Source organism: Paenibacillus sp. S02, from assembly GCF_019454065.1.
Lineage (GTDB): Bacteria > Bacillota > Bacilli > Paenibacillales > Paenibacillaceae > Paenibacillus > Paenibacillus polymyxa_B.
The window spans coordinates 4,452,256-4,509,926 of sequence record NZ_CP073682.1; the positions used below are offsets into that span (position 1 = coordinate 4,452,256).

At 46.9% G+C, this 57,671-nt stretch carries 42 protein-coding genes, 1 pseudogene and 1 riboswitch (2 of these 44 only partly in view); of the genes and pseudogenes, 9 read left to right on the plus strand and 34 right to left on the minus strand.

What is annotated here, in order from left to right:
* Nucleotides 1–1,173, minus strand: the 5' portion of a protein-coding gene (locus KAI36_RS19740) for a hypothetical protein (protein ID WP_023989860.1). 996 nt of this gene lie to the left of the window's left edge; only the first 1,173 of its 2,169 coding nucleotides appear in the window; the start codon lies at nucleotides 1,171–1,173; the stop codon falls past the left edge of the window.
* 638 nt (nucleotides 1,174–1,811) lie between these two features.
* Here KAI36_RS19740 and KAI36_RS19745 point away from each other — a divergent pair.
* On the plus strand, nucleotides 1,812–3,902 hold the full coding sequence (locus KAI36_RS19745) for a vWA domain-containing protein (RefSeq protein WP_258382203.1): 2,091 nt from the start codon (nucleotides 1,812–1,814) through the stop codon (nucleotides 3,900–3,902).
* 43 nt (nucleotides 3,903–3,945) lie between these two features.
* Here KAI36_RS19745 and KAI36_RS19750 read toward each other — a convergent pair whose 3' ends face one another.
* The 15 genes from KAI36_RS19750 to gcvH all read right to left on the minus strand — a co-directional run bounded on the left by KAI36_RS19750 (nucleotide 3,946) and on the right by gcvH (nucleotide 25,615).
* A complete protein-coding gene (locus tag KAI36_RS19750) occupies nucleotides 3,946–4,857 on the minus strand; it encodes a serine/threonine protein kinase (protein WP_013311478.1) in 912 nt (303 codons plus the stop codon).
* A 177-nt stretch (nucleotides 4,858–5,034) separates the two neighbouring features.
* Nucleotides 5,035–6,288 carry an L-lactate MFS transporter gene (locus KAI36_RS19755; protein WP_220025801.1) on the minus strand — a complete coding sequence of 418 codons (1,254 nt, stop codon included), beginning with the start codon at nucleotides 6,286–6,288 and terminating at the stop codon, nucleotides 5,035–5,037.
* 190 nt (nucleotides 6,289–6,478) lie between these two features.
* Complete coding sequence (locus KAI36_RS19760) at nucleotides 6,479–7,243, minus strand: LytR/AlgR family response regulator transcription factor (RefSeq protein WP_029515686.1); 765 nt, start codon at nucleotides 7,241–7,243, stop codon at nucleotides 6,479–6,481.
* Nucleotides 7,240–8,901 carry a sensor histidine kinase gene (locus KAI36_RS19765; RefSeq protein ID WP_220025802.1) on the minus strand — a complete coding sequence of 554 codons (1,662 nt, stop codon included), beginning with the start codon at nucleotides 8,899–8,901 and terminating at the stop codon, nucleotides 7,240–7,242. Before KAI36_RS19765 ends, KAI36_RS19760 begins: the two co-directional genes overlap by 4 nt.
* Nucleotides 8,902–8,950: 49 nt before the next feature.
* Nucleotides 8,951–9,937, minus strand: coding sequence for a S66 family peptidase (locus KAI36_RS19770; protein ID WP_220025803.1), 987 nt, complete (start codon nucleotides 9,935–9,937; stop codon nucleotides 8,951–8,953).
* 182 nt (nucleotides 9,938–10,119) lie between these two features.
* Nucleotides 10,120–11,616, minus strand: coding sequence for a methyl-accepting chemotaxis protein (locus tag KAI36_RS19775; protein WP_025720113.1), 1,497 nt, complete (start codon nucleotides 11,614–11,616; stop codon nucleotides 10,120–10,122).
* A gap of 282 nt (nucleotides 11,617–11,898) precedes the next feature.
* Nucleotides 11,899–12,540 carry a 50S ribosomal protein L25 gene (locus KAI36_RS19780; protein ID WP_028542463.1) on the minus strand — a complete coding sequence of 214 codons (642 nt, stop codon included), beginning with the start codon at nucleotides 12,538–12,540 and terminating at the stop codon, nucleotides 11,899–11,901.
* Between the two features lie 231 nt (nucleotides 12,541–12,771).
* Complete coding sequence (gene pulA / locus KAI36_RS19785) at nucleotides 12,772–15,306, minus strand: type I pullulanase (protein WP_220025804.1); 2,535 nt, start codon at nucleotides 15,304–15,306, stop codon at nucleotides 12,772–12,774.
* Between the two features lie 304 nt (nucleotides 15,307–15,610).
* Nucleotides 15,611–17,266, minus strand: coding sequence for an amino acid ABC transporter ATP-binding/permease protein (locus KAI36_RS19790; protein WP_220025805.1), 1,656 nt, complete (start codon nucleotides 17,264–17,266; stop codon nucleotides 15,611–15,613).
* On the minus strand, nucleotides 17,259–19,412 hold the full coding sequence (locus tag KAI36_RS19795; RefSeq protein WP_220025806.1) for a DUF454 family protein: 2,154 nt from the start codon (nucleotides 19,410–19,412) through the stop codon (nucleotides 17,259–17,261). Before KAI36_RS19795 ends, KAI36_RS19790 begins: the two co-directional genes overlap by 8 nt.
* A 214-nt stretch (nucleotides 19,413–19,626) precedes the next feature.
* Nucleotides 19,627–20,772 (minus strand): mannitol-1-phosphate 5-dehydrogenase, encoded by a 1,146-nt coding sequence (locus KAI36_RS19800; protein WP_220025807.1) that lies wholly within the window; start codon nucleotides 20,770–20,772, stop codon nucleotides 19,627–19,629.
* Nucleotides 20,769–21,203: a PTS mannitol transporter subunit IIA gene (locus KAI36_RS19805; RefSeq protein ID WP_028542458.1), complete on the minus strand. Its 435-nt coding sequence runs from the start codon at nucleotides 21,201–21,203 to the stop codon at nucleotides 20,769–20,771. The genes KAI36_RS19800 and KAI36_RS19805 overlap by 4 nt, the downstream gene beginning before the upstream one ends.
* Nucleotides 21,200–23,278 (minus strand): BglG family transcription antiterminator, encoded by a 2,079-nt coding sequence (locus KAI36_RS19810; protein ID WP_220025808.1) that lies wholly within the window; start codon nucleotides 23,276–23,278, stop codon nucleotides 21,200–21,202. Before KAI36_RS19810 ends, KAI36_RS19805 begins: the two co-directional genes overlap by 4 nt.
* Before the next feature lie 82 nt (nucleotides 23,279–23,360).
* Nucleotides 23,361–24,839, minus strand: a complete 1,479-nt coding sequence (locus KAI36_RS19815) for a PTS mannitol transporter subunit IIBC (RefSeq protein ID WP_220025809.1) — start codon at nucleotides 24,837–24,839, stop codon at nucleotides 23,361–23,363.
* 377 nt (nucleotides 24,840–25,216) lie between these two features.
* Nucleotides 25,217–25,615, minus strand: coding sequence for a glycine cleavage system protein GcvH (gene gcvH, locus KAI36_RS19820; protein ID WP_025722377.1), 399 nt, complete (start codon nucleotides 25,613–25,615; stop codon nucleotides 25,217–25,219).
* Nucleotides 25,616–26,008: 393 nt separating this feature from the next.
* A riboswitch (glycine riboswitch) is annotated at nucleotides 26,009–26,107 on the plus strand.
* 176 nt (nucleotides 26,108–26,283) lie between these two features.
* Between gcvH and gcvT the strand changes: the two genes are divergently transcribed.
* From gcvT to gcvPB, 3 genes are all read left to right on the plus strand, one after another.
* Complete coding sequence (gcvT, locus tag KAI36_RS19825; protein ID WP_025722378.1) at nucleotides 26,284–27,384, plus strand: glycine cleavage system aminomethyltransferase GcvT; 1,101 nt, start codon at nucleotides 26,284–26,286, stop codon at nucleotides 27,382–27,384.
* Between the two features lie 127 nt (nucleotides 27,385–27,511).
* Nucleotides 27,512–28,867, plus strand: coding sequence for an aminomethyl-transferring glycine dehydrogenase subunit GcvPA (gcvPA, locus tag KAI36_RS19830; RefSeq protein ID WP_220025810.1), 1,356 nt, complete (start codon nucleotides 27,512–27,514; stop codon nucleotides 28,865–28,867).
* Nucleotides 28,864–30,360 carry an aminomethyl-transferring glycine dehydrogenase subunit GcvPB gene (gene gcvPB, locus KAI36_RS19835; RefSeq protein ID WP_025722136.1) on the plus strand — a complete coding sequence of 499 codons (1,497 nt, stop codon included), beginning with the start codon at nucleotides 28,864–28,866 and terminating at the stop codon, nucleotides 30,358–30,360. Before gcvPA ends, gcvPB begins: the two co-directional genes overlap by 4 nt.
* A gap of 119 nt (nucleotides 30,361–30,479) precedes the next feature.
* On the opposite strand, the gene ptsP is transcribed toward gcvPB, so the two are convergent.
* The 10 genes from ptsP to KAI36_RS19885 form a co-directional block, all read right to left on the minus strand.
* Nucleotides 30,480–32,192 carry a phosphoenolpyruvate--protein phosphotransferase gene (gene ptsP, locus KAI36_RS19840; protein ID WP_025722137.1) on the minus strand — a complete coding sequence of 571 codons (1,713 nt, stop codon included), beginning with the start codon at nucleotides 32,190–32,192 and terminating at the stop codon, nucleotides 30,480–30,482.
* Entirely contained in the window at nucleotides 32,185–32,460 is a 276-nt protein-coding gene (locus KAI36_RS19845; protein ID WP_013372579.1) for an HPr family phosphocarrier protein, read from the minus strand. The genes ptsP and KAI36_RS19845 overlap by 8 nt, the downstream gene beginning before the upstream one ends.
* Nucleotides 32,461–32,570: 110 nt before the next feature.
* Nucleotides 32,571–34,616: a glucose-specific PTS transporter subunit IIBC gene (ptsG, locus tag KAI36_RS19850; protein ID WP_220025811.1), complete on the minus strand. Its 2,046-nt coding sequence runs from the start codon at nucleotides 34,614–34,616 to the stop codon at nucleotides 32,571–32,573.
* Nucleotides 34,617–34,853: 237 nt separating this feature from the next.
* Complete coding sequence (gene glcT, locus KAI36_RS19855) at nucleotides 34,854–35,729, minus strand: glucose PTS transporter transcription antiterminator GlcT (RefSeq protein WP_220025812.1); 876 nt, start codon at nucleotides 35,727–35,729, stop codon at nucleotides 34,854–34,856.
* A 190-nt stretch (nucleotides 35,730–35,919) separates the two neighbouring features.
* Entirely contained in the window at nucleotides 35,920–37,455 is a 1,536-nt protein-coding gene (locus tag KAI36_RS19860; RefSeq protein WP_071642434.1) for a flotillin lipid rafts scaffold protein FloT, read from the minus strand.
* 48 nt (nucleotides 37,456–37,503) lie between these two features.
* Nucleotides 37,504–38,022, minus strand: a complete 519-nt coding sequence (locus KAI36_RS19865; RefSeq protein ID WP_023989884.1) for an NfeD family membrane protein — start codon at nucleotides 38,020–38,022, stop codon at nucleotides 37,504–37,506.
* A gap of 174 nt (nucleotides 38,023–38,196) precedes the next feature.
* Entirely contained in the window at nucleotides 38,197–39,360 is a 1,164-nt protein-coding gene (locus tag KAI36_RS19870; RefSeq protein WP_220025813.1) for an iron-containing alcohol dehydrogenase, read from the minus strand.
* A 184-nt stretch (nucleotides 39,361–39,544) separates the two neighbouring features.
* Nucleotides 39,545–41,188, minus strand: a complete 1,644-nt coding sequence (locus KAI36_RS19875; RefSeq protein ID WP_220025814.1) for a UDP-glucose--hexose-1-phosphate uridylyltransferase — start codon at nucleotides 41,186–41,188, stop codon at nucleotides 39,545–39,547.
* 17 nt (nucleotides 41,189–41,205) lie between these two features.
* Entirely contained in the window at nucleotides 41,206–42,195 is a 990-nt protein-coding gene (gene galE / locus KAI36_RS19880; protein ID WP_023989887.1) for a UDP-glucose 4-epimerase GalE, read from the minus strand.
* Nucleotide 42,196: 1 nt separating this feature from the next.
* On the minus strand, nucleotides 42,197–43,375 hold the full coding sequence (locus tag KAI36_RS19885; RefSeq protein WP_220025815.1) for a galactokinase: 1,179 nt from the start codon (nucleotides 43,373–43,375) through the stop codon (nucleotides 42,197–42,199).
* Between the two features lie 220 nt (nucleotides 43,376–43,595).
* Between KAI36_RS19885 and KAI36_RS19890 the strand changes: the two genes are divergently transcribed.
* A complete protein-coding gene (locus tag KAI36_RS19890) occupies nucleotides 43,596–44,462 on the plus strand; it encodes an AraC family transcriptional regulator (protein ID WP_220025816.1) in 867 nt (288 codons plus the stop codon).
* A 112-nt stretch (nucleotides 44,463–44,574) separates the two neighbouring features.
* Here KAI36_RS19890 and mgrA read toward each other — a convergent pair whose 3' ends face one another.
* The 4 genes from mgrA to KAI36_RS19910 form a co-directional block, all read right to left on the minus strand.
* Nucleotides 44,575–45,573 (minus strand): L-glyceraldehyde 3-phosphate reductase, encoded by a 999-nt coding sequence (gene mgrA, locus KAI36_RS19895; RefSeq protein WP_028542446.1) that lies wholly within the window; start codon nucleotides 45,571–45,573, stop codon nucleotides 44,575–44,577.
* Nucleotides 45,574–45,657: 84 nt separating this feature from the next.
* The gene (locus KAI36_RS19900) at nucleotides 45,658–46,398 is read right to left on the minus strand and encodes an NAD-dependent protein deacylase (RefSeq protein WP_220025817.1); all 741 of its coding nucleotides are present in this window, start codon (nucleotides 46,396–46,398) and stop codon (nucleotides 45,658–45,660) included.
* Nucleotides 46,395–47,165, minus strand: coding sequence for an HAD family hydrolase (locus KAI36_RS19905; protein WP_220025818.1), 771 nt, complete (start codon nucleotides 47,163–47,165; stop codon nucleotides 46,395–46,397). The genes KAI36_RS19900 and KAI36_RS19905 overlap by 4 nt, the downstream gene beginning before the upstream one ends.
* Before the next feature lie 14 nt (nucleotides 47,166–47,179).
* Nucleotides 47,180–47,986 (minus strand): alpha/beta fold hydrolase, encoded by an 807-nt coding sequence (locus KAI36_RS19910; RefSeq protein ID WP_220028174.1) that lies wholly within the window; start codon nucleotides 47,984–47,986, stop codon nucleotides 47,180–47,182.
* Nucleotides 47,987–48,298: 312 nt separating this feature from the next.
* Here KAI36_RS19910 and KAI36_RS19915 point away from each other — a divergent pair, with 312 nt between their 5' ends.
* The 3 genes and pseudogenes from KAI36_RS19915 to ilvD all read left to right on the plus strand — a co-directional run bounded on the left by KAI36_RS19915 (nucleotide 48,299) and on the right by ilvD (nucleotide 51,792).
* Nucleotides 48,299–49,333 carry an acyltransferase family protein gene (locus tag KAI36_RS19915; protein WP_220025819.1) on the plus strand — a complete coding sequence of 345 codons (1,035 nt, stop codon included), beginning with the start codon at nucleotides 48,299–48,301 and terminating at the stop codon, nucleotides 49,331–49,333.
* A 176-nt stretch (nucleotides 49,334–49,509) separates the two neighbouring features.
* A pseudogene (locus tag KAI36_RS19920) lies at nucleotides 49,510–49,749 on the plus strand (KGG domain-containing protein); the annotation flags it as partial.
* A gap of 354 nt (nucleotides 49,750–50,103) precedes the next feature.
* Nucleotides 50,104–51,792: a dihydroxy-acid dehydratase gene (gene ilvD / locus KAI36_RS19925; RefSeq protein WP_025723889.1), complete on the plus strand. Its 1,689-nt coding sequence runs from the start codon at nucleotides 50,104–50,106 to the stop codon at nucleotides 51,790–51,792.
* 99 nt (nucleotides 51,793–51,891) lie between these two features.
* On the opposite strand, the gene KAI36_RS19930 is transcribed toward ilvD, so the two are convergent.
* A complete protein-coding gene (locus KAI36_RS19930; RefSeq protein ID WP_220025821.1) occupies nucleotides 51,892–53,277 on the minus strand; it encodes a polysaccharide deacetylase family protein in 1,386 nt (461 codons plus the stop codon).
* A 178-nt stretch (nucleotides 53,278–53,455) separates the two neighbouring features.
* Between KAI36_RS19930 and KAI36_RS19935 the strand changes: the two genes are divergently transcribed.
* Nucleotides 53,456–54,610, plus strand: coding sequence for an AI-2E family transporter (locus KAI36_RS19935; protein WP_023989897.1), 1,155 nt, complete (start codon nucleotides 53,456–53,458; stop codon nucleotides 54,608–54,610).
* Here KAI36_RS19935 and KAI36_RS19940 read toward each other — a convergent pair.
* From KAI36_RS19940 to KAI36_RS19945, 3 genes are all read right to left on the minus strand, one after another.
* Nucleotides 54,598–56,373, minus strand: coding sequence for a peptidoglycan D,D-transpeptidase FtsI family protein (locus KAI36_RS19940; RefSeq protein ID WP_220025822.1), 1,776 nt, complete (start codon nucleotides 56,371–56,373; stop codon nucleotides 54,598–54,600). The two genes, KAI36_RS19935 and KAI36_RS19940, sit on opposite strands and share 13 nt — an antisense overlap.
* A gap of 85 nt (nucleotides 56,374–56,458) precedes the next feature.
* On the minus strand, nucleotides 56,459–56,581 hold the full coding sequence (locus KAI36_RS27440) for a hypothetical protein (protein ID WP_258296736.1): 123 nt from the start codon (nucleotides 56,579–56,581) through the stop codon (nucleotides 56,459–56,461).
* 101 nt (nucleotides 56,582–56,682) lie between these two features.
* A protein-coding gene (locus KAI36_RS19945; RefSeq protein WP_220025823.1) for a methyl-accepting chemotaxis protein crosses the window boundary here: on the minus strand, nucleotides 56,683–57,671 show its end. 1,261 nt of this gene lie beyond the right edge of the window; 989 of the gene's 2,250 nt are visible here — the last part of the coding sequence; its start codon lies off the right edge, out of view; the stop codon is at nucleotides 56,683–56,685.

Genomic DNA, 57,671 nt, shown 5'->3' on the forward strand with positions numbered 1-57,671 from the left:
TGCTTCCAGCTCGACGGATGGAACGATACCGAACCAGATCGTGTCGCTGAATTCATTCTTAGCATTCACAGTATTCAGGTACGTTTCCAGGCGCGGGATATTGCTGCTTTTCACCAGCATGTCCAGCTTGTTGTTCGCCACCAGCATTGTCGGCAGCATACCTTTGCTCTTCGTTGCATATTGGTCGAAGAACATTTTGACACCGAGAATTTTCTCCACAAGCGGCTTAACCGCCTTTACGAAATCGTCCTTGGCATTTTTATAGAACTCCAGATACGTGTTGTAGTTTTGAACTTCAACCGCTGTATCCACCTTGGTCTGAACAGCCGGCAGTGGCACAAACGTGCGAACTACCAAATCCTTCACATAGTCAGAAGGCGTATCTGTGATGGAGTTATAATCCTCTTCGAATACTTGGGAGAGATCGCCAGTGCTGTTCTCATCCAACAGCATCAGCTCAGTACTGTCGCTCTTCGGCGCTTCAATAATTTTCAGTTCGCCGCTTTCTCCAATGGAGAGCATACCCACCTGGATCAGTTCGCCGGAGTTTTCCTCTTGGGCGCCACCGAGCAGAAGGCGGGTTTTGATGTCCTCGATTGCCAGTGGGAGCATAGCCATAACGTTGTTATAGTTCTGACTCGCTTCCTCGAACATACCATTCAGCTTGTCACCCATATCGAGTTTCTTCGGATCGCCATCATCCAGCTTGTCGTATTCACCATACATATAGTGAATTTCTTTGCGGACTTGACGAATATCATCCATGACCTTTTTCGGTGAAATCATATCCAGCAGATTTTCAAATTTGAAATCTACATTGGTGATTCCTTGACTGCGCTTGGTATCGATGAGCGTAAACAACATTTTCAGAAAGTCATTACTTTGATTTACACGAATTTCAGAAATGCTATCCTCATCAATTCCCTCTGGCTTTTTAAGGGTGTAGACGACTTTTTGATTGGCCGCGTTAAAAAACGAATACACGGTTGGTGAAAACTTATCCAAAAATTCGTCAAAGCTACGCACCAGAAGGTGCTGATTAATTTCCTTGATCTTTTCATCGCTCAAGCTGTCAATACCCTTCACATCACCTACAATGGTGATCAGGTCCAGCTTTTCCGGGTTAATCTCTTCAAAAAGCATTGTCCGGTTGGTTTGATAAATGATTTCCATCGCTGTCGGCAAATGAATAAAGTATGAGTTATAGGTCCATTGCTCCATATACGGACACGGGATGTCCAATTTGAAACGGACGAATACTCATTTTTAGTTCTTTTGCCTCCTCCCCCCTACTTAACATTTAAATTCGTCAAAGGATTGAGCTTATACCACATTTACGGTACAGGCATGTAACCTCAAAAATCGGTCCGAAGCGTTATTCGGCTTTTAACGGCAAAGCATACAAATGAGATGTTTTTCAAATTCAAAAGTCAGATAACACAGAAATTTTAAATTTATGATTTCGTATTCCTAACTTCAATCCCAATTTTTGCCGTTGATACGAGAGCTATCATACAAAGCACCCTTCAGTTTTGTCAATTTCTGTAGTCTCAGATTGAAACAGGGTATTTTGACTCATTTTATGCGTGAATACGTAATTTTCATGATATGTTAGACCTGTTTTTTCAGGGAAATATTCACAAATGGAACCCAATTACCGATAGAAGTCCATTGGATATTTCTGATAAGCGTAAAAGAATCAAATTCATGGCTAATGTGAGGGTTATCAGCTGTTTTGATCCTTTATCCCTTATATCCCAAGGATTAGGAGAGTTGATCCCCCTATGTTGGCCTCGACGATGGAGGAGCTTATGTTCAGAATAAGGAAACTAGGGATTATCGTTTTCATGACTTTTGTACTATTTTTACAAATGGGCTTAAATGGGGTCATTTGCACTGTAAATCAGGCTAATGCAGCATCTTTAGGTGCTGTCCCGATCGAGGGTTATGATGCCGTTTTTGTATTGGATACCAGTTATTCCATGAGGGATACTGATCCTGAGGGCATTGCCGCCGAAGTCATCAATATGTTTATGGATTTGAGTGATGCAGACCGCACACGCGTAGGTTTCGTTGCCTACAATCACAACGTGGTCGCCTCGAAACCACTGACTTCGATTGCCGTGGCAGCGCAAAAATCCCAGATCCAGCAGGATATCAGAACGCTAAACCGTTCCGGTTATACGGATTTGGGACTTGGGTTGCGCAGAGGCTCGGAGCTGCTAGCGGCAGGAGCATCCCAAGGGCGTCAGCCTTTTATGATTCTATTGTCAGATGGAGAGACTGATTTTGGTGCCTCCTCTGGTTCCCGATCCAAAGGTGACTCCAATAACGATGTGTCCTCTGTCATCAAATCTGCACAGACCAAGGGATATCCGGTGTACACGATTGGTCTGAACCATGATGGCACAGTGAACCGACAAGAACTCGAACGGATCGCTTCTCAAACGGGTGGAGCTTCTTTTATTACGAGTAGTGCGGAGGATCTGCCGGAAATTCTGAACCGTATTTTCGCCAGTCAAATTCGCTCCAAGCTCGTTCCAATTGCTGCAATTACGACCACTGGTGAGATGCAAGAATTAACTGTAACTCTACCTGATTCTAGTATGGAGGAAGCCAATCTGGTGCTTTTGTCGGAGCATCCCCTTCTGGAAACACAGCTATATTCCAATTCAGAGAATGTCCGCAGGTACAAGTCGAGCCGATATGCGATTTTAAAAATCGAACATCCACAGGCAGGTAAAGTGAAGTTGAAACTACGGGGCATACGCGGGGATTTGGTGAAAATCAATTTACTTGGCAGCTATCGACTGGAAGCCGAAGCTACCATGGGAGGAAAGCAACAAGCAACGGCAACTCATGGCGACAAGCCTGTGCAGTTACTGAAAGGTCAAGCCACACCGTTTCAAGCTCAGCTCCTGTTACCCGACAGTCAAAAGCTTACGGATGAAGCCGTATATACGTCTCTCCAAGCCCATATTATAGTTACTCCAAAGGGGGGCACAGCCAAAAAGGTGCCTATGACCTATAAGTCAGGAGCCTTCCATACCGAATATGCGTTCCCTCAAACCGGGGATTATACATGGCAGCTATCCCTGGATAGTCCGCAATGGTACCGTAAGGGAACTGTACATAAAGTTCACGCGGCCAATGCAGCGCCACAAGTCTTGAAAGACCTGACGATTCGCCTGGTAAAAGAAGACGGCGATTCCCGTCGAAGTTTATCGGATTTTATTATTGACCCGAATCATGACAAGCTGAACTATAAGCTGGATTCAGAAGCCTCTGGGGATGCGGTCAATGCTGAGATTAACGGTAATGATCTGCTGCTATCCGAGCCCCACACAGGTGACACTCAGCTAAAGATTACCGCTACCGATCCGGAAGGCGCATCCAGCAGCGCTACACTAACCGTTTCCGTACAATCCCGGTATACAGCCATTAAGTGGACGGTAGCCATCAGTATCGTGGTAGCCGCTCTTCTGTATTGGTTCTTGCGGCCGAAGCCGCAGTTTGCCGGAAGAATCGAAGGATATTTTCTCGCAACAGCAAGCGGACAGGAGATTCCGGTAAAATCTTGGCCGCTCACCTCCTTTCCGGGACGTAAGGTCAGCTTGCAGGAATTGTTCCGTACGCTTGACGTTCACGAACCGTTGCCAGAAGCGGAACGGATCCTATTTTCCGCAGGCAAAAAAGGGAGCCTAATCGTGAAACATGATACACGCTGTGCCTTACAGCATGGAAAGATCAGATTAGCCCGCAACAAAAAAGCGGTCATGGAGTACAGTGATAAACTGTACATTACATTCGAGGATGGTGTCACTGAAATCGAGCTGCGATACAAAGCGATTAAACCGAATACTTCAGTGTATACCGACCATATCCAAGCTCCGACAGGATAATGTCCGTCACAACGTAAAAAAAGAGAAGCACCCTCTCTTACGATTAACGAACTGTAAGAGTAGGGCGCTTCCCTTTTTTTATCCAATATTCCGCACGTAGTGCGGCTTTAAACCATCTAAGTGAGCGGCAACGCTTGTTAGCCTGTACCTCCAGACCACGCCGAATGACATACGGCAGCAGAGAAAGTCCCGCATTTTCAATCTGAATCCGCTCGGAATGATCTGCAAACAATCGGCCTGGCACATCTGGCGGAGGTGTTCCTTTTCGGCAATAATACAGCGTGGCGGCCAAACTATAGATATCCGATACAGGCCCCTGCTGCGAACGATTAGAGTAAAATTCCAGCGGAGAATAGCCCGCCGTGGTGAAGATCGGATGCTCTTTGCCTTCAAAATGCACAGCCGAACCAAAATCAATCAGCTTGATGTTGCCATTTTCCCCAATCATAATGTTGCCCGGCTTAATATCCCGATGAATAATTCCTTTGTCATGAATGTACTCCATGGCATCAATTAAAGGTAGCAGCGTATGGTACAAAAAAGTGGGATCATACGTTGGCACAGCCTCTTCTTTCATCATTCGATCCAGTGTCTTGCCTGCACAGTATTCCATGACCAGATAGGCAGTTCCATTTTCCTCAAAGTGATCTATATAACCGACAATTCCCGGATGACTTAGCTCCTTCAACATTTGCCCTTCACGCAAAAAATAATGCATAAACTCCACGTATTTGGATTGCATAGAAGCACCGCAAGTGACCGTTTTTCGATCCATCCCCCGCAAAGCCAGTGCATTCGGAAAAAATTCCTTCACAATGACCTTTTCTCGGTTATCCAACAGCCTTGCCGTATACACGATGGCCAGCTCACTGCGGGACAAGGCGCTTCGAATTTGATATGTATTTCGCAGCTTCGTATTGCGGGCAAGCAGATTCCCGCTTGTATCCACGATCATGACTCGTCCTCCTGTCAGGTTCTTAGCTTATGTCTTTTGTATATATCGGCTTATTACACATCTTTTTATTATACCGTAAAATAGATTATTGGAAAAACAAATAACCTGCCATAATCTCCCTTAGAGAAATGATGACAGGTCTTTTGGCATTCATCTGGTTCTTTTTTCTCAAATCGTTTAACCCAGTTTCGTTCCAGGCTTCATGCTGCGCACACTGCTGGTATTTTTCTTCCGTTCACTGCGCAGTTTGCCTTTACCTTGTTCTGGAGTGCGAATGGTGAGGGCAATCAGGAACGATACGACACACAGCACAGCAATCGTAGTAAAGGTAGGGATGAATCCGCCGAGCAAGGCTGCGATAAATGACCCCGCCAGCGCACCGAGGCCAAAGCCTTGATACACAATACCATAGTTTTTGCTTTGATTTTTCAGACCGAAGAAATCAGCTACGATGGCAGGAAAGACTGTAATGTTGCCGCCGAAGCAAAAAGCAATTCCTGCTACACAGGCAAAGAACAAACCATAATTCAGTGGTACCAGGCTCAGCACTGTAACTGCGACCGCCGTTGTTAATAGAGCACCCGCTACTACTTTCAAACGACCTACTTTATCCGATAGCGCACCTAAAATGATCCGACCCGCCGTGTTGAAAATAGCAACCATAGCGACCGCATTAGCGGCTGTTGCTACATCTAGACCGGCCATCCGTACGCCGATATCCTTGACTACTCCAATCAGGTAGAGACCACTCATACAAGCGGTAAAGAACATTACGAACAGCAGGTATGCCTGCTTGGTACGCAGCATTTCTTTAACGGTGTAGTCCCGCTGTACAACCCCATTTTGTACCGAAGGCTTGTTCACGACTACAGCTTCTCTTACCAGGAAAGAACCACCCACAATCATGATCAGCACGATCATTCCCCAATATAAAAACGCTTGTGATACGCCAACGGACTGAATCAACGAACCATTAATATACTTGAATATAAGACTGCCTGTTCCATATGCCCCAACCGAAATACCGGAAATAAGTCCTTTTTTCTCAGGAAACCATTTAATCAGATTCGACAGTGATGTAATATATGCCGTTCCATCCGCAAAACCTACGACAATACCCGCCAAAATGTAAAGCAGGGACAGCGATGTTACCTGCGAACTGAGCATGAGCCCTGCTCCTAACACGACACCTGCACACAAAATCAAACGACGTAGTCCCCATTTATCCTGTAGTTTGCCTGCGAATAATGTAGCAAACGCCAGTGCAAAACTGGTAATTGAAAATGTAATGGCAACCGAACTGAGGTTCCAGCCAAAGCGGTCTACCAACGGTTGATTAAATAAACTCCATGTGTAAATGGTTCCTAATCCCATCTGGACAATTATCGTTCCAAGTACGACAAGCCAACGATTTCCGCTGTTTGTTTTCATATAAATCTCCTCTTTTCATTCCGGCTCTACAGCGTCAGTTTGTGATCATAATAACCGGGAATCCAGTACGTTTTGCGCCTGTGGAGGAGCAAGTCTGTAAGGATTCTCTCTACATGGATTATTATAACCCTGCATGTTAGCCAGAAATCGTTTGAGGAATGAAATGCACATATAGCGGAATGAAATGCCTTTAAAGTCGCATAATTTGCCGAAATTCCTTGGCCTTGCTACGGCTTACCGGAATTTCAGCTTCTAGTCCACGCAAACGCAGGAGATACGTATGATTAAACCAAGGTACAATTTCACGGATCTGCGACAGATTCACCGTGTATGAACGATGACAGCGGAAAAAGTCCTGCTGCGGCAGCCGGGAATGAAATTCCGAAATGCTCATCGGCATCGTATATTCTTCGTGCCTTGTAAAGACACGGGTCACCTTTTCCTGCGCACACGCATAGTAAATATCGTTCGCATCCGTCACAATGATTTTGTCATTTTTCAGCAGATTAATACGACCTGGAGCTGCAACGGTGCTGGCTTCAGCAGCTCGGGGTTGCGCAGTCTGGACAGGTTCCTGTATTGGAACGTTCTGCTGCTCATAAGCATTTTCCAGCTTACGCAGCATAGATGCGATCCGTTTTTCATCATATGGTTTGAGGATGTAGTCGAACGCCTCCAGTTCAAAAGCCTGCGCCGCATGTTCTTTATAGGCGGTTGTAAAAATAATATAGGGCTTTTTGGCAAATTTGCTAATGTTCTGTGCCAGCAGCATCCCATCCAATGAAGGAATGTTAATGTCCAGAAAGATCGCGTCCGTCTCCTGATCTTGCAGAAACCGAAACACATCTAGCCCATCCTCGAAACTATCAGTCACCTCAATGTTGCTATGAGTCTGAATAAGATACTCCAGCTCTTCACGCGCCGGAAGTTCGTCTTCTACAATTATGGCCTTCATGACTTCTCCTTTGGTATGTCAAAATAAACTTCGGTGCCCGGCTCATGCTTCAGAATAATAACTCCTTCGCCGTACATAAGCTTGAGTCGTCTGTGCACATTGTACAAGCCGATCTGTTTAGCCGGAACCCGATCATGATACAGGTTATCCACAACATCATCCCGTATACCTACCCCGGTATCTGCTACAGAAATGCGCACCTTTTCTCCACGATCCTTTACAGAAATGGTTACTGTACCTGATCCTTTTTTCTTGAGAATTCCGTGATTAATCGCATTCTCAACCAGGGGCTGGATAATAAGACTTGGAATACGCACAGACACCTCATCCATTACATACTTTACCTGAAGTCGGTTGCCGAAGCGTGCTTTTTCAATTTCCACGTAATCAGACACCTGCTGAAGCTCCTTATGAATTTCGATCAAATCATCATTCAGCTCCAAATTATAGCGCAGATAGCCCGATAAATTAATGATCAACTCTCGTGCCTTATCCGGCTTGGTGCGTGTCGTAGAGGCAATGGCGTTCAGCGCGTTAAACAGAAAATGGGGATTAATTTTCGTTTGGAGCGCCTTTAGCTCCGCTTTATTCGCGGCTTCCTTAATTTGCTCCACACGTGACACTTCCATTAACGTGGAAATGATTTGAGACAAGCCAATCGCCATCGTTTGCAACGGATACGTGATTTTATAAGCTTTGCGATAGTAAATCTTCAAGGTGCCGGTTACTTCTCCCCGCTCCTCTAAAGGGATAATGAGCAGAGACTGGATTTGGGGTGTTTTATCGTCTGCAATATGGTTGCGGATCGTGATTTTACCGCTGCGGATCGTCGTTTTAGTCACATCGCTAATGATCTCATCTCCGATGTGATAACGCTCTTCGCCAAAACCGACATAGGCCAGCACATCTCTGGTATCCGTAATCGCCACCGCGTCTGCCTTGATATCTTCTTTTATGATCGAACAAATGGTATGCAAGGATTCCGCATTAATGGAGCGGAAATAAGGCAACGTCTTATTGGCTATATCAAGTGCAAGCTTGGCCTGTCTGGCCGCGATATTCTCCTTTTCCCCCTCCACACTCTGGATCAACAGAACGATTAAACCGATACTGACTTCTCCGATAATCATCGGTAGACCAATCTTAGAAACGATGTCCACTCCAAGGTTATGGGGTTGTGCCATCACCAGAATGAGCAGCATCGTTAATGCTTCGCAGACCATACCTGCGGCGATACCGACTAGCCATCTCTTGGAACGGTTGACCCGGCGGCCAATGTATCCTGACACCACACCTGCCAAAATACTCGTAATCAGACACGGAATCGAGGTCACTCCCCCGATATCAATTAGATAACGGTGAATACCTGATACAATACCTGTAACGATCCCAACCCATGGTCCGAACAAAATACCGCCTGCCATAATTGCAATGATTCGAACGTTAACAAGCGAACCTTCGACTTCAATCCCGGTGTACGTACCGAACAGCGCAAACATACAAAAGATCAATGTTAATATGGCCAGCTCTGCCGGAGAATGGCTGTTCTTTTGCAAGGTTTCCTTAAACCGCGGGATACGTGTAATAAAAAATAAACAAATCAGTAACAACGCTGCGCGCTCAAATAGCTGCATCAGCATTTCCAACAAGGCGTTCACCTGCGTTCCTCCCAAATAAAAATGGATATGCCTACATAGGTTGTGTTAATTATTCACATATTTCAATACTCACCCTGCCATTACGGGCACGGATGCTAGCCTTCCCACCAATCGGATATGTAAACTGCGGCGTAGTATGACCAAAATCAGCATCTGCAATCACTGGAATGGAGGCCAATTCTCTTTTCGAGCTAATGATTTGCCGCAGTAATTCTTCTGTCATATGCGACGCCTGCTGAAAACGCCCTATGATGATTCCCTTAACCTGATCAAATCCAGGCAGGTGCAACAGTGATTGCAAATCCCGGTCAAACGTAGCGGGAGAGCTTTCGTAATCATCCTCAACAAATAGAATGCTTCCTTCCAGACTCGGCATATACGGAGTCCCCTGCAACAAATTCAGGGTACACAAGTTTCCGCCCACAATCGTACCCGTTGCTTCCCCTTCATGAATTGCATACGGACCCGCATTGCGGTAAAAGCTTCTTTGATCCTGATCTAGATACCAAGTATCGTCACTCCACTCCGACGAAGACTGGATTTGAATGCTACCCTCTTCCAACATCAACCTTTGAAAATACGCCGTCGTATAATCATTTCCTCGCAACATGGCAAACGTCAAAAAATGAGGTCCTGCATACGTGATAAGCCCCGTTTTGGCATAAATCGCATGGCTTAACGCTGTTATATCCGAATAACCACATAATCGTTTAGGATGAGCTGCAATCAGTTCATAGTCAAGATGGGTAAGGAGCTGATTGGCATTATAGCCCCCAATTGAAGTCAGGATGCCCTTTACCTTTGGATCGACAAAAGCTTCGTGCAAGTCTGCGACTCTGGACTCTATCGAGGAAGATGTAAAATCATCATTTTCCAGCACATGTTGCGAAAAACTCACTTTAAACCCTAGCTCCTCCAGTCTTTGCTGGGCAATCAAGCGATTTTCCTCAGAAACGATAGACAAGCTTCTGGACGGCGAAAGAATGCGTATCTCGTCTCCAGCTTTTAACTTAGGTGCTTGCTTTCCTTTGATCATGGTCATCCCCCCTTAGTTACAAAGCATTTAAACTGCCACAAATTATACCATCAACTTCCATCTAATTATAGCTTCTAGAAATCCCATCTTCATTTCCCTTCTTCAAACGCAGTAAAAAACCGGAGAGTACCGCTAGATAGCGATAATCCCCGGATCTCTAGTCCGATAATGAAGCATTTCGGTTATTTGCTTTTGCTGATTTCGGTAGGAATGTTGTCCTCCTTCTGATCATGTACCAGTTCTTTTAATTGAATAATCAACGCCTCCAGCTCACTAAACCCGGTCACCATATTGGAGGTTATATTTCGTTGCTCCTCTACTCCAGCCAAAATTTGTTCTGACGCTGCACTCGCTTGTTCCGTTACACTTGAAAATTCCGTCATTTCTTGAACAACCTGAGATGAGTATTGCTGCATGCTATTCGTACTGTTTTCCACATCTACGGCCTGCTGCAGCACTTTATTGGCATTTTGCAGGATATCCTCCAGTACAATTTCGGTCGAATGTGCCGATTCCATACTTTGCTGTAGCCTTTGTTGTCCCATGTCAAATTGGTTAACGACTGAATCCATCTGAGTTCTCAGTTGAGTCAAGATACCTTCCATCGCCACCGAGGTGTTCCCTACCATTTCAGCCAAATTACGCACTTCTCCAGCTACGATGGCAAATCCTTTTCCATGCTCTCCCGCTCTGGCGGCCTCAATGGATGCATTCAAGGACAGCAAATTAGTTTGTTTCGAGATTTGAGTAATATCTTTAAGCATGGCAGACATGCTATCACTTTGTACTTTAAACTCGTCCAGTTCTTCTTTGGTACGACTCATGACCTGACCCAAATCCTTGATTTGAGACGTTAATGCCAGCAGTTGACTGCTCCCTCTGTCCCCGGCATTTTTCGTATCTTCGGAAAGCTGCTTCAGTTCTCGGGAATGATCAGCTACCTCTCGCACGTGCTGGTCAGATTGGGCCAAGTTATCCGTAACCTCGGTGATATTCGAAGCTTGCATTTCTACCCCTTTGGCAACCTCCTGAAACCCGATAGCGACTTCATTCGTCACGCTGCCCGTAGCATCCACTTGATTCCTGAATCGTTCTGTAAAGCTATGCAATCCAGCCACTGCTTGTTTAACTTGCTCAAACAGAAATTCAATTCGTTGCCTTGTAGCATCGATATCTTTATTTTGCTCTTCACTTTTCTTAAACTGCTTTTGATTTAACACCGATACCACTAACAGTAGCAAACCAATGAGTAAAACAATAATAAACTCATGCACATAGCGCAAAGAACCGGTAGCTGGGGGAACTGCGGGCGTACCGATTGTTATTTGCACAAAAATATTACAGAGATTTAAGGTCATAGCTACCAGAAAATATCGGTAAGACGGATACAGCAAAAACAAAGAGCAAATTAATATGGTGGTCACTACCTCGACGCTAGATAAGTTCAAAAATATACACATTAATACGCTAAAAAACGTAGTAATCCACGGAATAAGGCGAATTCCTTTCTTTTTCATATTCAGGATCGTTAAAACTGCCGCGACTACAAATCCTACACCATTAGATACCCACATCGAGGGATTAGATAATGCCGGGACGATGCCGCTCAAGGCCATAATCCAAAAAATAATGATCACCAATTTGTTTCTTTGCCACAACAATTCATTCGTTCTGTCCATGATTGTGAACGCGCTCCTTAGATATATATTAGGTATTTATAAAATAAAAATGTAAATGCCATACTTTATATATCGTCATATCAGAACACGTAGTGAATGAAAATCGTACAAACACCACATTCCTTTTAAACACCAAATCACAACAGGACAACTTTTTAAAGAGAAAGAGTATGTAATTTTAAATAAATGAATGCAAAAAATCGCCCCCTAGCAGGGAGCGATTTTGAATTCATTTTTGATGATCTTCGCAATTGGAAAAGGTTCATGTACCAGCTGACAACATTAGGATTCCTTGTTTTCGGAAGCCTCTTTAGCGCCTTCGGTTGCCGCTGCATCACCTTCCACAGCAGCATTTTCCACTTCAACTGCACGCGGAACGATAATAGAAGCAAGCAGTTCTTCTTCAGGGACGTGCAGTGTTACTCCTTTAGGGAGTTTCAAGTCGCTAGCGCTCAGCTTGTCGCCAACATCAAGCGCGGATACATCCACCTCAATGGTAGATGGTAAATCAGCAGGAAGACCTTCGACTTCTACTTCCGTTTCCTGAACTTGCAGAATACCGCCTGTTTTTGTACCTACAGGTGTACCCTGATAATCAATAGAAACACGCACGCGAAGCGGTTTGTTTTTGGCAATTTTCAAAAAATCGGCATGTAACCATTGGTTGTCACGCTGTTGATAATCTTTAATAATAACTGGAATGGTTTCCCCACCCTCTACAGTGAGGTTGAACACCTCTGAACGTCCGGTTCTGACTACTTTATTAAATTCCTTGGCATCGACATGTACAGGGGTTCCTTCAAGCTCAGAGCCGTAAACCACAGCTGGAATCCGTCCTTTTAACCTCAATTCACGAATAGCCGAACCCTTCTTCTCTGTTCTCGGCTGGGCGGTCAGTTGAATACTTCCTCCATTAGAACTCATGATATACAACCTCCTTCAGGTTACCTTACAAATGATTTTCCTCCAAGAATCTTGCCTGTTTACCAGTCGTACTACAGGATATAAGCCAGCAAGCTGGCAAAACTAAACAAGTCCATAATTCTATTTTACCCCTTTTTTCTGAAACTGACACACGTTTGCATAAAAAAATAGCATTTTTCGAAATGATCGAAAAATGCTACTTTCGTATATATAGCGACCAAGCATACAAGTCTATCCGGCCCGATTATCATTTACCAGTAGCAAATATTCTTCTCTGCCACTATGAATCAATACCTGCATCACAGACTGGTTCGGGTCTATATCAATATATCGATCTGCCTCAACATCCTTGGCATCCCAGTGATTAAGCCGGACAATGTAGCCGATTCGCTGTATATCAGGGGCCACCTGAATACGCGCTACTGCACGACCATCATCCAAATCACGGAATTCGACATGTCCGTCGCGGTGCCCCGTTCCCCATACCCATACGTTCCAGCCAGTGTATTGCCGATCCGCACGCTCATAGATCAGTTCAATCGTGCGAAATGGAGCGGCTTTACTATCGTTTCCAAGCTGCACATCTGTCAACGTCATAGCTGTACCTGCAATTTCTTGATCTGTTCCCTCATCCGAGTCTTCCAATTCGTTCTCCGCCTGACGATTAGCCTGATCTTGTTCAGTCACAAATGAGACTCGTGCAGGCTCTTCCTGATCATATAACACCATCATCGACCAGCGCGATACGGTCACACGATGGCCTACGACTTCATACCGTGTCTCATTACCAGCCCCGTGTGCGTCCACGACCACATGCCAACGATCCGATTCCGCAGGCAATGCTATCGTCTGCTCTGCATCCGAGCCGTTATAAATCACCACAATATGATTCCAGGCATCGCCGTTAGCATGGTGCCTCAAAGCAAAAGCCACCACATGCCCACTGCTTTGCAGCACTTCCATGTGCTGCTCCACCAGCTCACGATGATCCATTCGGAATGCCGGGTGGCTGCGTCGCAAAGCAATTAAGCCTTGGTAGTAATCAAACACTGGGCGAAACCTCGCCTTGTTATCCCAATGGATGGCATTCACCACATCTGAGCTTCGGTAGCTATTATGGTCTCCACATTTGGAGCGCAACAGTTCATCCCCTGCATGAATAAAAGGAATACCTTGAGAGGTGAGTACCATGCCGTTAGCTAACAGGGACTTGCGTACGGTTTCGTCCTCCAGCAAGTTATTTTCATCCAGTTCCCAATACGGGTCTGCTTCGGCAACAGCTTGTTCAGGTGTCCTCCCATCCTGTGGCTTCCCCTGCTCCCATTGTGGAAAACGACAGTGCTCCCGCAAATGTCTTACCGTCAAAATTTTATCCCACAGATTGAGGTTATCGTGGGCAGTGACATAATTGACGGTCTCCGATGGCTGAGCTGTGAAATCATGAATCGCCCCAAAAGCACCTTTGAGCACCTGTTCCTCCTGATGTTCTGCCCCCGTGGCAAACCCACTCCCAGTACCGTCGCTATCCCCCTTAATAGCAGAACGGTAGTTGTCGTTAAAAACAGCAAAGCCTTTGTCCCGTTGCGTTCCTTTTAGTGTAAGCAAGGGTTGCGGAGATTCTCCTCCCGTCCAAGGCTCACCATAGATAAGCAGATCCGAACGCACTTCAGAGCGAAGTTCTTGCGTAAGCTGCACCACGGTTGGGGTATCAATCAGACCCATCAGATCAAATCGAAAGCCGTCTATATGATATTCCTCTGCCCAATAGCGTAGTGAATCCTTGATATACTTGCGCACCATAGGACGTTCGGTTGCCACCTCATTACCTACACCTGATCCATTGGTGAGCTGCCCTTGTTTATCTGTACGGTAATAATATCCAGGTACAACAGGCTCAAATGGCCCCTGTTCCACCGAATAAGTATGGTTGTACACGACGTCCATAATGACACCGATGCCGGCAGTATGCAAAGACTGTACCAGCAGTTTCAGCTCTCTTATGCGTGTCTCCGGATCAGCCGGATTGGAAGAATAAGACCCCTCCGGCACATTATAATGCTGCGGATCATAGCCCCAGTTATATTCAGTATCTAATTCCGCAAAGTCATTCACCGTATGAAAATCAGCTACTGGAAGCAAATGAACATGTGTAATGCCCAGCTCCAGCAGATGATCCAGCCCGATGCTGTTCCCCTCAGTATCCTTCAATCCCGTATACGTAAAGGCCTCAAACCGTCCCTGAGCAGCAGATAAGTCTTTTTTCCCCGTATTAAAATGGGTATCCATCGAAAAATCACGTACATGAAGCTCATAAAGAATGGCATCTGTCGGCCGCTTAAGTGTAGGCCCCGCATCCAATTCCCATCCGTCCGGGTTGGTTTGAGCCAAATCAATGATCGCTGTACGCTGCCCGTTGGCTGATACCCCTGTGGCATATGGATCAGCAGCGTAATGAATGATGTTGTCCGCCCACTCCAGCCTGTACATGTAATAATATTTGTTCCAGTCCCCTTCCAGCTCTATAGACCATACACCTTGATCATCACGGCTCATGAGAAATTCCTGACCACCGCCGTGCTCCTGAACGTTCCCCTCCTGATCGTACACCCCCGCATCGTTATACAACGCTATATGGACCTGCTGCGCAGTCGGTGCCCATACCTTGAACTTGCTGCCCGCAGGCGTATAAGTAAGACCCAAATCATAGCCTTCATATATAGGATATGTTGTGTGCTCAAGCTCTTTGAGCTGATTGAAATCTGACATTCCTGTTCACCACCCATTTCTGTACATCGGCTTACAGCCTCTGTTCATCCATCATTTATGATGTTTATGACTTGTCAATATACCTCAGGATTTTGTAAAATCTTCACCTAATAGGCTATCAAAATAAGACAAGCTTGAAAAGCTGGATGATTTAAATAAGGATGACGCTTCCATTTCAACGCACACTCCATTTTATGACAAAACCATGAACAGGCTACAGCTTTTGCCCTCAAGGTATAACAATAATTTCCTAGATTTCATCACTTATTGCTAAATAAGTACGTTAAAAAACACGTTAGAAAAGTCAGGACAATCTACGGTTATCCATTTCAAAAATATCGTCAGCAATCCGCATGGTAGAACTTCGGTGCGAAACAAGGACAACCGTTTTATCTTGCTGCTGTTCCTTTAACGATTTTAAAATAATTGCCTCGTTCAGGCTGTCCAAATTGCTGGTAGGCTCGTCGAGCAGTAAGAGAGGAGCATTATGGACAAAGGCTCTGGCCAGTCCCAAGCGTTGACGTTCTCCACCGGACAGCCTGTCCCCCAATTCTCCAACTCGGCTATCATACCCTTGAGGCAAGGTCATAATAAAATCGTGCACGGATGCCTTACGTGCTGCTTCCACCACCTGCTCATGTGTAGCATCAGGCTTTCCGATTTTGATGTTAGCTGCAATTGAATCATCAAACAGGAACGTATGCTGGTCTACATAGCTCTGTAAGCCTCTCAAATGTCGGGTTCCAATTTCCTTCAAATCGTGCCCGGATAGCAAAATTCCACCTTGCTGCGGGTCCCTAAATCGCATCAGCAACTTCAACAGCGTAGACTTACCAGAGCCGCTTTTACCCTGAATACCTAAAATCCGCTTATGCGGTATCGTGAGACTTACATCATTCAGCACCGTTTGACCATCGTATGCAAAAGTCACCTTGTCTACTCGTGCCCCAGTAAAGGCAACACTCATCCCTTCGATATTTTCCTCTACCTCTGGGGTTTCCTCCAATAGACTCAACACTCGTTCTCCGCTCGCCAGCGTTTGAAGCAAATTGTTGGACAAATTGCTCAGTGCGACGACCGGACCAAATGAACTAAACAGGGCAATTACAGAAATTAGCATACCTGTAAAGTCAACCTGACCATTAGACATACCGGACAATCCAGCCAGCAGCATCAAGAATGAGAATCCAACTACAGCCGCATCTGTGATGGCTCTTGTGATGCCTTCATGATGCTTCAAGTCCTTCTGCTTGGCATCCAATTGATCCGTACGACGGTTAATCTCATTCAAACGTTGTTCTCCTTGCCCATATTGCACTATTTCCTTCATCCCCCGTAAGCTGTCCAAAAAATAACTGCTCAGCTTGCCAAAGCTGCTTCGGTATTCCATCCCCTGACGTTTGCCCATACGTGACGTGAGTAAGGGAATAAATAAACCGACAGTTAGGTAAGCAAGCGCAGCAAGCCAGCCTAGCAGAGGCTCATAAGAACCGATAAAAAATACCATGAGTAGTGAAGTGATGATGCCGATCATAACAGGCGCTATTGTATGCGCATAAAATACTTCCAGTAGCTCAATATCACTCGTAATGAGTGAAATCAGATTCCCCTTGTCCTTGCCTTCCAATTTGGCTGGTGCCAGTCTTCGTAGGGCTTGAAGTACCTTATCACGCAGTACAGCCAGCAGCTTGAAAGCGAGATAATGACCACTCATTTGCTCGCCATAACGGAATACGCCGCGCAGTACAGCACAAACGACGATCGTCGTCAGCAAAAACGACATGGTGTAGCCTGTCGTGATGCCCGTTGCTGTAAGCAGAGCTAGGGCTCCAAACACTATAATGCCAATAGCACAAACAAAACCAAGCACTCCTGTAACAATCGTGATGAGCAGCACAGGTAAAAGAGGCCCCGCCAATACCAATAATTGGCCCATGATCCGTAATCCGTGTCTACGCATATACAGCCCCTCCTTTTACAAACTGCTCTACCCGGTGTTGACTGAGATACATCTCCGCATAATGTCCCTGCTGGCTCAACAGCTCATGATGCGTTCCCGATTCTGCCACCAAACCGTTTTGCAGCACATAGATACAGTCGGATTGAACTACGTTTTCCAGTCTGTGAGAGATAAGAATCACTGTTTTTTGACCTGCCAGCGCATGTATAACCTCCATAATGCCTTCCTCACTCTCACTGTCAATGTTAGAGGTGGCCTCGTCAAAAATGTACACACGACTATCATGCAGCAATGCTCTGGCTAGTGCTAGCCGTTGGCGCTGTCCTCCTGACAGATTTGCCCCCTGCTCCTCCAGTTCTGCTTCCAGTCCTCCTTCTGAAAGGATAAAATCATACAGCTTCACTTGTCGCAAAGCTTCCAGCATTTGTTGCTCATCCGCGTGCTCATTGCCCATTTTTAAATTTGCTTCCACTGTGCCTTTAAAAATATAGCTGTTAAAACCGATCCAGGTCATGTGACGCATGCGGCTTTCTTCCGAAATATCGGTAAGCTCGGTTCCTCCAATCGTCAGACTTCCTCGATACCCCTCGTGATGCCCAACGATCAATCCGGCTACCGTACTTTTACCAGAGCCTGATTCCCCAACAATTGAAACAAAGCTGCCCTGGGGAATATCCATGGATATATTTCGTAAGGTATCTCTTTCGTCGTAGGCGAAACTCACCTGTTCCAGTCGAATATCTGTGTTTTCTATGCTTTCTTGTCCTTGTATAAGATCCTCAGTACTCAACATTTGAAATATTTTGTCGCTTGCTGCCATTCCGTTCATAGCGATATGAAAGTAAGAACCCAGCAGACGCAGAGGAATGAAAAATTCTGCCGACAGCAAAACAATGATGATTGCTCCCGCCAAGCCAATATGGCCTGAAGAATATTCGCTTACCGCGACCAGTACACCCGCAGCGGCACCACCAAATGCGATAAGATCCATAATGGCCACGGAGTTAAGCTGCATTGTCAGCACTTTCATCGTCATTTTGCGAAAATCCTCAGCTGCTGTGTTCATTTCCTGATGTTTTTCCTGGTCTGTTCCGTACATTTTGAGCGTAGTCAGACCTTGTACATTTTCCAAAAAGCTGTGGCCCAGATTGACGTAACTGCCCCAATATTTCCGAAACAGCTTTTTAGCCATCCTCATAATGACAATGATCGACACTGGAATTAAGGGAACGCAGATCAAGAGTATAATGGCTGCTTTGAAGCTGACAAAAGAGAGGGTGATGAATAACGTTACGGGGGCAAGCAGACTGTAAAATAGCTGAGGCATGTATCTACCGAAATAGGTTTCAAGCTGCTCTACCCCTTCTACAGCAACCTGTATAACCCCCGAGGTGGAGGTATGATCTGTATATGCGGGTCCCATTTTGAGCAACTTGCCGTAAATTTGCGAGCGCAGCGTTTTTTTAGCATTTACCGAAGCACGATAGGATAACATACTGGCTGCATAATTGCTCAGACAGCGAACTGCAATAGCAGCAATAACAATGACCGTCATAGATAGAATCAGCTTGCGAGTCACTTGTCCTTCCCAAGCCTGCTGCATAACAAAGGCCATAGACAACACAGCGGCTATACTCCCCAAAAGACCGATCCACTGCACAAGCACACCCAAGACGATATATTTCCGAGAATGTTCCACTAGACCGAGCAGACGGCTGTCGACCATTTTAGACCTTTTTTTCAGAGTAGGTGCAGGTGAAGATGAAGACGTTTTTTCTGCTGCAGCGTTTCTCACTGTTCCGATTCGGAATATAAAGTAATAATATTTAAAAAGGATGACCAAGACGATGAGCGTTCTGCCCCACACATTAGGGGTGAAAATAAAGCCTGTAATCAGCATCGCTGACGCTAAGCCCAATGTCGTGATTTTCGTAGACAGCTTCAACGACCTTGTTTGAACAAAACTCTCTAGATGCTTTTGGTACAGAGAGGTATTCGAAAACCACTGGTGAATCCTTTCGGACCCCCGCATAAAGAAAAAGGTCGCTAGCAGCAGAAACGGTGTAGTCGGTAGCAACGGCAGCACTACACCAATAACTCCAAGCGCCAAAAATAAAAACCCTAAGGTAATATAGATCGGTTTCACTATAATCCTCCCTAATAGTTATAATAGTAATGATTTCATTTTAAAGATAATGATAATCATTATCAATATAAACAATTTAAGCAGGTTGTTATGTGATGTAAATCACGCATATAAAAATCCTCTTGAAGCACATCTCTACAGAACACGTTAGTGTTGATGTCGATGCTTTGTCTTCAAGAGGATTTCCGAAAGCAGATGTTGATAATTCGTTGTTTTATGAATTTATAATATCATATTGCTCCAATATCTGCCGATGTAACGGGTGATCTGCGGTTATGGAAGTATAACGCGTCAGCGCCACACCCAGTCCCTCACTGTGGATCACCTGCTGAAGCTCGACTGCCTCGGGGTCTTCCGTAATATCAAATTTACAGGCAGCCGCCATTCCTAACGACAGATGATCCGTCGGGATGCCATACTCCTGCGCTTGCAGCGCGGGACGTACAAGACGGTCATTGGGAGACAGCTTACGCAACGGTGAACGTCCGACTCGAGTAACATCGTCTGTCAGATTAGGGTTGCGGAAGCGATCCAAAATTTTAGAGATGTACTTCTTATGCTCCCCTTGATCCAAACTGAAGCGCTTCACAAGCACTGCTCCTGTCTCCTCCAGTGACCCTTGTATCGAATCCACCACCTCGCTATCCTTCATAGCCTCCTGAATGGTAGCATAACCTGCGTTATAACCAAGATAGGCTGCCACGCAATGCCCCGTATTCACCGTGAACAGCTTTCGTTCAATGTAAGGTTCTAGATCCTGCACGTACAGGATACCTTCGATTTCTTCATGCTCAGGTGCCATTTGCGAACGATCCACCACCCACTCGTAAAAAGGCTCTACCTGCACATGCAACGGGTCCTCGTGGTGCTGGATCGGCACAATCCGGTCTACAGCAGCATTTGGAAAATACACCGAAACCTCAGCCTTGGCACGGGTCGCCCCATCCAATAGGGCAAAAACATGCTCTTTCAGTTGGGCGCTGCCTCCGATTGCATTTTCACAGGCAATCACATGCAGTGGACTTGCTCCTCGCTCTACCCGCCGCTTGATTCCCTCCGCAATGCCTGCTGCTATGTGCTTGAGGATGCTGACCCCTACTGCGGTCGTTACCAGATCAGCGAGGTCTACCGCATCGGCTACAGCCGCTGCATCCTTGCCGTCAATCGCCGTCACATTCGTGACCAGCTCCGTATCCTTTGTATCATTGGCTAACTCTACGGTGTATTGTTTACGACGACGTAACTCGGATACAAGGGTGTCGTTGACATCTGAAAAGACAACCTCATAGCCTGCACGCGACAGAATCAATCCGATAAAGCCGCGACCGATATTTCCTGCTCCAAAGTGGACGGCTCTCATAGCTCCATCTCACTTTCGAACAGATCTATAATTTCCTGTGGGGTCACCGCGTTGCGAAGTTTATCCATATTTTCTTCCTCCGCACACACCACAGCGATACTCGTCAAAATCTCCATATGATCGCCGCCTTGTGCTGCAATGCCGATTACCATGTATGCTTTTTCTTCCCCAAAATCTATGCCTTGCGGAAACTGAACGATAGAGATGCCTGTGGATTGAATAAGCATCTTGGATTCCTTGGTGCCATGTGGAATAGCCAGCCCGTTCCCGATATAGGTGGACACGATCTCCTCGCGTTCCAGCATCTTGTCAATGTACTCACTTGAAATATGTCCTGCATCCAGCAGGATTTGCCCAGCCATACGAATCGCCTCATATTTGTCTTTGGCGGTTGCGTTCATTTTTACTTTGTCTATCGTCATAATACTCACGGTAGGTTCCTCCCTGTCCCTAATTTACTGTGGAAAAATTCAGCTAGTTCACTCGATATATAATTGACAATATGATCCCTGCTACCGTGTTCCAGTAGCGTAACCATGTCTTCCTGCAAGAGTAATGCACTAATCTCGCTCAATACCTCCAAGCTTTCTCTCGGCAGCTCACGAGGTCCCAACATGAGCAGCACGCATTCTACTTGTTCGCCTGTATCCGCCAGCAGCGACTCTGCCAGCTTATACAAGGTAAGCGAAGGCTTGCGAATATAGTGGCTGCGCGTATGAACTAAAGCAATGGAGGTATCAGAGATCACCTGACTACCTTGGCGCTCTCTTTCCATGAGCTGTGCAGCAACCGCAGAAGGCTCTGTAACATTCCCCCGCCCCGCCTCCAACATGCATATAGCCTCTACGGTCGCCGCCATATCCATCCCCTGATTTTCCAGCGGATACACTTGAAATTGCTGTACAATGTGTACAATTTCCTCAAGACTTTTCCGCAGACCGGTAAGCCACTCCATATCCTGACCAGGCTGAACCGCCTGTTCCTGCTGATGGTCATTGGGATGATTGAGTGTAATATGCTGGATGAATTGACGCAGGCGATCACTCTCCTCCTGCGTCAGCAACGGGCTGATCTTAAGATACCGATCCGGTTCAAGCGGTAGCTCTACTGTCGAAATGATCAGATCATAATCCTCCTTGGGAAGCCGCGCCGCTTCGTACCATGAAGCCCTATCCACAATTTTGATTTGTGGCAGCTCTTTGGCGAGCCTTGTTGCCAGAAGTCTGGATGATCCAATGCCGCTCGTGCAGACTACGATGGCCCGCACCTCCCGCCGCAATTGTCGTAGCCGCTCCAGTGAAGCGCCGAAATGCATGACGAGAAATCCGATCTCTTCATCTGGCACTTTCATTTCTGTCATGTCCGCCGCAGCCTTTTTCACTGAGTCGAATAAGCTGCTGTAATCCTTGCGGATTTGCTGAAGGAGGGGGTTGCGAATCGACCTGCCTTCCTTCAAACGTTTGAACACCGGGGCCATATGGGCAATCAGTCCTTCACGCAGAACACGGTCCTCTTCCAATGGCGTGCCTGTCTCTTCCTCCACACGACGAATCAACTCATGAACCGACTCCAACAGTACGAGATCGTCCAGCGGCAGTAGCCGGGTGGAGTGATCCTCGGCATCACGAAACAGCAGCCTGAGATAAGATCGTTCCGGCTCTGGAAATTCAATATCCAGCGCCTCTGACAACTCCGTGCATATGCGTTCCACCATGGCTGTGCGAAGCATGATATTTTCATCTGAATCTGTTTTTAAATATGAGGGAAGAGGATCCATAACATACCCGAGTCGCAGACGTGCCAGCGAAACGCAAATTTGAATCAGCAGCTCCATATATTTGCTTTCCACCATGTTTTCCAGCCATTTTTCATGGGGCTGCCAGAGGGCCTTTTCCACAATCAGCAGGTTCCCTCTGCCAATCATCTCCAGTAACTTGTCGGCGACACGGGTTACAGAACGAAGTTCTTCCCGGACTGAAAACAGATCAGATTCATCCAAATATTCGAGAGCCAGCTCGGAAATCGCCCGTCTTTTGTCTGTCTCCCGTCCTGTAATCTCGACCCCGTACCCCCGTCTGCGCACAAGCATGAGTCCACGTTCCTCAATCCAGCCTTGCAATTCGTCTAGATCATGACTGACCGTAGTTACCGTGACTTTCAGATCTGAAGCCAGCGCCAGCAGCTTGATCGGCTCCCGTGTATCCAGCAGCATGCAGAGAACCACGATCTTTCTCTCCTCAGCCGAATATTCGTCTGACTTCGTATGCAGCAATTGCTTTCGCAGGCATACAAGCTGAGCAGGGTCAGCATCAATACAGATACCGATCCCTGACTTTTTCTCCAGCTTCACCTCATGAGCTGCCAGCCAATGCTCGACTGCGCCCAGTTCCCGATGAACCGTCCTTGTGCTGACATTGATCTTCGTGGCAATTTCCCCGGCTGTAACCTCTTTGGACTGCTCCAGAAGATATTCCACGATGTCACGTTGTCGTTTCGTAATATTCATAAGCGCATACCGTTCCTTCCCAAGCTCATCCCTCCAAGCAGGAGACGTACACTGCATACAGTCCGCCTGATTACGACGGGGATTAAGAATCGGATTTCAGACGTTCAACCAGCGCTTCGTATTCAGGGCTCTTCAGAAAATTGTCAATGGAAATGTGCTCAGCATTCGGGGCTACTGTTTTAGCCCGGTCTGTCAACGTTTTTTGCGTAATGACAATATCCGCATCCTGTGGAATTTCACTGATTGCCGTATTCGTAACTGTCACGCCTACGCCCGCCTGCTTCATTTTTTTGCGTAAAATCGAGGCGCCCATAGCGCTTGAACCCATACCTGCATCACAGGAAAAGACGATCTTGTTCACTTCGGATTTATCCTTGAGCGTTCGATCTGCGACAATCTCGACAGCACGATCAGATTCGTGGTTATCTTCCATTACAGTGGCGTTAGCACTTGCACTCTTGCTTTGATTTTTCATATCTTTCAGGCGAGATGCAGCTTCCTCCAGCCCCTCTTCTTTTTGCTTACTAGTCTTGAGTAACACTGCGGCAACAGCAAAGGATACGACCGCAGCAGCGATCACCCCGCTCAGCATTGGCAAATATCCGCCTTTTGGCGTCATTAGAAAATAGGCGATGATGCTGCCCGGTGAAGGAGCAGCAACCAGTCCGGCACCTGTCAACATAAAACAGAAGGTTCCCACAACACCCCCAGCTATAGCAGCAAGAATCAAAATCGGCTTCATCAAAATATAAGGGAAATAAATTTCATGAATCCCGCCGAAAAAATGAATGATGACCGCTCCAGGAGCCGACGACTTCGCAGAGCCTTTGCCGAACAGGCAGTAGGCCAGCAAAATACCGAGCCCCGGCCCAGGGTTAGATTCAAGCATGAACAGTACGGATTTGCCTGTTCTTGCAGCTTCCTCCAACGCAATCGGACTCAATACTCCGTGATTCAGCGCGTTGTTTAAAAATAATACTTTTCCGGGCTCAATAATGAGGTTGACAAGCGGCAGTAGCCCTGCGTTCACGAGGAACTGTACCCCTGCCGACAATACTTGACTGATCATTTGTACAATCGGGCCGATCGCCACATGGGCAAGCAGTGCTAGAATGGCACCGATAATCCCGGCCGAAAAGTTATTGACCAGCATTTCAAAGCCTGATCTGACCTTGCCTTCAATGGCCTTGTCGAACTTCTTCAATATCCACGCAGCCAGCGGACCAGCTACCATCGCGCCCAGGAACATCGGGATATCGGCTCCCACTATGACACCCATCGTCATAATGGCACCAATCACACCTCCACGCTGTCCATGAATCATCGTGCCCCCTGTATAACCGATCAGTAGCGGCAACAAATAATTTTTCATCGGGTCAACCAATTGTGCAAAACCTTCGTTTGGGAACCATCCGGTCGGAATAAAGAGTGCCGTAATCAGCCCCCACGCAATAAAGGCTCCCATATTTGGCATAACCATACCGCTAAGAAAACGGCCAAAACGCTGTACGGCGACACGAGTGCCTCCTTTTGAACTTGGCTTTGCGTCCAATGTACTCATATTCAAATCCTCCTTGTAGGTAAGCATCACTACCTTTTCTTAAAATTCATACTAAATGACAGCGCTATCTTCATCAACGAAATGAAAACGCACTTTCGTCATGAACGTTGATGACAACATTTAAATTTAAATTATCCGGGAAGGTATTATACCTGCATAATTCTTCTTAATATGACCTGTAGCTATAGAAATTAGTCGAAAAACCGTGCTGGATTATGTATGATTCTTATATGGGAAAAACCCTCTAAGTCAGAATAAAACACGTAATTACGTTTGCAAAAAGACAAAAAAATAGCCGCTACGTCAAATCATAGCGACTATTTTATACAAAAATCGAGCAGACAATTAACCCTCTTACTCCATACTACAATGCTCCATTACTGCTCATCGGAAATCAACTGCTCATACTGATCCGCAGACAGTAGCTTGCCCAAGGCTTCCTCCACATCTTTATCCATCTCTACTTCGATCATCCAACCTTTGTCATAGGGAGATTCATTCACTAGCTCAGGCGTACTTTCCAGCGTTTCATTCACTTTTAATATGGTTCCCGTCACCGGAGCAAAAAGGTCGGATACCGTCTTCACCGATTCAATCGTACCGATCTCCGCTCCCTGCTCAATCGTTGCTCCCGCCTCAGGTAATTCTACAAAAACAATATCACCCAGTTGATGCTGTGCAAAGTCTGTAATACCAATCCGCACCGTTCCATTCTCTGTCCGCTGAACCCACTCATGTTCGTCTGTATACCAAAGTTGCTGCTTCACTTCACCCATTCTGTTCCCCTCACTTCCATATGAATAAAATCGCTTTTGCTCACCTGTATTAGACAGGTTAAGATTATGACAACAAGAACACTCATGTCAATAATACTAACAAAAATACTTCATATCACCTCATATAGCGTACTATATAAAAAATGATAGCTTATAACAAACGCTTACATATCCTTATTTATATATTAAATGTTTTTTCTATTATTTTTGATGACATTTTTATTGACATTTTGAATGAATTTGCGTATTAATGGGTTATAGCAAATGCTTTGGGAAACACACCGACAACTGCAAACGCGGATGAACGCGGAGGGAGAGACTGCCAAAAAGATTCGCATAGCTGTTGCCGCTTGTGAGACATAAGTGCACGCGAATCGGATCAAGTTGTTATCTGCAAAGCCAGGTAATATACCGTTGATCCCGAAGGTAGCGCCGAAGGAGTAAACCTGCATTGCAGGTGAATCTCTCAGGCAAAAGGACCTCTGCCGGACGCATCTCTGGAGAGCATTCGCTATTGGAGCGGATCACCCAAGGGGAAACCCGGTACATACCGGGGTAACTTTCTGGTATCAAGGACAGAGCTGAAAAAAGAGTGTAGACTGCCGTCTATACGTTTTTTTCGGCCTGTCTTTTTTGTTTAGCCGATCACACCGGATAGGAGTGGAATAATGACTAATTTGCGAAAAACACCGCTATATTCGTCCTACGGGACGCAGTCTGGGGTTCGTTGTATTGACTTTGGCGGCTGGGAGCTCCCCGTTCAGTTTAGCGGCATTCAAAAGGAGCATGAGGCCGTCCGGCAACGTGCGGGTTTATTCGATGTATCGCATATGGGCGAATTTTTGGTTGAAGGCAAAGAAGCCGAAGCTTTTCTGCAAAGGGTGACCACGAATGATGTCAGCCAGTTGGAACCAGGTCAGGCACAATATTCACTCCTGTGTTACCCCGATGGAGGTGTAGTAGACGACCTACTTGTTTACTGCAAAGGACCGGAACGCTACATGCTCGTTGTGAACGCATCCAACATCGATAAGGATTGGGATTGGCTAATTCGCCATATGCCTGCATCCGTTCACATGGAGAATGTGTCTGATGCGATAGCATTGCTAGCGTTGCAAGGACCGGGGGCAGCACGTATTGCCGCAGCCGTGGCAGATACGGACATTACGAATCTGGCATCTTTCCGCTTCCATGAGAATGTGCCATTGTTCGGAGCAAAAGCACTTGTCTCACGAACCGGATATACGGGCGAAGACGGTTTTGAATTTTATATACCTGCTGCGGAAGCACCAGCCGTATGGGAGGGTTTGCTTCGTTCCGGTGAGTCGTATGGGCTGATTCCCGCTGGACTGGGTGCTCGGGATACACTACGCTTTGAGGCACGGTTGCCGCTATACGGTCAGGAGTTATCTGCCACGATTTCACCACTCGAAGCTGGTCTAGGTTTCTTCGTCAAGCTGAATAAAGGAGATTTTATCGGTAGAGAAGCACTGCAACGTCAGAAAGAACAAGGGATTCCTCGCAAATTGATCGGGCTGGAAATGATTGATCGCGGTATCCCACGCGCCCATTACCCGGTATTCGCAGAAGGACAACACATTGGTGAGGTCACAACGGGGACTCAGTCGCCCACCTTGAAGCGTAATCTGGGCCTCGCCTTGGTGGACAGTCGTTTTAGCGCCCTCTCCACACCGTTGGAGGTTGAGATTCGTGGCAAACGCCTGCGTGCCGAGGTGGTGGCAGCACCCTTTTATAAACGCCCGCACTGATCTTAAACTCTTTTTATTTCTATAAAGCAAACATGTCAGATATTAACTTCTGGTTTTTTCATCTCACACACTTTTTTATTAGCTAATTTACGTTTAAAATTTTGCTTTTCGAAAGGAGTCAGAACCTATGAAGCAGCATCGTTATCTCCCTATGACTGAACAGGATCAAACCGAAATGCTGCGTGTGGTCGGTGTATCATCCATTGATGATTTATTCAGTGACATTCCAGAGGCCATTCGATATCAAGGGGAACTGCCTCTTTCTTCTCGACTCGATGAGAAAGCCTTAACCCGCCACTTGGCTGAGCTGGCCGGACACAACGCCAATACAGACACACATGCCAGCTTCCTTGGCGCAGGAATTTATGATCATCATATTCCGTCCGTCATCCAGCACATCACTTCACGCTCGGAATTCTATACAGCCTACACCCCCTATCAGCCGGAAGTAAGCCAAGGCGAGCTACAAGCCATTTTCGAGTTTCAGTCGTATATTTGCGAATTGACGGGCATGGCTGTAGCTAATGCCAGCATGTACGACGGAGCGACTGCACTGGCGGAAGCGGGCTCACTGTCCGCCGCAGCTACCCGCCGTAAACAGCTTATCGTATCAAGGTCCGTCCATCCGGAGGCACGTCAGGTATTGGCAGCCTATGCACGCGGTTTGGATTTGGACATCGTGGAGATCGGCTGTTCGGACGGCGTAACGGATGTTGATGCGTTAGCGGCAGCCGTATCGGAACAGACCGCGGCTGTTTTGGTCCAAAGCCCCAACTTTTTCGGAGCCGTGGAAAACCTGAAGCCGATGGCTGACCTCATCCATGCGCACAAAGGTCTTTTGGTCGTCAGTGCCAATCCACTAGCACTTGGCTTGCTGGAAACACCCGGCAAACAGGGCGCGGATATTGTGGTAGGAGACGCGCAGCCACTTGGCATCTCCTCTTCTCTCGGCGGTCCGACCTGTGGATACTTTGCCGTTTCTCAGGCACATATGCGCCGTATCCCCGGCCGTATTGTGGGTCAGACCACAGACCGCAACGGTAAACGCGGCTTCGTGCTGACCTTGCAAGCGCGGGAACAGCATATCCGCCGCGAAAAGGCCACCTCTAACATTTGCTCCAACCAAGCGTTGCTAGCTTTATCTGCATCTGTATACTTGTCTGTCATGGGTAGACAGGGGATCAAGGAAGTAGCCGAGCTAAATTTGCATAAAAGCCGTTATGCTTTAGAGCAATTGCTGAGCTTGAAGGGCGTAACTGCCTCGTTTAACGCACCGACCTTTAACGAGTTTGCCCTTAGACTGCCTGAGGGTACAGATATGAGCAAACTCCAGGCCGAGCTGCTAGCTGCTGGATTTATCGCTGGCTACGATTTGGGCCAGGACTATGAGGAACTTGCTGGTCACATGTTGATTGCCGTGACGGAGCAAAGAACCAAAGAAGAGATTGACCAATTTGTACACACCTTGGGGGGATTGCTATGACACACACCGGACAGGATCAGAAACAAGGGCTGTTGAAGGAACACGATCAAGCGCTCATCTTTGAATTGAGCCGTCCGGGTCGCATTGCCTATTCCCTTCCCGAGTGCGACGTTCCCCGTCGCCCGGTGGCAGAGCTTTTGCCAGATTATGCGCTGCGCAGCGAACCTGCGGCATTACCCGAGGTATACGAAGTAGACGTTATTCGGCATTATACCGCCTTGTCCCGGCGCAATTTCGGCGTGGACAACGGATTTTATCCGCTCGGCTCCTGTACGATGAAATACAATCCGAAGGTGAATGAGGATGTCGCCCGATATACAGGCTTCGCCAAAATCCATCCATATCAGCCCGAGGAGAGCATCCAGGGTGCCATGGAGCTGCTGCATACGCTCCAAAATGATTTGGCTGCGTTAACTGGCATGGATGCCGTCACGCTTCAGCCCGCCGCGGGCGCCCATGGCGAATGGACCGGGCTGATGATGATTCGCTCATACCACGAAGCACGTGGTGAACGACGTACCAAGGTGCTCGTGCCGGATTCCTCGCACGGAACGAACCCCGCCAGCGCAACCGTCGCGGGCTTCGAAACAGTCACCCTCCCCTCCACCCCTGAAGGGCTGGTGGATCTGGATGCGTTGCGTCAAGCCGTAGGCAACGACACCGCGGCGCTCATGCTGACCAACCCGAACACGCTTGGGCTGTTCGAGAAGCAAATCACTGACATTGCTGCCATCGTGCATGACGCGGGTGGTCTGCTCTACTATGACGGGGCGAACTCCAACGCCATCATGGGGATTACCCGTCCCGGAGATATGGGCTTCGATGTAGTGCATCTCAATTTGCACAAAACGATGAGTACCCCGCACGGTGGCGGTGGCCCCGGCGCTGGGCCTGTCGGCGTAAAGCAACGGCTCATCCCTTATTTGCCCAAGCCACTTGTCGTACGAGATCTGCAGGGGGTGTACCACTGGGACCGGGAACAGGGAGATTCTATTGGACGGGTTAAAGCCTTTTACGGCAACTTCGGTATTCTCGTCCGTGCCTATGCCTATATCCGTAGCTACGGGCCTGATGGCTTAAAGCGTGTATCGGAATGCGCTGTGCTCAATGCCAATTACATGATGCATCGGCTCGCTCCACATTTTGACCTGCCCTACCCTGGACATTGCAAACACGAATTTGTAATGTCAGGGCGAGGCTTGAAAAAATTTGGAGTGCGTACGCTTGATGTAGCCAAAAGGCTGCTTGATTTCGGCTACCATCCGCCTACAATTTACTTCCCTCTGAATGTAGAGGAGTGCATCATGATCGAGCCCACCGAGACGGAAAGTAAGGAGACACTTGATGCTTTTGTTGACACTATGATTCATATTGCGCGGGAAGCAGAAGCAAACCCTGAGCTGGTGCTCAATGCACCATATACTACTCCAGTCACACGATTGGACGAAACTACTGCAGCTCGCAAACCTGTACTGAATTGCTCATGCAGTTAAAAACAAATTCTACTTAAAGCATGCAAAAAAGCCGGTATCTATTAGATACCGGCTGCTGTATGTACACAGCAATTTTTTTGTTGGAAAAAGATATAACCTTTGAAATGTAATACCCTTCCTTAACCTTCGATGCTTTGAACCAATTCAACAACCTGTTCTGCTGTTTGCATGTCCAGAGCTTTTGTAGCCAGTTTTTCCATGTCCGCACGGGACAACTTGGAGATTTGACTACGTGCTGGCAGAATGGAAGTTGCGCTCATACTGAACTCATCAAGTCCCAGACCCAGCAGCAATGGAATTGCTGTTGTATCTCCTGCCATTTCGCCACACATACCAACCCAACGTCCTTCACGGTGAGCGGCATCAATAACCATTTTCACCAGACGCAGAATGGATGGATTGTATGGTTGATACAGGTAAGAAACCCGCTCGTTCATGCGATCCGCTGCCATTGTGTATTGAATCAGATCGTTTGTACCGATACTGAAGAAATCCACTTCTTTTGCGAATTGGTCAGCCAATACCGCTGTAGAAGGAATTTCTACCATGATGCCCAGCTGAATTTCTTCAGATACGGATACACCCTCGGCTACCAACTTTTCCTTTTCTTCCAACAAAACAGCTTTAGCTTCACGGAATTCGTTCAGCGTAGCAATCATTGGGAACATGATGCGCAGGTTACCATGCACACTCGCACGCAACAAAGCACGCAATTGAGTGCGGAAAATATCCTGGCGATCCAGACACAGACGAATAGCACGGAATCCAAGGAACGGATTCATTTCTTTCGGCAGGTCCAGATAAGGAAGTTCTTTGTCGCCACCGATATCCAAAGTACGGACTACAACCGGTTTACCTTCCATTCTTTCCAGAACGGTTTTGTACGCCGTATACTGTACTTCTTCGGATGGAAGCTTATCGCGTCCCATGTACAAGAACTCCGTACGGTACAAGCCAACGCCTTCACCACCGTTGTCCAGAACACCAGCTACATCATTAGGCGTACCAATATTGGCTGCCAGTTCGACATGAACACCATCGACAGAAACCGTAGCTTCGCCGCGCAGCTTGCGCCACTCTTCGCGTTGCTTGTCGTATGCCACCTGTTTAGCACGGTATTCCGCAACAATCTCTTCGGTAGGGTTCACGAATACGTGACCATCCAAACCATCAACGATAATCAAATCACCGCTTTTAGCTTGAGACAATATATTTTTCGTTCCCACAACTGCAGGAATTTCAAGTGAGCGAGCCATAATAGCCGAATGCGAAGTACGTCCGCCGATGTTCGTTGCAAAACCTTTAACAAATTCACGGTTCAGCTGAGCTGTGTCGGAAGGTGTCAAATCTTCTGCAAGTACAATCGTTTCTTCGGCAATTTCTGCAGGACTAACAAAATGAACACCAAGCAGGTGATTCAGGATCCGCTTGGTTACATCACGCATGTCCGATGCGCGTTCTTGCAAATAAGCACTTTTCATGTTTTCAAACATGGAAATGAACTGTGTAGCTACTTCATTCAAAGCATAGTCAGCATTAAGCTGCTCGTCTCTGATTTTAGCTTTAACCGGATCGATCAATTCAGGATCATTCAGGATGAGCAGGTGAGATGCAAAAATTTCTGCTTTTTTCTCTCCCAGCTCCTGAAGCGTTTTCTCCTTAATCGATTCCAATTCGGTTTGAGATTGTGCCAAAGCCGCATCCAATCTCGCGATTTCAGCTTCAACATCACCAACCGCGCGTCTCTCTACAGCGTAATTCGGATGCTCCAAGATAAACGCCCGGGCAATGGCTATGCCTGCCGAAGCGGCAATCCCGGAAATTTTAAGCATGAACTTCGCCCAGCCCTTCGTTAACGATTACATTTTCAAGAGCTTTCAGTGCTTCGGCAGCTTCAGCGCCTTCGCAGATAATGTTAATAGTATCGCCTTGTTCCAGACCCAGGGACAATACACCCAGAATGGATTTCAAAGTTACTTTTTTACCGTTAGCTTCGGCAAAAGATTCAGCACCGCTGAATTTGTTAGCTGTATTTACCAGCGCAGTTGCAGGACGTGCATGGATACCGTCTTCATCCGTAATTCTAAAAGTTGTTTGCATAATTTGTTCCTCCCACTTTCCTAAAGATAATATTTGTTTACACGTAGTATACCAGATAGTTGATCAGACGGCCTAAGCCGCCTAATCAACTAATCCGAAACACATAGAGTTTATTTTATCGTAATTATACCATCTTCGCCAGCCTTCAATACTCCAGTTTTGTTTAAAGTTACCGAAGAACCTTCTGGAAGGTTAGTAAAAATGACAGGTGAGATGATGGATTTAGCGTTTGCCTTCACGTATTCCAGGTCTACTTTCATAATAGGCTGACCAGCTGACACAAGATCGCCTTCGTTCACCAAAACGTCAAATCCTTGGCCTTTAAGCTTCACAGTATTCACCCCGATATGAACAAGCACTTCTTTACCGCCATCGGATTGAATACCAATCGCATGCTTGCTTGGGAATACATTGAATACTTTACCATAAACAGGGGACACAATCGTTCCATCATTTGGCACGACCGCAAAACCGTCACCTGTCATACGTTCTGCAAATACCGGATCGGGAACCGTCGAGATATCAACCAATTCTCCGTTAACAGGCATTACAATATCTTCTACAATAATAGTTTGTTGTTCTTCTCCAGCTTCCTTCTCCTCTTGTGGGGCAGGTTGCGCCGGAGCTGGTGCAGGTGTACGTCCAGCCATGATATCAGCCATTTGAGATTTAATGGTGTCGGAACGTGTACCGAAAATTGCCTGTACGTTGTTACCGACTTCAAGGACACCCGATGCGCCAAGTTGTTTCAGACGAGCTTTGTCAACGTTCGATTTCTCATTAACCTCGATCCGAAGACGTGTGATACAAGCATCCAGATGCTTGATATTCGATGAACCACCGAAAGCTGCCAAAATGTTGTGCGGGAGCTCATCACTACTACCGGCTGCTGCGCCATCCACATTATCTGTAGCTTCTTCACGTCCTGGTGTTTTCAAGTTGAACTTCCGTATGATGAACCGGAATCCGAAGTAGTAAATAACTGCCAAAATCAGACCGACGATAATTACATACCACCAAGGCGTACGGGTTGGAATAATCCCGAAAATCAGGAAGTCAATAAATCCGCCTGAGAAGGTCATACCGATTTTGACATGTAAAATTTGCATGGTCATAAATGACAGACCTGCGAATATACAGTGTACTGCAAACAGCAGTGGAGCTACGAACAGGAAGGAAAATTCCAGTGGCTCCGTAATACCTGTCAAGAACGAAGTCAATGCTGCTGAACCCATGATACCTGCTACATATTTTTTGTGTTCTGGTCTTGCTTCATGGTACATTGCAAGCGCTGCTGCCGGCAAACCGAACATCATGAATGGGAATTTACCCACTTGGAACGTACTTGCTGTCAACGCCACTCCGTCGCGAAGCTGGCTGAAGAAGATCTGCTGGTCACCGTGAACGGTTTGACCTGCTTTGTTAACATATTCACCAAACTCAAACCAGAACGGTGAATACCAGATGTGATGCAAACCAAATGGAATAAGCGCGCGTTCGATAACCCCGAACAGAAACGCCGACAAAGTCGGGTTGGAATACACCATAAAGTGAGATACTGCATTAAGTCCTTGTTGAACTGGAGGCCAGATCAGAACCAGCGCAAGTCCGACAATCAGTGAGGATACCGCCGTTGCAATCGGAACGAAACGCTTACCCGCGAAAAAGCCCAGATACGAAGGAAGCTCAATTTTGAAAAAGCGGTTGTACATGGCCGCGGCCAGTATACCGATGATTATCCCGCCGAACACCCCGGTTTGAAGCGTTGGAATCCCCAATACGTTTGCATAACCCGGTATTTTTTGAGCAATCAGACCAGGTGTGACACCCACGGCTGTACCCAGAGTAATGTTCATAACGAGGTAACCGATGATGGCAGCCAAACCTGCTACACCTTCACCGCCCGCCAGACCGACGGCTACGCCGACTGCGAACAACAGTGCCAGATTATCAAAAACGATTTGTCCGGCATTCATCATGATCGTCGCTACCGATTGAACCCAGCCCGCATTTAATGCCGGAATGTACTGGAGAAAATCAGGATTGACCAGCATGTTACCGATACCCAATAAAAGCCCCGCAGCTGGCAAAATCGCTACAGGAAGCATTAATGCTTTACCGACACGCTGTAAAACGCCGAAAAGCTTTTTAAACATACCTTCCACATCCTTCTCTGAAATTTAGAACAGAGGCAAAACAACAAAAAAGGCATGAGCCGATTTAAGTATGTTTGAAAACAACCTTGGGATATAGCTTGCCCCAGTAGGCTGTAAACAATCATAACTTAAAACAACTCATGCCTGATCGAATCAGTAACACGTTAAATGTTCAGTTGTTGTCTTCCTCATTGCAGATTGATTATAGCACCCCGCTAAATGCGAGGCAATACTTTTTTATTCCGGTTTTATCACTTTTTGTTGCTCCCCCTGCTCTTTGCGTTGGGACAACCGCTGCAGATGCATTGTCAAATAACTAACCTCAGCCGGGTACACAGATTTACGGAGCCTTTTCTCCATAATTTTCGTGAGCTTCCAGGCCAGCATATACATTTCCGGGTATTCCTCATTCAAAAGCTTGTCCAATCGATAAATCTCCTGCACAATTTCTCCCCGGCGCACACGTTCAATCGCAAACCTCAGATGAGTCAGCAGTCGAGAATAATCAAGAGATTGGAGAGGAATACGATAATCCAGTGTGGTCTCGACAACCTGAACCATATCCGCAATCAGACGAGAATCCTTCCTAACCTCGGAGATATGCTGGTTTGTCATGGCGCTATAAATATGCAGGGCCACGAATCCGATTTCATCTTCTCCCAGATCTACATCCATCTTATCCCTGATTAGAGCAACAGCCTGCTCAGCCATCTTGTATTCCTGAGGATATATTTCCCTAGTCTCATACAAAAACGGATTATGAATCGTAATTCCCTGTTTATGACGGTTGATGGAAAAAGCGATATGGTCAGTTAAAGCAATCAGTATGTGCTCATTTAGAGGCTTCTTTGCTTGAAGCTGAACAAGATGAAGCACCTCACCGATGACCTCAATGAGCTTTTCATCCAGCTCAGGAAGCAACCGTTTGTATTGCTCCTGTTCTTCATGGCTTTTTAATATAAATAATTTCTCAACTGAATCCAACGGCATAAGATCGCCGGGTCTGCGATTGAAACCGATTCCTTTTCCAATCACGACAACCTCATCATGCTCGGGATGCATCCCTATAATCACATTGTTATTCAGCGCTTTGGCCACTTTTAGGCTGCTCACATCCGCACCTCTTTTATCAGAACCTTGATCCTAAGAATTATAGCATGAAGCTCAGAGGAATCCACGTTAAAGTACCAAATATTCGGCTAAAGGTCAATAAAAAGAAAACGCTTTTCATCACATTGCCGGGAAATGCTGTGATGAAAAGCGGTCTTTTGGTTAGGAGTAGATGCTCCCCAAAGACTTATCGTTATTCTTTATCTGTTAGTGCTGCCTCCACCGAGGCTGGAAGATGCTGCTTATTCGCTTCACCGGAGAACGGCACGGAATGAAGGCCTTTTTTCCCAGTCGTCAGCCCTTTGATTAACTGCTCCACATCAATGCCGGATACACTCTTCAGCATCTCAGGTGCCGTAGCCATCAGTTCGGTGACATAATTGCTGACACGCGCTGCTCCTTCTCCTTTTCCCGTATCAACTACGGTGAGTTTATCAATGGACGCAATCGGTTCGGCAATACGTCCAGCCAGATCAGGCAGCATTTTTACGATAATATCGAGCACGGCAGCCTCTCCAAACTTCTGGAACGCCTCCGCCAGTTTTTCCTTGGCCTCCGCTTCTGCAAGTCCACGCAAACGGATGACATCTGCGTCTGCCGTACCTTTGGCGCGTTCGGCATCCGCTTCTGCTTGCCCGTTTAGACGTTTTTGTTCAGCTGACGCTTTCGCCTGTGTCTCGATCGAGTATTGCAGCGATTCAGCCTCACGCATTTTACGCGATTTATCTGCTTCCGCCGCTTGTTCGACCGCATACCGATCGGCTTCTGCCTTCTTTTTCACTTCCGCATCATATTGTTTTTCACGTACCTGTATTTCCTTGGATTGAAGATCAATTTCCCGTTCTTTGCGCACCAGTTCAACCTTCATCTGCTCCTCGACAGCAGTCTGCTTGGCACGGGCCTCCTGGATGTGATAAGCCTGATCGGCTTCTGCCTTCGCTGTATCCTGTTCTTTCTTAAACGAAGCCACTTTCAGTTCCTTCTCTTTGGCTGCCTCGGCAATATTGGTATCCCGCAGCAATTCGGCCTTCTGGCCTTCCTGTTCCGCACGTGCCTTCTGAATCCGGGCATCCCGCACAGCCTCAGCTTCTGCAATCTCAGCATCCCGTTTCACAGCGGCAATTCTCGGCTTACCAAGCGCATCCAGATATCCATGTTTATCCCGCACATCTTTGATGGTGAATGAAACGATTTGCAAGCCCATCTTTTTCAGATCACGAGCAGCCACGCCTTGCACTTCCTGCGCAAACCGATCCCGATTACGATAAACTTCTTCCACCGTCATCGAGCCGAGGATTGCGCGTAAATGCCCCTCCAGCACTTCCTGAGCCTCTCCCCTAAGAGCTTCCAGTGGCTTCCCGATGAACTGCTCGGCTGCTGTAGCCACATCCTCAATAGAACTGCCTACCTTGATGATCGCCACACCATCCGCAATCACGGGAACTCCTTGTTCCGTATACACTTCCGGTGTGGTTACGTCCAATTTATGGGACAACAGAGAGATGAATTCGGACTGCTGAAAAATAGGCCAAATGAAGGCCCCCCCGCCGCGTACAATTTTAATTTTTCGTCCAGAGTCATCCTCGGAAATATTTTTATTTCCTAGAAAAGAACCCGTCACGATCATTCCTTCATCCGGTCCTACCGTTTTGTAACGGGCCCAAAAAGCGATCCCTAATATAACGATAACGATGACAACAATCCCAGGGACCAATACAATATCTTGCAAATTTGACACTCCCGATCACGCTCCCTTCAAGTTAAGCGAATGCGCCGTCTATGTGTCTAGGTACGCTACGCGGACGACGCCCTCTGCGACCTCAACCACGACGATACGGGTTCCCGCAGCAAGCGGTTTGTGATCGAAGCTCGATGCTGTATGTATGGTGTTGCCTGCACCCAAGCGGATCATAACCTCCCCGTAACCAACCTCAGGTACAGGAATGGTGACCTCACCGATCCTGCCAGTCAGCTCACGCATGGAGAAGCCGCTGGATACCTCCGAATTCGCCATGGGTTTAATAAACGCAAAGAACACGAGTATTCCGATGACAAACGCAATCCCTAAAGCAAGCACGACGACCCATCCCATGCTCAGCCCGGTATACTTTGTCAGCAGTACTCCAGCTCCGCCAAAAGCGGTCATGGCTCCAAGTAAAACGACAGGTCTGAACCAATCGAGGCCCGGTAGCTCCAATGCACCATCCAGCCAACCACCGAGTACATCTCCAATCAGCACACTGACTACGGTAAAGATAGCGCCCCCTGCCAATAACCACCAAAATATGGTTTCCATGCGACTCCTCCTTCCATGTACCTTTTCAGTCTGGTTTCCAGTCTATAACTATGTTTACGTATTCAACCTAAAAAAGTTTCAAAATTTTCCTCCAATATCCCAAATCAAACCCAAAAAAGCACGTTCGTACGTCTAATGACGCACAAACGTGCTTAATATGATACAAATGTCGGTTTACAGAGATGCTTTGTAAATTTCGACTACATCTTCGCGATTGAGCTTGTTAAAGCCACCAAAAGATCCGAATTTCACAGCTTTATCAGCCATAACATCGATTTTGGACACATCAATCTCGTAATCAGCCAGACGGCTTGGTGCACCAATCGAGTTCCAGAAATCACGCAACGCCTGAATACCTTCCAGCGCCACTTCTTCATCACTCTTGCCTTCTGGGTTTACATGGAACACATTGACCGCCAGTTGTTTGAAGCGTTCAGGCTTCACATGCAGATTGTGTTTCATCCAGTTCGGGAACAGAATAGCCAGTCCTCCACCATGTGGAATATCATAAACAGCAGACACAGCATGTTCGATATTGTGAGTAGCCCAGTCGCCTGTCAGCCCCATGTTCAGGAACCCGTTCAGCGCCATCGTACCACAATACATAATCGTTTCACGCAGCTCGTAATTTTCCAGATCGTTGACCAGACCTGGAGCCGCATCCATGACCGTACGCAAAATCGTTTCGCACCAGCCAAGTTGGACCGGAGTATTGGATTCCAGATGGAAATAATGCTCCAGCGTATGTGACATCATATCTACGATTCCGTAAACCGTTTGATTTTGCGGCAGTGAGTATGTGTTCACCGGATCAAGAATAGAAAACGCAGGGAACGCAAATACGCTGCCCCAGCCCAATTTTTCCTGTGTTTTTTCATTTGTAATAACAGAACCCGCATTCATTTCAGAACCGGTAGCTGCCATGGTCAAAACCGTACCTAATGGCAATGCAGCCTGTGGTGCCGCTTTACGCTCTGCAAAATCCCACATGTCGCCATCATATTTTGCACCAACAGCAATGGCTTTAGAGCAATCCAGCACACTACCGCCGCCTACAGCCAGAACGAGGTCAATTTGATGTGTTTTACACAATTCCACGCCTTTATGTACTGTAGATAAGCGAGGATTCGGTTCTACACCAGCCAGTTCCGTTACCTCTGCACCGATTTCACCAAGCAAACTTATTACATTATCGTACAAACCGCTGCGCTTAATGCTGCCGCCGCCATATACAAGCAGTACACGTTTACCATATTTAGGAACTTCACGCTTGAGAGCCTCCAATTGTCCTTTACCGAAGATCAATTGTGTAGGATTATAAAATTCGAATGCTTTCATCGCAAACGCTCGCCTCCAATAGTTCTAAAGTTTAATGTTAAGAAACTACTCTATTATAACCTTTTCGGTTACAGGAAACAAATATGCTTTATTTTCAAAAAAAAACCACACTCCTTGAGGAGCATGGTTCCATGTCATATCTTGGGAGGGTTCTCGTAGTGTATTATGTGCTGCGCCAGCAATTTTATTCTCCCAAAGTATATCCCAATTGTTTCATAAAACGACCGAACGCCTGCTGCCCGGACTCATTCCGTTTATACACTCCTGCATGCTCTAAAATTTCACTGAATTTCAGTCCAACCTCATTTTGTACGGTACGAACAGCCGTCTCCTTGTCAGGCAAACGACCAAACCGGGTGTTTAACTGGTAAATCCAGTCTGCATGCTTAAACAGTGGATGTCCTTCCTGCTGCATAGCCACAGCCAGTTTGTCATCCCCACACAAAATATCTGCAATTCCATCCAGTTCATCCTTGAGCCGCCCCGGTAATATGGCAAGTCCCATAACTTCGATCAGACCGATATTTTCCTTCTTGATGTGATGCATCTCGCGGTGAGGATGGAAAATACCTTCCGGATACTCTTCACTCGTTCGGTTGTTACGCAGTACGAGATCCATCTGGTACCTGCCTTCGGCATCACGGCGCACAATCGGCGTCACGGTATTATGCGGAATCGTTTCCCCTTCCTGCTCTGTATGAGAGAGGACATCAGCTACAGGATCACTATAAGCTTTCCAGGCTTCAAAAGCAGCATTTCCCGCTTCCAACAACGCCTCGGCATCTGTTGACGTAAAACGGATGACCGACATCGGCCAGTTTACAATCCCTACTGTAACCTGCGGGAACGCTTCATTATGGTATACGCCATCTACACCCGCTTTTTCAATTGGGAATGTATGACGACCACCCTGAAAATGATCATGGGTCAAGATCGATCCGCCAACAATCGGCAGATCCGCATTGGAGCCAATAAAATAATGCGGAAACGCTTTCGTAAAGGCCAGCAATCGGCGCAGTGTATCCTTCGTAAGCTTCATCGGTACATGATCATGATGGAACACAATGCAGTGCTCGTTGTAATACACATAGGGTGAATATTGAAAAAACCACGGTTCCCCATTCAATTCCACCGGAATGATGCGCAAATTTTGACGGGACGGATGATTTACTCTTCCTGCATATCCGACGTTTTCACGGCATAATTGACACTTGGGATAAACAGGCGGCGGCAAAAGCTTCGCCATCGCAATTTCCTTGGGGCTTTTTTCTGGCTTGGACAAATTAATCGTGATTTCCATATCTCCGTAAGATGTCGACTGATTCCAGTACACATTGCTGGCAACCCGATCCATTCGGATGTAGTTCGAATCGATGGATAATTGGTAAAAAGCATCTGTCGCCGCCTCTATGCCACGTTCAGTCTCCGTTTGATGAAAGTCACGGATGACTTCAGACGGTCTCGCCATCAACAGCCCCATGATTTTGGAATCCAGCAAATCACGATACGTATCTGTGTTTTCAGGGATAAGTCCAGTGGCAAAACCATAATCTATCAAAACATTTAGCACAGGCTGGAGGGCTTCGGGGGCCATAATGCCCCCTGCTTCCCCACCTGAATAAGGCTCGGAAAAACCAAACTGCTCCAATAGCAGATTACGGCTGTAATCTGTATCTTGCAGACCAATCAAGCCCCTGTTTTGTGCGAATGCAACCAGTTGCTCCACCGCATATAGAGCTGATTGCTGTACAGTTTCGTCGATGTCATTGGCCAGATGCCGGGAATGTTCCCGGCCTTGGCCTTTATCTGCGGATTGGCGCTCGCTCATATGTCATCGTCTCCCGTCTATTCGTCGCCGTAGCCGTGAGGGTGCGACTGATGCCATCCCCATGCTCCGCTAATAATATCCTCTAGTTGGGTACGTGCTGGACTCCAGCCCAACACCGAACGAGCCTTGTCAGAAGATGCAACCAATATCGCTGGATCGCCTGCGCGGCGTGGCTCTGTAACAACTGGAATGTCGAGCCCAGTGACCTTGCGTGCCGTCTCAATAACTTCTTTCACAGAGAAGCCCTGCCCGTTGCCCAGGTTGAATACGTTGCTGTCATTGCCTTCGCGCAAGTAATTTACTGCACGCACATGAGCATCCGCCAGGTCACTCACGTGAATGTAATCCCGAACACACGTGCCGTCAGGTGTCGCATAATCCTCACCAAACACAGCGATGTGTGGACGCTGTTTCAGGGCTGTCTGGAGCACTAACGGGATCAGATGGCTTTCTGGTCGGTGATCTTCACCGATCTTGCCGCTCTCATGCGCACCAGCCGCATTAAAATACCGTAAAGACACATATTTGATGCCTAAAACTTTGTCAAACCACGACATCATGCGCTCCATCATCAGCTTTGTTTCACCATACACGTTGGTTGGCTCTGTACGGTCACCCTCTTCAATCGGTACCTTTTCCGGTTCGCCGTAGGTAGCCGCAGTAGAGGAAAACACGATTCGACGCACTCCAGCATCCTTCATCGCCTCCAGCAAGCTCAGCGTGCCAAATACATTGTTGTCGTAATATTTACCAGGATTTTGCATACTTTCTCCAACCAGCGAGTTGGCTGCAAAATGGATAACTGCGTCGATACTATTTTCAGAGAACAGTTTGGACAGTAGTTCTTTATCCCTCAAATCCCCTTCATACAACTTGCCTCCAAGCAATGCTGCTTTGTGCCCGGTTTGCAAATTATCCAGCACCACAACTTCTTCTCCCAGATCCAACAGTTCTGCTACGGTATGTGAACCGATATATCCAGCTCCACCTGTGACTAAAATGGCCATGTTATTCGTCCTCCTTCAGTTCTTTAACTCCGTCTCCTGCCTTGCATACATAAAAGCTGGCTTCCAGCCCTGTGCGGGTCTGATAAGCTTCGCCGACTTCCTTCACAAAACGTTCCACATCGTCCTCATGAACCAATGAAACCGTACAACCTCCAAATCCGGCTCCTGTCATACGAGCACCCAGCGTGCCAGGAATGCGTCGTGCTTCTTCAACCATGACGTCCAGCTCTGTGCAGCTGACCTCATACAAATCGCGTAATGAATCATGAGAAGCATTCATTAACTGACCAAAAGCTGCAAGTTCATTCGCCGCGAGAGCATCGACAGAGGCCAACACACGAGCGTTTTCCTCCACCACATGCTGTGCCCGCCGACGCACTGTTTCGTCCGCGATGTGATGCTGAAGCTCTTCGAAACGCTTCTCGTCCAGCTGAGCGAGGTATTCCAGTGACGGCTCCTGCTGCTGCAAAATGGACAGTGCTTCGGCACATTGACTACGACGCTCGTTATAGGCCGAGTCCACCAAACCGCGACGCTTGTTTGTATTGCCGATCACCAACTTATAATCTCCCGTGCGGAATGGCACTTTACGGTAATCCAACGTATCGCACATCAGTAGAATTGCATGATCAGCTGCTCCGTTCGCTACAGCGAACTGGTCCATAATGCCGCAATTGACACCAACATAATTGTTTTCTGCCCGCTGGGACAACAAAGCGATTTCGACCGTATCTGTTTTCTGTTTTTCGATAGTGAGGAACGCGTATCCTGTGACAACCTCAATGGAGGCTGAGGAGGATAATCCAGCACCGTTCGGTATTTCTCCGTGATAGAGCAGGTCATATCCGTTAGACGGATAAACTCCCTTATCAGCTAGCTCCACCAGTACACCCACCGGATAGTCCACCCACTCATCCGTTTTGTTTTTACCTATTTCTCCGCGGGAGATAGATACTTCATACGGCAGGTTTGTCGAAGCGAAATGAATTTCATCATCATTGCGCGCACGAAGGATTAGCGTCGTTCCGAATTCCAGCGCAGCCGGGAGTACATAACCACCGTTATAGTCGATATGCTCTCCAATCAGATTGACACGTCCAGGTGCATGAAATATCCGCAGTTCATTGCTGCTTTCACCATATTTTTCAATAAAATGTTTCTTTAATTCAGTAGAGTTCATATCCGCATCCACCTCATATACCGTTAGTAAAGGTCCCCCTGACTTCCCTGTAACATCTTAATCAGGTTGACATCTCTTATGATTTCAGTATAAATGAAAGCGTCACACAATGTAATGCATCCATGTGTTTAAGCTATGGATAAATGTGACTTGGATATGTACAATGTAAGTATACCGCATCCGCTAAACTATTCACAAATGCAGGAAGGATGACCCAATTTTGCAAGCGCATTCATATAGTTATGCTGTCGCCTCTAATCCAGTGTTTTATGAAAATAGCCCCCTGCATGTGCTTTTTGCAGGAGAGAGCCAAACCAAATCTGGTCATGCCGTAGGGCCGAAAATCTATGATTACTATCTGCTTCACTTTGTAGAATCGGGCAAAGGCATCTTCCGAACGGAACAGCACACATATCAGCTTGAAGAAAACGATTTTTTCCTTATCCATCCCGGTCAGCTGGTGAGTTATACCTCTGATGAAGAGGAACCATGGCGTTATCGTTGGTCTGCATTTACCGGACACCATACTGAGCAGGTGGTACAGGAGGCAGGGCTGCGTGTTCACCAGCCTGTCTTCCATGCTTCCGATCAAAGTCCCATCCCCGGTTATTTGGAACAAATGCAATTGGCCTTTTACAGCAGAAAATCTAGTTCTCATCTTTCAGCCTTGGGCTATTTGTATCTGATTATGGGGGAAGCAGGCAATTACCTGAGTGACTGGGCTGATCCGTCCGGGGCGGATTCGCAAATTCAACGTACAGTCAAGCAGATGGTGCAATATATGTCCACTCAGTACGCACATCCCGTTTCCATTGAGCAAATGTCTGAAGGACTTGGTTATAACCGTGCGTATTTGTCACGGATATTCAAAAAGGAAACGGGCATCTCCCCCGTCACCTATCTGCTTAAGCTAAGAATCGACAAATCACGTCAACTGCTGCGTGAGCGTCCTGAACTATCGGTAGAGCAAGTGGCCGCTTCTGTCGGACTAACCGATGCCTTATATTTCTCACGTCAATTCAAGCGCTTCTGTGGTCAGTCTCCAACCGAGTACCGAAGCAAGGTTAAGCAATACCCACAGTCGTAAAGCAGGCTTAAACAGCCCGCATCCTTCAAACGGATGCGGGCTGTTGGTTATATATTAAATTAGGCCGATGACTACAGATTAACTTTCACCATAAGGCTGTGCCGCCGTCCTGTCAGTTCCCGGCATTCAGAATCGAATCAATTCGATCCAGTTCCTCCTGAGAAAAGTCCAGATTGGATAAGGTAGCAACATTTTCTTCAATTTGGCTTACACGGCTTGCCCCAATCAAGACAGAGGTCAGACGTTCGCCGCGCAGAGCCCAGGCCAGCGAGAATTGAGCCAAACTTTGTCCGCGTGCAGCAGCCATCTGATTCAGGGCGCGTACCTTGCGAAGTGTTTCTGGCGTTACATGGTTCTCATTCAGGAAAACCGATGTACTCGCTGCACGTGAATCCTCGGGAATTCCGTTCAAATATTTATTGGTCAGCAGTCCCTGAGCCAGCGGGCAAAAGGCAATGCTGCCTACCCCGTTTTCGTCCAGTACATCTTGTAATCCGTTTTCAATCCAGCGGTCGAGCAAGGAGTATTTCGGCTGATGAATCAGAAGCGGTGTTCCCAGCTCCTTCAGAATGCGAGCTGCTTCTGCTGTTTGCTCCGCACTATAATTGGACACACCCACATACAGCGCTTTGCCGGAACGTACGATATGATCCAGTGCTCCCATCGTTTCTTCCAGCGGCGTATTAGGATCAAATCGGTGAGAGTAGAATATATCGACATAGTCAAGCCCCATCCTCTTCAGGCTCTGATCCAGACTAGATATCATATACTTGCGAGATCCCCAGTCACCATAAGGCCCTGCCCACATATTGTAGCCCGCTTTGGTGGAGATGACTAACTCATCCCGGTACGGTTTCATATCACTGGCTAAGACTTGTCCAAAAAATTCCTCTGCTGATCCCGCAGGAGGGCCATAGTTATTAGCTAAATCAAAATGCGTAATTCCTAGATCAAAGGAGCGGGTAATCATGCTACGGCCATTCTCCGCGTTGTTAATCCCGCCAAAATTATGCCACAAGCCCAGCGAAATAGCGGGCAGTTTTAGACCTGATCTCCCTGTACGGTTATATTTCATACTTTCATAACGATCTTCGCCAGCTAAATAAACCATGCTATCCCAGCCTCTCTCGAAACATTGTAATGTCCATCACAACATCATCATAGCGCTTTTATCCAGGCGTTGACAAGAAAACGATTACAGACCTAATTGATGAGCAAGTTTTTCCATAACTTTACCGATTGGATCGGTGATCAAAAGATCCGCCTTATGATCATACGAGGTGGGATCTGTATTCAGCAGCACCGTATGTTTACCACGAAAATAAGTAATCAAGCCCGCAGCAGGATGTACTGTCAGCGACGTTCCTCCAATTAACAGCAAATCAGCCTGCGAAATAGCCTGAACAGATTGAATAATGGTATCCTGATTCAGCTCCTCCTCATATAAAACGACATCCGGTTTGATAATTCCTCCATCTATCGGACATTTGGGTACAACCTCAGAGCTGTTCATCACTTCATCTAGACTGTAAAAGCGGCCGCATTCCATGCAGTGGTTGCGATGCACCGAGCCATGAAGTTCTAGTACATTCACACTACCTGCAGCCTGATGTAAGCCGTCAATATTTTGTGTCACAACCGTTTTAAGAAGGCCTTGCTTTTCCAATAACGCGAGGAAATGATGGCAACCGTTCGGCTCCGCATCGGGATGCAGCATTTTGCTGCGATAGAAGTCGAAGAACACTTCAGGATGCTTCACAAAAAATGAACGGCTAAGCATAACCTCAGGGGAATAAGGCAATTTCTCCTCACTTTGATACAGGCCTGCTGCCGAACGAAAATCTGGAATACCGCTTTCCGTCGATGTCCCTGCTCCGCCGAAAAAAACAATATTCTGCGATTGCTGTATCCATTCCGCCAACGTATTAACTTTCATACCCTACGCACCTCCAGCTCTTCATATCCACGAACAACCTTATCCGCATCCAGCAAATGACCAGAACGTTCTGCTTCTGGCGCAAATCCAATAGCGAGCCGTACTCCGGCACGCTTGCCCATCTGCATATCCCCATTGCTGTCTCCGATGACTACCACGTCCGCCGGCGACAATCCTAGTAACGCGCAGGCTTTTTCAGCCATTTCCGGGTCAGGCTTACCGTATGTTACCCTATCATGTCCGATAATCTCGTCAAAATAGGATGTCAGCCCCATCCACTCCAAATGCTCCTGTGCTGCCTCTGTACTGTCAGAGGTCACAACCGCCAGCTTCAGCCCGGCATGGCGGCTTTGCTCCAACAACGTCCGCAACCCTGGAAACACCTTCGCTGCCCGATGCCGCCGAATATCAGCCATCGCCGTTTTATTAAAGTCGCGGACAAGCCGCACAGCCTCATTCCACGGTACACCAGCAGTATAAAGCTGCCAAGCCAGTACCCCCGTACTTTCGTCCACCGTCCCCATGGCCAGCGGGCCAGAAGGATCGTAACCGATCACACGTCCCTCTTGATCGTGAACAGTACCTAGAACACTGCCTTTTTCCACCGTAAAACCGGCACCCGCCACGGTAAGATGCTGCTCCATCATATCCAGTATAGAACGAGCCCAGGGGCCCCACAACTGAATAAAATCCAGCAACGTTCCATCTTTATCTAATAAAATACCACGGCATGGGTACCTCTCCCCCTGCACGATCAGCTCAGACAAGCAGCACACCTCCTTTACTGATTCTTAGGAGCCACATCCACACTCTCTTTCATCCAGTCCTGTAAAGCCGTTACCGTCTGATTCCATTGCTCAACAGCGCTAATTTTCGCAGGATTATCTCCTTTTTGGAAACCATAACTGCCGAATTGGGCATGGTTCCCCCCCTCGACTGTAAAATACAGCGTGTTGGCTGGTAAATAAGTTCTTCCACTTTGGACATTTTCCATCTGGACGACTCCATCATCACTTCCCAGTAGAGAAATAACGGGCAGATTTTTATCCTTTAAATTACCCTTGTTATCCGGGTAGGAGGCGAGGAAAAATACACCTTTGACCTGATCAGGATGTGCAGCTGCATATCGGGCCGCCATCACACCGCCTAACGAATGGCCTCCAATAACAAACGCTTCTTTCGGATATGCCTTTAGCACTTCATTCGCTAGATCCGGGGAGATCAGTGCAAGGTTGAGTGGCATTTTTGCAATGATCACATGATAACCCTTTTCCGCCAGACGGCGTGCCAAGGGCGCATAACTTTCGGGCTTCACCAACGCCCCTGGATACAAAATGACTCCAGTTCCGCTTCTTTTTACAGGCTCAAAACCGACCCAATGTTCTTGTTCATTTACTTTCACAGCATCCGCTACTTCAGCTAATGCAGCAGCAGCCGTCTCGTCAGGCTGATAAGGCGTAAATACCTTCCATGCTCCCCACCCTGCTATCAGTGCAATAACAATCAGGATGCCTAAGAGAACTTTCCATATTTTCCGAGGACCACGTGTCCCATATGAATTGTATGATCTTCTTGTTCTTCTTCTCATTGTAAAAGTTCCTTTCGCCTTTCGTACCTCGTAATTCGTAATTTGAATATAAAATGTGCCGCTGTATTCATCAGCGTAACTAGCCTTGTTAGGGTAACATCGTTGCACATACAGGGTCAAATCAGCATACATTTCCATGTCTTAGCCCATCTTTGTCCGGTGTTCAAGCTTTCGCCACACAATAAGGTTATGATAACGCTTACTATTGTGAATAAAATCACAATGATAAAGTCCAGAGTATCGTACCTTGTTCCTTGTAAAGAATTATTTTTTAAATAGTTTAGTCGGCAGAAGCCGTTCGGAGGGAAACACATGACGACAAGCCATGATGTACAAGGGGAAAGCTTCTTTCTCAATTTGCGATTTCTGTTGATCATATGCGTATTTGCAGGGAATGCTCTGGAGCCTCTAGCCGGTTCACTTCATATTGCCCAACAATGGTTCAGCTGGATATTCATGTTTCATATGCCGTTGTTTGTACTCGTTACAGGCTACTTTGCCCAAACATCTTTAACCGGATCCGCAGGCCGAAAAGTTCTGCTTCAGATCGGTATGCAATATCTTATTTTTCAATCGCTCTATTCGATCTTGGATGTTGCACTCTTCCACGTTCCTCATATCCATCATTCGTTCTTTGCTCCTTATCTGCTACTCTGGTTCCTTGCCAGCCATATCTGTTGGAGACTGCTGATGCTGTCTTTTCAGAAAATACCACCTGTCCTCCAATTGGGTATATCCGTGCTGCTGGGTATCCTCGTCGGGTATCTCCCTGTGGATGGTATATGGCTGAGCGTATGCAGAACCTTTGTTTATTTGCCTTACTTTGTAGCAGGCTATCATTTGAATTATGCGGACGTTCGACGGTTCTTCACAGCTCCAGTCCGCATAATCGCTGGCGTTATATCTCTTCTGCTTATGGTACTGGCGGGAACGTCGTATTTCGGCATCCCGGCAGGCTGGCTGTATGGCAACATGACTTACGGTGAATTGGGCCATACCGAATGGTACGCAGGAATTTACCGCATCGGCATTTATGGAGTTCAATGGATAGCATCCATGGCGTTCCTAAGCTTTGTTCCAGCTGTCACAGGACGTATAACCGAGATGGGGAGACGGACACTATATGTCTTTTTACTCCATGGCTTGATCGTCCGTACCGTTGTTGCGAAGGGAGTCTACGAGTATATAGATACTCCAGTGGAAGTCATGTTGATTGTAGTGTGTGCTGCAGGTCTGTGCTGTCTGTTGACCATGCCTTGGGTTCGAACTGCAACACGACCTCTGATTGAGCCACAGGTAGAGTGGATGCTAAAGCCAGCTCCTTATCCTTTTAGACGGTCCGCGTAATCTTTTTATCCATTTTTTATTTAACATTGAAGACGCGATAACCCACTCACAGACGAACATGTAAGCGAGTCTCCCCCCTCTTTACTCCACTTGGAGCCTGTTTCATACAGGCGTGATGTGGTAAGTAAAGGATGCGCGCAACAAAAAACAACTTTTTTATTAAGGAGTGATTTGTAATGGCACGTAATCAAAATCAGGGGAAAATGAGTCGCGAAGAAGCAGGTCGTATGGGTGGAGAAGCTACTTCCAAGAAGCACAATAAGGAATTTTATCAGGAGATTGGTAAAAAAGGTGGGGAAGCAACCGCAAACTCTCACGATAAAGAATTTTATCAGGAAATCGGTAAAAAAGGCGGCGATGCTACAGCTGAGTCGCATGACAAAAAATTCTACAGAGACATCGGTCGTAAAGGCGGCAGAAATTAAGGTGTAATGTCATCTTCCGCCCTCCTTTAACATAAAAACAAGCTTGAGTCCATCCGCTTTATTGCAGAATGGGCTCTTTCATATTTTACCTGATACGCAAACATATCAGTATACATATTTCTAATAGAATCAAGTTCTAACCTCTTCTAAATGCAATATATAGACAAATAAAACTGCTCATGTCTATATATTGTTGATTACAGAATCCTTCTTGTACTTTTTCAAAATCTTCATATATGTAGAAAAAAGCTCACATCTATGATAGACTCTTTAGAAAACATCTGCGCTATTACGGCGTCCATTGAACGCCATACTATTTTTATACTTTGGGGGGAAACCAGCATCATGACAGCTAAGACGAAAATGCGTTCCGATATGATTAAAAAAGGCTTTGACCGCGCTCCTCACCGCAGCTTGCTGCGCGCAGCGGGTGTCAAGGAAGAAGATTTTGACAAACCGTTTATTGCGGTATGCAACTCGTATATTGATATCGTACCGGGCCACGTCCATTTGCAGGAATTTGGAAAAATTGTCAAGCAAGCCATTCGTGAGGCAGGCGGTGTACCTTTCGAGTTTAACACCATCGGTGTAGATGACGGCATTGCCATGGGTCACATCGGTATGCGTTATTCTCTGCCAAGCCGCGAAATTATAGCTGACTCTCTGGAAACTGTCGTTTCCGCTCACTGGTTTGATGGCATGGTTTGTATTCCTAACTGTGATAAAATTACCCCTGGCATGATGATGGGCGCATTGCGCGTTAACATTCCAACTATTTTCGTCAGCGGCGGTCCTATGAAAGCTGGTAAAGACAAGAACGGACGCTCTATTTCCCTGACCTCCGTCTTCGAAGGCGTAGGTGCATATCAGGCTGGCAAAATCGACGATCAAAGCTTGCTTGAATTAGAACAATATGGCTGTCCGACATGTGGCTCCTGTTCAGGGATGTTCACAGCGAATTCCATGAACTGTCTCGCAGAAGCGATGGGTCTGGCTATGCCGGGTAACGGCACCATTCTCGCAGTAGCCGAAGAACGTAAAGAATTCGTTAAACAATCTGCACGCCAATTGATGGAATTGATTAAGCTGGATCTTAAACCACGTGATATCGTGACTAAAGAAGCTATTGATAATGCATTTGCATTGGATATGGCAATGGGCGGTTCCACGAATACAGTATTGCATACATTGGCACTTGCCCATGAAGCAGAAGTTGACTACCCTATCGAACGTATTAATGAAGTCGCAAACCGCGTACCTCATTTGTCCAAATTGGCACCTGCCTCCGACTATCATATTGAGGATGTTCATAATGCAGGCGGCGTAAGCGCAGTGTTGAATGAATTGTTGAAGAAACCGGGAGCACTGCATGGAGACTGTATTACTGTAACCGGAAAAACCATTCGTGAAAACGTAGAGGGGCAAGAAATTCTGGATACTAACGTCATCCACAAATTGGACAACCCTTATTCTGAACGTGGCGGCCTGGCTGTATTATTCGGTAATCTGGCACCGCAAGGCTCCATCATTAAAGTTGGTGCAGTTGATGCTTCGGTTGGTGGTTATCACAAAGGTCCTGCCATCTGCTTTGATTCACAGGAAGATGCACTGGCAGGTATCGCCAACGGTAAAATTAATGAAGGACACGTTGTTGTTATCCGTTATGAAGGTCCAAAGGGCGGACCTGGTATGCCTGAAATGCTCGCTCCAACTTCACAAATCGTGGGCATGGGGCTTGGTGCCAAGGTGGGTCTGATTACAGACGGACGCTTCTCAGGTGCTTCCCGTGGTATCTCCATCGGTCATATTTCCCCCGAAGCCGCAGAAGGCGGACCTATCGCTTTTGTTGAGGACGGCGATATCATCGAGCTGGACTTGAACAATCGTAAGATTGAGCTCCACATTACGGACGAAGAATTCGAACGTCGTCGCGCCAACTGGAAAGGCTTTGAGCCGAAGGTGAAAACGGGTTACCTGGCGCGCTATTCCAAGCTGGTGACGAACGCAAGTAACGGCGGAATTATGAAAATCTAAATGCTTTGCCAAGATAGGATTACTTTATGAACGGCTAAAAAGCCTCTCGATCCCTAACAAAGGATCGAGAGGCTTTTATATTAGGTCATTAGGGTTAGCCTATTCAGTCATTTCGCTGTTGAGTGTATGGACATCATCTCTCTGTGCTGTTTGCTCAAGAGCTTCCTCTAAGCGGTGTAAGTCTCCCTGATGAAAACGGTCAAACAAGGTATCCATTGGCATCACAATCAGTTTCGGTACCATTACATCTTTTTTTTCACTCAATTGCTCTGAACCCGAAGGATGGATAACACGAAATAACAGCTTTAGATATACAGTGGACACATGCTTGAACAGCCCTTTGGGAAGCTCTCGAACTTGAAATCCCAACTTCTCTGGTCCCCGATGAATCATACTTACTGCATAGATCGCCTTTACACCCTTCATTTCAGAATCATGTACAATGCGTTGGGCCAGATCAGGAAGTTGTTTTTTTACAATCCGAATTAATTGAATAGCTAGATGTACCATCGACTTTGCCGTCGTACCCAATTGAAACAACTTTTTATTATCAAAATGAAGCTCGATTACCGGGTCTCCTTTTTCTAGCCACCTGCTGTTCTCCATATTTATATTGGGCCCATGATAGATACGGCGACGATAATAAAAGATCGTATCCTCCTTGCTTACGGGACGAAGACGAAACAAAACATGGAATAGCCGCTCATACTGGAGCCATCCAAATACCAGCGTTCTTTTTAACCAGCCCGTACTGAACATCTCAGAGGCAGTAGGTTGATTGACAGACTGACGACAAAACAAGGTATCCACCCGTACGCTGCGTAATTGTCGTTCTTGGGCGACCCTCAACAGCTTCTCCAGTGCGATTAGCATATTCTGGGGCGCTTCCACGTCTGCCCCCAATGTCGTACCACAGTCATGGAGCAGCATCACCTCGCCACCCCTCAGCTTTTTGAGCATTCTCTCCGCTAATTGTTTCGCTCCAATGCTTGCCTTCCAGTCCCCGAACATGGAGGACCATAATACAATTCGACGACCATTGGTGTTGGAAATATCAAAAAAGTTCACTATCCCCCAAGGTGGGCGATAAAAGGTCGTTCCCTCGCCAGTTACTCGACGAATGACTGACTCTGTCTGGGCAATTTGTCTTCTGACGGTAACAGGCCGCATAAGCCAATTCGATTTGTGCACATAATTATGAATACCGATTAGATGACCTTCATCATGCATGCGTTTCAGAAGCTCAGGGTGTTTTTCTGCATTCATCCCCACAACAAAAAAAGTAGCCTTGGCATCAAAACGCTTCAGTAAATCAAGCAGCTGTGATGTATACACTGGATCAGGGCCATCATCAAAGGTGAGTGCATATTCTTGCTCACTTTTGCCGCGACTGAACACCCGGAAACCAAATATACGACTAACCAGCGCCGGAATAAAAGCATAAAAAGTTGAAATGTAAAACATCCATAACAGCAAAGTCTGCACGTTTTATCCCCACTTTTCTATTCTAAACTCTCCAAGCAGGCTTCCTGAGGAAAACTCACTTACTATATGTTATCACATTGACGTAAACATGCCGAGATTTCGCTATTGCATATGGTCAGCATTGAGGTCCAATTTAGTGTACAATAAATAAAAATCTAAAAGGAGTCGTTGTATACATATGCTTCCCTTGTACAAAAAATATTGGCGTACCGTTTTTGATATCGGTTTGATCGTATTAACCGTGTATTTAATTATGTTCGTATCCAGCAAACTGTATCAACTTGCCGCACCTGTGTTCCTTTCGTTCGTCGTGTTCTGGTGCATTGAACCTGCTGCCCGTTATTTTCATCGGAAAGGAATGAAAAAGCCTTTTGCCTCCGCACTCTCCGTATTGCTATTTATCATCCTTTTACTTGCTATTTTTTTCGGATTGGGCCTGATTCTGGTTACGCAATTTACGAAAGTCGCGCAAAACCTCCCACAATATACTCAGATTATCCAAGCGGAATTCACGCGGTATCTTCATCTTTCTCAAGATAAAATCGCTGCTTTACCTCCGAGTGTTACTGAACGTGTGAATGATTATTTTGCGACTGCCACCACCATTGCTACGAAATGGGCACAGCTAGGCTTATCCTTTTTCATACAGTTCCTCAGTTCCTTCACTGTTTTCATGGGCAACTTTGCCATTGCAATCATTTTAGCGTTCTTTTTAAGTATGGAAATTAATCTTTGGAAGGGCATTGCCCGTAGTAAAACACCCAAGACACTAAAAACTGCTTACCTTTTTCTAAAAAATCACGTACTTAAAGCCATCTCCGCTTTTCTCAAGGCTCAAGCTCTGCTGGTAGGGATTACCTTTGTTCTCGTATTTATAGGTTTACTCATTTTGCAAGTGGATAATGCCCTATCATTGGCGCTCGTGGCAGCTTTGTTTGATATCCTGCCCTTGTTGGGTGTGCCTGTTATTTTTATTCCGTGGGCAGTGTATCTGTTCATCACAGGCAATACCGGCCTGGCTGTAGGCCTGCTTATTGTCATGGCTGTCACGGTTATCGTCCGCCAGCTGGCAGAGCCTAAAATCACTGGTAATTCCATCGGTGTTTCATCTGCCTATCTGATGCTTTCCTTTGCCATTATATCGTTATCCATCTTTGGACTGGCCGGATTAATCCTGTCTCCAATTCTGATCATTTTGCTCAAGGAATTGTGGCAGCAAGGCTATCTGCAGAAATGGATTCGGTTTCCGACAGAGGAATTTGACGAGCCCCCGTTTATCGTAAAAATCCAGGAGGAGGATCGTGAAGCTACTCGTGGTACTCAGGAGGATTGAGCTAACAGATCCATGACTTGACCAAAAAGTGCTGTAGCTTGATTTGCAGAATGTGTTGAAGCATTTTGCACAAGGACGGCGACTGCATAACGAGGCCGCTCTATCGGACCATAACCTATAAACCACTGGTGATTGATAGGGTGACCGTTCTTTAAAGCTTGGGCCGTACCCGATTTGCCGGCCAGATTCCATGATTTATTACGCAAGGAGGCACCAGTCCCCTGTGTCACAACCTTTTCCATTGCTTCACGAAGCATGCGAGCCGTCGATGTGTGAATCAAGCGGCTGCCCTCGGGTGAAGGTGCAGCATGAGCAGGTAGTTTCAGTAAGGTGCTACCATCTGCGTAGCTGATGCGTTTGACGAGGCGTGGTGCATGTACTTGACCATCGTGCAACAAGGTGACGATGAGATTGGCAGCTTGGAGAGGCGTTACCAGCACATCGCGCTGACCGATAGCTGTCTGTACACGTACGCCCGGATCAGACGCGTTCGTATGGGAGCCGAATACGGCTCCCTTTTCTTCGTGATCCAGCGGTCTGAATTGAGATAGCCCTGCAAGATTCCGCTCCTGCCAGCCCACTGTTCGGCTCAATCCCAGTGCAGAGGCTGTGGCCTGAATTTGCTCAGGATTAAGCCGTTCACCGAGATGAGCGAACACACTATTACAGGATACGGCAAGCCCTTCCTCCAGGTTCAGGGTACCGTGTCCTTCTTTTTTCCAGCAAGCCAGACCGTACTTGCCATAAGATCCATGACAATGGAATTGTTCCTGTGGTTGGACAACACCTGATTCAAGTGCAGCAGCAGCCGTAACCAACTTAAAAATGGAACCAGGCGTTATCGCCTTGAGTGCACGATTAGACCAGTCTGTTTTTTGCTGCGGATCAACATGACCGGGATTATAAAAAGGGCGAGACACCATCGCCAGTACATCCGCGTTCCCTGCATCGAGCACTACCACCGCCCCTTCTGCCAAATGACTAGATTCCGTCAGCTTTTCAATCTGTTCCTGTATAGGCAGATCAATTGTAGTCTGTACCTGTAAAGGATAGTGACCATTGGATGGAGCACTGACACGCAACGGTATGTGAGTCAATGGACGACGCTGCGCATCTACAAATCGGGAGACGAACGTTTCACCGACGCCGCTCAGCAGCGGCTCCAGCGTTCTTTCCAGCCCGGCTGCCCCCATCGGCAGTTCACTCGCTCGGTCGGCACGTTCATACAGAAAGCCAAGCCATTGCCTGCCATTGGGCAAATCGCTGTAACGTTTCGCATAAGGTACAAGCTCGATAAGCGAAGGGGCTAGCTTCAGCAACTTGCCTGCTTCATGCGGATTGATTTGTACGGGCTCTCCGCGCCCATCTCGCCATATGAGCGGGGATTGCAGTCCTTTCCAGCGTGTCAGTAGTTGATTCTTGTTTGTACGCAGTAGCTTAGCCAGTTCTTCGCCATGTAAAGCCGCTTTGCCATCTACATCGGGAAAAAGCACTGGCGCCCATACTACTCCGCCAGTCAAGGGTTGCCCATGCCGGTCCGTAAACTGTCCACGTCCAGAGTCGATAGAAATGCCCTCCTGTCTCTGACGTGCTGACATTTCCTTAAGTGAATGCCCCCCATAAACGGACATATGAATGCCCGCTGTCCCCTGAATCCAAGCCAGTCGGAATAATAAAATCAGCAGTAGTGACATCACCCCTAAGCCCATATATGCAATTCGACGTTTTCGAATGAAACTGCTACCACGCCTCGGCACACCCATCCTTCTTTCATCTTTTTTCCAGTAGTATGTCCTGTAGTTGAAAAAGAAAACCCACTCAACTTTTAACGTGAATGGGTTTTCGAATTTATTTGTATCTTGTGATGTCTGCTTCTGGGCTCCAATCTAAAATCTCGTCTAACGAATAAAAAACCGTAATAAAAATGGTACTGGCCAGCACAACCCAAGCTACCTTTGTGTTTGTATTCATCTTTTGCTTTCCTTCTTGAGAGATTTTTAAGCACATCCACTAATAAAAGTACAAAACCACGGAGATCAGTAACAATCCTGATTCCCATGGTTTTGTTATATCTACACCGTAAACCGCGAAAGCTGTTCTTTCAAATTCACCGATACTCCTTCCAGCTTATCCGACAAGCCTACCAGTTGATTACCAATATTGGCCTGTTCAGTGCTGAGCGAAGCGACTTCCTGCGAAGTAGCTGAGGATTGCTCGGCTACCGCACTTACATTGGTCATTGCCTCGGACAAAGTGGTTTGCGATTCACTCAGATGATGAATGGAGGCGGTGACCGTTCCCAATCGTAGCGCGAACTCTCCCATTTGCTGCTGCACCGATTGGAAAATATCCGTTGTTTCCTGTACGGCTCCCATCTGCTCCCGGAACAGCGGATACACCTCAGATAATGCCTGTACCGTTTCATTCATTTCATTGACGATGTTGTTAATAATGCCTGTAGCCGTACGAATAGCTTGACGTGATTGTTCGGCCAACTGCCGAACCTCATTAGCTACCACCATAAAACCACGCCCGGCCGTCCCCGCTCGTGCCGCTTCAATCGTCGCATTCAGTGATAGAATATTCGTTTGTTTCGCAATATCCTGTAGTACGTCCAGCACCTTAAATACATCAGAAGTTGTCTGCTTCAGTTCATCTACTTTGCCCACCAGAGCATGTGTAGTTTCTTCCGTAACCCGAGTCTTGCCTAATAGATTTTTCAGCTGAATGGTCCCTTTTTCACTGGATTGTTCAACTTCTTGTGCGACCAGACTCATTTCATAATTGGAAGCCATAACCGTATCCATTTGCTGAGATATATTCCCGGTAAGTCCGCTGCCACGTTCAGCCTCTGTTGCCAAACTGGCGGCGCCATGAGCAATCTCTTCCGTTGCTGCTGCAATTTCTTTGGCTGAAATGGCTGTCTTCTTCGAGGCATCGCCTAGTTCCGTCGCTGTATTCAGAACCTCCTGAGCTGAGGCATTCGTCTGTTCTACCAGCAATGTAATTTGCTCCATCATCGCATCAAAGCTTTCTGACAACTGTCCAATTTCATCCTGAG

Coding starts and splice junctions, on each gene's coding strand:
- KAI36_RS19755 (WP_220025801.1), bottom strand. CDS start 6,288: ATGAAAACAAACAGCGGAAATCGTTGGCTTGTCGTACTTGGAACGATA.
- KAI36_RS19910 (WP_220028174.1), bottom strand. CDS start 47,986: ATGAGAAGAAGAACAAGAAGATCATACAATTCATATGGGACACGTGGT.
- gcvPB (WP_025722136.1), top strand. CDS start 28,864: ATGACACACACCGGACAGGATCAGAAACAAGGGCTGTTGAAGGAACAC.
- KAI36_RS19810 (WP_220025808.1), bottom strand. CDS start 23,278: ATGAATATTACGAAACGACAACGTGACATCGTGGAATATCTTCTGGAG.
- KAI36_RS19870 (WP_220025813.1), bottom strand. CDS start 39,360: ATGAAAGCATTCGAATTTTATAATCCTACACAATTGATCTTCGGTAAA.
- ptsG (WP_220025811.1), bottom strand. CDS start 34,616: ATGTTTAAAAAGCTTTTCGGCGTTTTACAGCGTGTCGGTAAAGCATTA.
- KAI36_RS19790 (WP_220025805.1), bottom strand. CDS start 17,266: ATGCGTAGACACGGATTACGGATCATGGGCCAATTATTGGTATTGGCG.
- KAI36_RS19760 (WP_029515686.1), bottom strand. CDS start 7,243: ATGAAGGCCATAATTGTAGAAGACGAACTTCCGGCGCGTGAAGAGCTG.
- ptsP (WP_025722137.1), bottom strand. CDS start 32,192: ATGCTTAAAATTTCCGGGATTGCCGCTTCGGCAGGCATAGCCATTGCC.
- KAI36_RS19915 (WP_220025819.1), top strand. CDS start 48,299: ATGACGACAAGCCATGATGTACAAGGGGAAAGCTTCTTTCTCAATTTG.
- galE (WP_023989887.1), bottom strand. CDS start 42,195: ATGGCCATTTTAGTCACAGGTGGAGCTGGATATATCGGTTCACATACC.
- KAI36_RS19750 (WP_013311478.1), bottom strand. CDS start 4,857: ATGATCGTGGATACAAGCGGGAATCTGCTTGCCCGCAATACGAAGCTG.
- gcvH (WP_025722377.1), bottom strand. CDS start 25,615: ATGGGTGAAGTGAAGCAGCAACTTTGGTATACAGACGAACATGAGTGG.
- pulA (WP_220025804.1), bottom strand. CDS start 15,306: ATGTCAGATTTCAATCAGCTCAAAGAGCTTGAGCACACAACATATCCT.
- mgrA (WP_028542446.1), bottom strand. CDS start 45,573: ATGGTTTATTTAGCTGGCGAAGATCGTTATGAAAGTATGAAATATAAC.
- KAI36_RS19875 (WP_220025814.1), bottom strand. CDS start 41,188: ATGAGCGAGCGCCAATCCGCAGATAAAGGCCAAGGCCGGGAACATTCC.
- KAI36_RS19935 (WP_023989897.1), top strand. CDS start 53,456: ATGCTTCCCTTGTACAAAAAATATTGGCGTACCGTTTTTGATATCGGT.
- ilvD (WP_025723889.1), top strand. CDS start 50,104: ATGACAGCTAAGACGAAAATGCGTTCCGATATGATTAAAAAAGGCTTT.
- KAI36_RS19800 (WP_220025807.1), bottom strand. CDS start 20,772: ATGAGAGCCGTCCACTTTGGAGCAGGAAATATCGGTCGCGGCTTTATC.
- gcvPA (WP_220025810.1), top strand. CDS start 27,512: ATGAAGCAGCATCGTTATCTCCCTATGACTGAACAGGATCAAACCGAA.
- KAI36_RS19885 (WP_220025815.1), bottom strand. CDS start 43,375: ATGAACTCTACTGAATTAAAGAAACATTTTATTGAAAAATATGGTGAA.
- KAI36_RS19815 (WP_220025809.1), bottom strand. CDS start 24,839: ATGAGTACATTGGACGCAAAGCCAAGTTCAAAAGGAGGCACTCGTGTC.
- KAI36_RS19780 (WP_028542463.1), bottom strand. CDS start 12,540: ATGAGTTCTAATGGAGGAAGTATTCAACTGACCGCCCAGCCGAGAACA.
- KAI36_RS19865 (WP_023989884.1), bottom strand. CDS start 38,022: ATGGAAACCATATTTTGGTGGTTATTGGCAGGGGGCGCTATCTTTACC.
- gcvT (WP_025722378.1), top strand. CDS start 26,284: ATGACTAATTTGCGAAAAACACCGCTATATTCGTCCTACGGGACGCAG.
- KAI36_RS19770 (WP_220025803.1), bottom strand. CDS start 9,937: ATGATCAAAGGAAAGCAAGCACCTAAGTTAAAAGCTGGAGACGAGATA.
- KAI36_RS19900 (WP_220025817.1), bottom strand. CDS start 46,398: ATGAAAGTTAATACGTTGGCGGAATGGATACAGCAATCGCAGAATATT.
- KAI36_RS19775 (WP_025720113.1), bottom strand. CDS start 11,616: ATGGACAGAACGAATGAATTGTTGTGGCAAAGAAACAAATTGGTGATC.
- KAI36_RS27440 (WP_258296736.1), bottom strand. CDS start 56,581: ATGAATACAAACACAAAGGTAGCTTGGGTTGTGCTGGCCAGTACCATT.
- KAI36_RS19745 (WP_258382203.1), top strand. CDS start 1,812: ATGTTCAGAATAAGGAAACTAGGGATTATCGTTTTCATGACTTTTGTA.
- KAI36_RS19940 (WP_220025822.1), bottom strand. CDS start 56,373: ATGGGTGTGCCGAGGCGTGGTAGCAGTTTCATTCGAAAACGTCGAATT.
- KAI36_RS19845 (WP_013372579.1), bottom strand. CDS start 32,460: ATGCAAACAACTTTTAGAATTACGGATGAAGACGGTATCCATGCACGT.